The sequence below is a fragment of the Chitinophaga sp. sic0106 genome (assembly GCF_019219075.1).
Lineage (GTDB): Bacteria > Bacteroidota > Bacteroidia > Chitinophagales > Chitinophagaceae > Chitinophaga.
This window is the reverse complement of the sequence record NZ_JAHUWJ010000011.1, coordinates 1-57,671: the sequence shown is the minus strand read 5'-3', so window position 1 is coordinate 57,671 and position 57,671 is coordinate 1. Positions and strand designations below refer to the sequence as shown.

Annotated in this window: 47 protein-coding genes and 8 tRNA genes (1 of these 55 running past the window's edge); 15 read left to right on the top strand and 40 right to left on the bottom strand. The window is 45.3% G+C overall.

Annotated features, from left to right (window positions below; all coding sequences use genetic code 11):
* Together KW844_RS17100 and KW844_RS17095 are read left to right on the top strand one after the other, a co-directional pair.
* A protein-coding gene (locus KW844_RS17100; protein ID WP_218377993.1) for an NAD(P)/FAD-dependent oxidoreductase crosses the window boundary here: on the top strand, positions 1-1,427 show its 3' portion. Its footprint begins 175 nt before the window's first position; only the last 1,427 of its 1,602 coding nucleotides appear in the window; its start codon lies beyond the left edge, outside the window; it ends in the stop codon at positions 1,425-1,427.
* Positions 1,428-1,460: 33 nt separating this feature from the next.
* Positions 1,461-2,978: a hypothetical protein gene (locus KW844_RS17095; protein ID WP_218377992.1), complete on the top strand. Its 1,518-nt coding sequence runs from the start codon at positions 1,461-1,463 to the stop codon at positions 2,976-2,978.
* Positions 2,979-2,981: 3 nt separating this feature from the next.
* On the opposite strand, the gene KW844_RS17090 is transcribed toward KW844_RS17095, so the two are convergent.
* Positions 2,982-3,374: an acyl-CoA thioesterase gene (locus tag KW844_RS17090; protein WP_218377991.1), complete on the bottom strand. Its 393-nt coding sequence runs from the start codon at positions 3,372-3,374 to the stop codon at positions 2,982-2,984.
* Positions 3,375-3,454: 80 nt separating this feature from the next.
* On the bottom strand, positions 3,455-4,333 hold the full coding sequence (locus KW844_RS17085; RefSeq protein WP_218377990.1) for a carbohydrate kinase family protein: 879 nt from the start codon (positions 4,331-4,333) through the stop codon (positions 3,455-3,457).
* Positions 4,334-4,562: 229 nt separating this feature from the next.
* Here KW844_RS17085 and KW844_RS17080 point away from each other — a divergent pair, with 229 nt between their 5' ends.
* The 3 genes from KW844_RS17080 to KW844_RS17070 all read left to right on the top strand — a co-directional run bounded on the left by KW844_RS17080 (position 4,563) and on the right by KW844_RS17070 (position 8,459).
* Positions 4,563-5,252, top strand: coding sequence for a hydrolase (locus KW844_RS17080; protein ID WP_218377989.1), 690 nt, complete (start codon positions 4,563-4,565; stop codon positions 5,250-5,252).
* A 76-nt stretch (positions 5,253-5,328) separates the two neighbouring features.
* Positions 5,329-7,086: an amidohydrolase gene (locus tag KW844_RS17075; RefSeq protein WP_218377988.1), complete on the top strand. Its 1,758-nt coding sequence runs from the start codon at positions 5,329-5,331 to the stop codon at positions 7,084-7,086.
* 2 nt (positions 7,087-7,088) lie between these two features.
* Positions 7,089-8,459 (top strand): alginate export family protein, encoded by a 1,371-nt coding sequence (locus tag KW844_RS17070; RefSeq protein ID WP_218377987.1) that lies wholly within the window; start codon positions 7,089-7,091, stop codon positions 8,457-8,459.
* Positions 8,460-8,469: 10 nt separating this feature from the next.
* Here KW844_RS17070 and KW844_RS17065 read toward each other — a convergent pair whose 3' ends face one another.
* The gene (locus tag KW844_RS17065) at positions 8,470-10,842 is read right to left on the bottom strand and encodes an ABC transporter permease (protein WP_218377986.1); all 2,373 of its coding nucleotides are present in this window, start codon (positions 10,840-10,842) and stop codon (positions 8,470-8,472) included.
* Between the two features lie 369 nt (positions 10,843-11,211).
* Positions 11,212-11,282 (bottom strand) — tRNA-Gln (locus KW844_RS17060).
* 373 nt (positions 11,283-11,655) lie between these two features.
* On the opposite strand from KW844_RS17060, the gene KW844_RS17055 reads away from it, so the two are divergent.
* Positions 11,656-13,101, top strand: coding sequence for an aminoacyl-histidine dipeptidase (locus KW844_RS17055; RefSeq protein ID WP_218377985.1), 1,446 nt, complete (start codon positions 11,656-11,658; stop codon positions 13,099-13,101).
* Positions 13,102-13,240: 139 nt separating this feature from the next.
* On the opposite strand, the gene KW844_RS17050 is transcribed toward KW844_RS17055, so the two are convergent.
* Complete coding sequence (locus KW844_RS17050; protein ID WP_218377984.1) at positions 13,241-15,613, bottom strand: ABC transporter permease; 2,373 nt, start codon at positions 15,611-15,613, stop codon at positions 13,241-13,243.
* Between the two features lie 637 nt (positions 15,614-16,250).
* Here KW844_RS17050 and KW844_RS17045 point away from each other — a divergent pair.
* From KW844_RS17045 to KW844_RS17035, 3 genes are all read left to right on the top strand, one after another.
* On the top strand, positions 16,251-16,790 hold the full coding sequence (locus KW844_RS17045; RefSeq protein WP_218377983.1) for a hypothetical protein: 540 nt from the start codon (positions 16,251-16,253) through the stop codon (positions 16,788-16,790).
* 138 nt (positions 16,791-16,928) lie between these two features.
* Positions 16,929-17,537 (top strand): hypothetical protein, encoded by a 609-nt coding sequence (locus KW844_RS17040; RefSeq protein ID WP_218377982.1) that lies wholly within the window; start codon positions 16,929-16,931, stop codon positions 17,535-17,537.
* A gap of 46 nt (positions 17,538-17,583) precedes the next feature.
* A complete protein-coding gene (locus tag KW844_RS17035) occupies positions 17,584-18,063 on the top strand; it encodes a hypothetical protein (RefSeq protein WP_218377981.1) in 480 nt (159 codons plus the stop codon).
* 225 nt (positions 18,064-18,288) lie between these two features.
* Here KW844_RS17035 and KW844_RS17030 read toward each other — a convergent pair whose 3' ends face one another.
* The 8 genes from KW844_RS17030 to KW844_RS16995 all read right to left on the bottom strand — a co-directional run bounded on the left by KW844_RS17030 (position 18,289) and on the right by KW844_RS16995 (position 25,452).
* The gene (locus tag KW844_RS17030) at positions 18,289-18,921 is read right to left on the bottom strand and encodes a hypothetical protein (protein WP_218377980.1); all 633 of its coding nucleotides are present in this window, start codon (positions 18,919-18,921) and stop codon (positions 18,289-18,291) included.
* Positions 18,908-19,606: a hypothetical protein gene (locus tag KW844_RS17025; protein WP_218377979.1), complete on the bottom strand. Its 699-nt coding sequence runs from the start codon at positions 19,604-19,606 to the stop codon at positions 18,908-18,910. The genes KW844_RS17030 and KW844_RS17025 overlap by 14 nt, the downstream gene beginning before the upstream one ends.
* Positions 19,607-19,943: 337 nt before the next feature.
* Positions 19,944-20,014, bottom strand: a tRNA-Gln gene (locus KW844_RS17020).
* Between the two features lie 59 nt (positions 20,015-20,073).
* The gene (locus tag KW844_RS17015; protein ID WP_218377978.1) at positions 20,074-21,114 is read right to left on the bottom strand and encodes a glycosyltransferase family 9 protein; all 1,041 of its coding nucleotides are present in this window, start codon (positions 21,112-21,114) and stop codon (positions 20,074-20,076) included.
* Between the two features lie 28 nt (positions 21,115-21,142).
* Complete coding sequence (locus KW844_RS17010) at positions 21,143-21,748, bottom strand: DUF4254 domain-containing protein (RefSeq protein WP_218377977.1); 606 nt, start codon at positions 21,746-21,748, stop codon at positions 21,143-21,145.
* Between the two features lie 694 nt (positions 21,749-22,442).
* On the bottom strand, positions 22,443-23,876 hold the full coding sequence (locus KW844_RS17005; RefSeq protein WP_218377976.1) for an APC family permease: 1,434 nt from the start codon (positions 23,874-23,876) through the stop codon (positions 22,443-22,445).
* Between the two features lie 88 nt (positions 23,877-23,964).
* Positions 23,965-24,573: an OmpH family outer membrane protein gene (locus KW844_RS17000; protein WP_218377975.1), complete on the bottom strand. Its 609-nt coding sequence runs from the start codon at positions 24,571-24,573 to the stop codon at positions 23,965-23,967.
* Between the two features lie 165 nt (positions 24,574-24,738).
* Positions 24,739-25,452 (bottom strand): DUF4397 domain-containing protein, encoded by a 714-nt coding sequence (locus tag KW844_RS16995; protein ID WP_218377974.1) that lies wholly within the window; start codon positions 25,450-25,452, stop codon positions 24,739-24,741.
* Between the two features lie 113 nt (positions 25,453-25,565).
* Between KW844_RS16995 and KW844_RS16990 the strand changes: the two genes are divergently transcribed.
* Positions 25,566-25,886: a hypothetical protein gene (locus tag KW844_RS16990; protein WP_218377973.1), complete on the top strand. Its 321-nt coding sequence runs from the start codon at positions 25,566-25,568 to the stop codon at positions 25,884-25,886.
* Between the two features lie 63 nt (positions 25,887-25,949).
* On the opposite strand, the gene KW844_RS16985 is transcribed toward KW844_RS16990, so the two are convergent.
* From KW844_RS16985 to KW844_RS16875, 23 genes are all read right to left on the bottom strand, one after another.
* Entirely contained in the window at positions 25,950-26,591 is a 642-nt protein-coding gene (locus tag KW844_RS16985; protein WP_218377972.1) for a hemolysin III family protein, read from the bottom strand.
* A 215-nt stretch (positions 26,592-26,806) separates the two neighbouring features.
* Positions 26,807-31,102: a DNA-directed RNA polymerase subunit beta' gene (gene rpoC / locus KW844_RS16980; protein WP_218377971.1), complete on the bottom strand. Its 4,296-nt coding sequence runs from the start codon at positions 31,100-31,102 to the stop codon at positions 26,807-26,809.
* A 123-nt stretch (positions 31,103-31,225) separates the two neighbouring features.
* Entirely contained in the window at positions 31,226-35,035 is a 3,810-nt protein-coding gene (gene rpoB, locus KW844_RS16975; RefSeq protein ID WP_218377970.1) for a DNA-directed RNA polymerase subunit beta, read from the bottom strand.
* Positions 35,036-35,254: 219 nt separating this feature from the next.
* Positions 35,255-35,623, bottom strand: a complete 369-nt coding sequence (rplL, locus tag KW844_RS16970) for a 50S ribosomal protein L7/L12 (protein WP_218377969.1) — start codon at positions 35,621-35,623, stop codon at positions 35,255-35,257.
* A gap of 93 nt (positions 35,624-35,716) precedes the next feature.
* On the bottom strand, positions 35,717-36,253 hold the full coding sequence (gene rplJ / locus KW844_RS16965; RefSeq protein WP_218377968.1) for a 50S ribosomal protein L10: 537 nt from the start codon (positions 36,251-36,253) through the stop codon (positions 35,717-35,719).
* A 60-nt stretch (positions 36,254-36,313) separates the two neighbouring features.
* The gene (gene rplA, locus KW844_RS16960) at positions 36,314-37,003 is read right to left on the bottom strand and encodes a 50S ribosomal protein L1 (RefSeq protein ID WP_218377967.1); all 690 of its coding nucleotides are present in this window, start codon (positions 37,001-37,003) and stop codon (positions 36,314-36,316) included.
* Between the two features lie 44 nt (positions 37,004-37,047).
* Complete coding sequence (rplK, locus tag KW844_RS16955) at positions 37,048-37,491, bottom strand: 50S ribosomal protein L11 (protein WP_218377966.1); 444 nt, start codon at positions 37,489-37,491, stop codon at positions 37,048-37,050.
* A gap of 219 nt (positions 37,492-37,710) precedes the next feature.
* Positions 37,711-38,886: a transglutaminase domain-containing protein gene (locus KW844_RS16950; RefSeq protein WP_218377965.1), complete on the bottom strand. Its 1,176-nt coding sequence runs from the start codon at positions 38,884-38,886 to the stop codon at positions 37,711-37,713.
* Between the two features lie 48 nt (positions 38,887-38,934).
* Positions 38,935-40,149 (bottom strand): transglutaminase domain-containing protein, encoded by a 1,215-nt coding sequence (locus KW844_RS16945; RefSeq protein ID WP_218377964.1) that lies wholly within the window; start codon positions 40,147-40,149, stop codon positions 38,935-38,937.
* A gap of 422 nt (positions 40,150-40,571) precedes the next feature.
* A complete protein-coding gene (gene nusG / locus KW844_RS16940) occupies positions 40,572-41,141 on the bottom strand; it encodes a transcription termination/antitermination protein NusG (protein ID WP_218377963.1) in 570 nt (189 codons plus the stop codon).
* Between the two features lie 2 nt (positions 41,142-41,143).
* Complete coding sequence (gene secE / locus KW844_RS16935) at positions 41,144-41,341, bottom strand: preprotein translocase subunit SecE (protein WP_073083431.1); 198 nt, start codon at positions 41,339-41,341, stop codon at positions 41,144-41,146.
* A 105-nt stretch (positions 41,342-41,446) separates the two neighbouring features.
* Positions 41,447-41,517 (bottom strand) — tRNA-Trp (locus tag KW844_RS16930).
* Between the two features lie 114 nt (positions 41,518-41,631).
* Entirely contained in the window at positions 41,632-42,819 is a 1,188-nt protein-coding gene (gene tuf, locus KW844_RS16925) for an elongation factor Tu (protein ID WP_218377962.1), read from the bottom strand.
* A gap of 69 nt (positions 42,820-42,888) precedes the next feature.
* Positions 42,889-42,965, bottom strand: a tRNA-OTHER gene (locus tag KW844_RS16920).
* 110 nt (positions 42,966-43,075) lie between these two features.
* A tRNA-Thr gene (locus tag KW844_RS16915) sits at positions 43,076-43,147 on the bottom strand.
* Positions 43,148-43,170: 23 nt separating this feature from the next.
* Positions 43,171-43,243 (bottom strand) — tRNA-Gly (locus KW844_RS16910).
* 179 nt (positions 43,244-43,422) lie between these two features.
* Positions 43,423-43,504 (bottom strand) — tRNA-Tyr (locus KW844_RS16905).
* Positions 43,505-43,577: 73 nt separating this feature from the next.
* Positions 43,578-43,651 (bottom strand) — tRNA-Thr (locus tag KW844_RS16900).
* 256 nt (positions 43,652-43,907) lie between these two features.
* A complete protein-coding gene (locus KW844_RS16895) occupies positions 43,908-44,207 on the bottom strand; it encodes an HPF/RaiA family ribosome-associated protein (protein WP_218377961.1) in 300 nt (99 codons plus the stop codon).
* A 438-nt stretch (positions 44,208-44,645) separates the two neighbouring features.
* Positions 44,646-45,587 (bottom strand): tyrosine-type recombinase/integrase, encoded by a 942-nt coding sequence (locus KW844_RS16890; protein WP_370626494.1) that lies wholly within the window; start codon positions 45,585-45,587, stop codon positions 44,646-44,648.
* Positions 45,588-45,672: 85 nt separating this feature from the next.
* Positions 45,673-45,870: a 30S ribosomal protein S21 gene (gene rpsU / locus KW844_RS16885; RefSeq protein ID WP_073083426.1), complete on the bottom strand. Its 198-nt coding sequence runs from the start codon at positions 45,868-45,870 to the stop codon at positions 45,673-45,675.
* Positions 45,871-45,948: 78 nt separating this feature from the next.
* Positions 45,949-46,275, bottom strand: a complete 327-nt coding sequence (locus tag KW844_RS16880) for a cupin domain-containing protein (RefSeq protein WP_073083423.1) — start codon at positions 46,273-46,275, stop codon at positions 45,949-45,951.
* A gap of 673 nt (positions 46,276-46,948) precedes the next feature.
* Complete coding sequence (locus tag KW844_RS16875; protein ID WP_218377959.1) at positions 46,949-47,710, bottom strand: LexA family transcriptional regulator; 762 nt, start codon at positions 47,708-47,710, stop codon at positions 46,949-46,951.
* A 113-nt stretch (positions 47,711-47,823) separates the two neighbouring features.
* Between KW844_RS16875 and KW844_RS16870 the strand changes: the two genes are divergently transcribed.
* Positions 47,824-48,264, top strand: a complete 441-nt coding sequence (locus tag KW844_RS16870) for a hypothetical protein (protein ID WP_073083419.1) — start codon at positions 47,824-47,826, stop codon at positions 48,262-48,264.
* A 105-nt stretch (positions 48,265-48,369) separates the two neighbouring features.
* On the opposite strand, the gene KW844_RS16865 is transcribed toward KW844_RS16870, so the two are convergent.
* Positions 48,370-49,035, bottom strand: coding sequence for an SdpI family protein (locus KW844_RS16865; protein ID WP_218377958.1), 666 nt, complete (start codon positions 49,033-49,035; stop codon positions 48,370-48,372).
* A 309-nt stretch (positions 49,036-49,344) separates the two neighbouring features.
* On the opposite strand from KW844_RS16865, the gene dinB reads away from it, so the two are divergent.
* The 4 genes from dinB (at position 49,345) to KW844_RS16845 (ending at position 54,651) form a co-directional block, all read left to right on the top strand.
* On the top strand, positions 49,345-50,556 hold the full coding sequence (gene dinB / locus KW844_RS16860; protein WP_218377957.1) for a DNA polymerase IV: 1,212 nt from the start codon (positions 49,345-49,347) through the stop codon (positions 50,554-50,556).
* Between the two features lie 177 nt (positions 50,557-50,733).
* Complete coding sequence (locus KW844_RS16855; RefSeq protein WP_218377956.1) at positions 50,734-53,694, top strand: DNA polymerase III subunit alpha; 2,961 nt, start codon at positions 50,734-50,736, stop codon at positions 53,692-53,694.
* A gap of 40 nt (positions 53,695-53,734) precedes the next feature.
* Positions 53,735-54,172: an antitoxin Xre/MbcA/ParS toxin-binding domain-containing protein gene (locus tag KW844_RS16850; protein ID WP_083550158.1), complete on the top strand. Its 438-nt coding sequence runs from the start codon at positions 53,735-53,737 to the stop codon at positions 54,170-54,172.
* Between the two features lie 17 nt (positions 54,173-54,189).
* Positions 54,190-54,651 carry an RES family NAD+ phosphorylase gene (locus KW844_RS16845; protein ID WP_073083409.1) on the top strand — a complete coding sequence of 154 codons (462 nt, stop codon included), beginning with the start codon at positions 54,190-54,192 and terminating at the stop codon, positions 54,649-54,651.
* Between the two features lie 67 nt (positions 54,652-54,718).
* On the opposite strand, the gene KW844_RS16840 is transcribed toward KW844_RS16845, so the two are convergent.
* The 3 genes from KW844_RS16840 to KW844_RS16830 are packed head-to-tail and all read right to left on the bottom strand — an operon-like array spanning position 54,719 to position 57,497.
* Positions 54,719-56,041, bottom strand: coding sequence for an aspartate kinase (locus KW844_RS16840; RefSeq protein WP_218377955.1), 1,323 nt, complete (start codon positions 56,039-56,041; stop codon positions 54,719-54,721).
* 35 nt (positions 56,042-56,076) lie between these two features.
* Complete coding sequence (locus KW844_RS16835; RefSeq protein ID WP_218377954.1) at positions 56,077-57,150, bottom strand: Ldh family oxidoreductase; 1,074 nt, start codon at positions 57,148-57,150, stop codon at positions 56,077-56,079.
* A gap of 32 nt (positions 57,151-57,182) precedes the next feature.
* Positions 57,183-57,497: a DUF3467 domain-containing protein gene (locus KW844_RS16830; protein WP_218377953.1), complete on the bottom strand. Its 315-nt coding sequence runs from the start codon at positions 57,495-57,497 to the stop codon at positions 57,183-57,185.
* Between the last annotated feature and the right edge of the window lie 174 nt (positions 57,498-57,671).

The window sequence follows — 57,671 nt, the reverse complement described above, 5'->3', positions numbered from 1 at the left end:
GCTTCTTCTCCAAATCAGACCGCGTAATGGAATGGTGGCTCAATATGATGCCCCCGCAGGACGAAGCCGCCGAAACCTTCAGCATCACCTACCAACGCAAAACAAGAGATGTTAAAAAACCCGGCGCCACCAACACCGATACCCTCGTAGCACGCGACCCTGACCTCATTATGCTCGTCAGACAACGCCTGTCACGTATCTACTTCCTGAAAAAATTCTTTAACTACCCTATACAACTCTCCCTGGATACCCTGAAAAAACTGGGCTTCAGCACCACCATCAGCATCATGTTTTCCTACATGTATGCCCAGCTGTTCCCACGCAAACAGGAAAAATCATTGGAAGACTTTATGGTGAACCGCTTCGGTAAAACGCTGTACCACCTCTTCTTTAAAGACTATACCGAAAAAGTATGGGGCATCGAATGCTCCAAAATATCAGCTGAATGGGGCGCCCAGCGCATCAAAGGTATCTCCATCGGCAAAGCTATCTCCCATGCCCTCAAAACCGCCTGGGACGCCGGCAAACCAAAAGATATCAACCAGAAAAATGTAGAAACCAGCCTGATAGAACAATTCCTCTACCCGAAATTCGGACCCGGACAACTATGGGAAGAAGTAGCCAGACAAGTCACAGAACGCGGTGGCACCATCCTCATGCAACACGATGTGAAAAAAGTTTTCACCAACAATAACCTCATCACCGCCATAGAGGCCGTAGATAAAACCAACGGAGAAGCCGTAATCCTCGATGGCGACTACTTCTTTTCCACCATGCCGGTGCAGGAACTCATCGCAGATATGCAAGGCAACGTACCGCAAAATATCCGGGACATCGCTGCCGGTCTCATGTACCGCGACTTTATCACCATCGGTATCCTCCTCAAAAACCTCAGCTTCCAGGACGGTAAAACAGGCCAGTACAAGCCCATTACCCTTAAAGACACCTGGATCTACATACAGGAAAAAGATGTACGCGTAGGCCGCCTGCAACTCTTCAACAACTGGAGCCCCTTTATGGTGCAGGACCCCAACACCACCTGGGTGGGCATGGAATACTTCTGCAACATGGGCGACGGCTTCTGGGAACTCCCCGATGAAGAAATCCGGCAGATAGCTATCGATGAACTCTGCAAAATAGGACTCGCGCAAAAAGCTGATGTACTCGACGCTACCGTACTGCGCATGGAAAAAACATACCCCGCCTACTTCGGCACCTACGACCGGTTTGATGAGCTCAGAGGCTACGTCGACTCGTTCGAAAATATTTTCCTCGTAGGCCGCAACGGTATGCACAAATACAATAACTCCGACCACTCCATGCTCACCGCCATGGTAGCGGTAGATAACATCTGCAACGGCATTGTTACCAAATCAAATATCTGGAGTATCAACACCGAACAGGAGTATCACGAAGAGAAAAAATAATACGCGCGCCATTCCGACTCAAAATAGCCACGAATGATATTACCAATTTACGGCGACCCCAAACTAACGGATACCAGTTTCAGACATTTCCTCCTTGCCGACAGACGCAACCGCCTGTTGGCAGGGATTGCCATAGCAGTTATTATTGTAAACCTGGTGATATTTAAACTCATATATCCGTATATGGATATCACGCCGGATAGCGAAAGCTATCTGACCGCAGCCGCCTATCACCTGCAGGCAGACCTGTGGCCGGTAGGCTATTCCCGCATACTGGCCCTGCAACATAGCCTGATACCTTCCGAAACAGGACTGATGGTGTTTCAATACCTGTGTTTACAGTGTGGTGCATTCTTTCTGTACTTCACCTTACTTTACCTGCTAAGACCAGGAAAACTATTTACCCACGGTGCATTTATCTTTCTACTTATTAACCCTTTATTTCTTTACCTCAGCAACTATGTAATCACTGAAGCGTTATTCCTTGCCCTCGGGTTTACCTGGTTTGCGCTGTTGCTGTGGGTACGCCATAAACCCGGCACCCTTGTTTTTCTATTCCATGGCGTTATACTGGCAGTGACTTTCACCATGCGGTATAATGCCATGTTTTTCCCTGTGGTGGCACTGGTGGCAATATTGCCGGCCCGTGTCGCCATATGGGAAAAAGTGTATGCGATCGCGTTACCGGTAGTACTCATCGCATCCTTTATCTATTACACCACCAATCAGACCTACAAACTCACCGGCGTAAAAAAATTCTCTGTATTCAGCGGATGGCAGCTGGCAAATAATGCTATGTACATGCTGCCCTATATTGCATACGACACCGCTGGCATACCTGCTCAACTACAAGGTTTGCACCGCTACTCACACCAGTTTGTAAAAAGTAAATATTTTAATCCGGAAGAAGCTACCCTACCCGCGGGAGCATATTACATGTGGACGCAGAACGGTCCCTTAAAAGCAATGCTGAGCAACTATATGAAAAAGCACAAGGTAACCGACAGTTTCACAGGCTGGGCCAGGGTATCGGACCTGTACCGTGAATATGGTTCCATCCTGATTAAGAAGCATCCGTTGGCATTTGCTACGCACTTCTGGCTGCCTAACGTAGTGGAATATATGCGCCCGGGAACAGAAATGATCGGCAGCAGCAACCGCAATAAAATTGGCACTCCCGGCGTCATGCAACTATGGTTCCGCGGAACACCGTTAACAATTAACCAACGGTTTCCGCAATTACAGCCCTTCCTCATGACGAAATATACCTTCCTGTTTATCTTCCTTCAGCTAGCCTTCATAGAAGAAATCATCCGGTTTATACTCCTGAAGCGGTATAAATTTGTGGAGGTGAAATTCAATCATGTGATGGCACTTATCGCCAGTTTCCAGGTGGCGCACTTTATATTTAGCACGCTGGCAGCTCCTGTGGTACTACGTTATCAGTCCATCATGCTGGTATTGCTGCTATTTGCTGTGCTGCTGCTGGTAGAAAAAAACGAAAATACCCCCATCTGGTCAGATACCGCAGAGCCGGTACCAGGCACATAAAATTTATTCTTCCCTCAATCGTTCATCCGTATACGTTATAGCGCTTCTGCCATGCGGCACCGGCACACCGTGTTCATCCACACTTACAAACACAATCCGGTCGATCGTAAGAATACTTTTTTGCGTGATCTTATTTCTTACCTCACATTGCAAGGTCAGCGAGGTACGGCCAAAATTCGTGGCCTTAATTCCCAGTTCTACAATATCTCCCTGGCGGGCGGAGTTAATAAAGTTGATTTCAGACATGTATTTGGTAACACAGCGATTGGTACCCAACTGTATGATAGAATAGATAGCGGCTTCTTCATCGATCCATCGTAGTAAACTACCGCCAAACAAGGTCCCGTGGGCATTCAGGTCTTCAGGCTTCACCCATTTTCTCGTATAAAAATTCATTGCATCCCGATTTTTAACTCCCCGCAAAGGTACAAAAAAAGCAGGAGCCGTTTCCGACCTCTGCTACTATCCATAATCATTTACATCAATACATATACTTCTTCCATTTCATAGGGTGGACATCCACCACTTTTGCTGGCCACCAAAGCTCCCAAGGCATTACCGAAGCGTATGGCGGCAGCCGGCCCGCTGCCCTGATGCCGTGCGTGGAGATAGCCTGCCAGCAGGGCATCACCGCTGCCAATAGTATCTGCCACCACAACTACGTGGCCTTTTTCATAGTGAAAATCACCATCTTCATATAATACCGCTCCCTCCGCACCCAGTGTAACAAGGACTGCGCGGGGCAGATATTTTTCCTGCAACTGTTCAATGCAGGCCTCCATATCTCCCGAAAAACCAAACCAGCTGCTTAGCTCCACCAACTCATGTTCATTTATTTTCACTATATCTGCGTGTTGTAGTAACCAGTCCACCTGCTCCACTGTAAAATGAGGTGGCCGCAGGTTCACATCCAGCACGCGCAGCGCCGGAATCCGCAACATCGCCTTCAGTGCTTCCCTGCTCACTGCATGCCGTGAAGAAAGGGAACCGAAAATAATATATGCCGGATGCGCATCCTGAAAAGCTTCCCAGGTGAGGTCCGCCGCAATAAAATCCCATGCCGCCGGAAACAGAATATCGTACGCCATCTCCTGCGTAGGTGTAATCGTGGCCAGCACCTTGCCTGTAGGTACCTGATCGTCTTTCTGGATATAAGCGGTATTTAATCCATAACCCCGCATCAGCTGCAACAACTGTTCACCGTATGCATCCTCACCAATACGTGTAACCATGGCCGTTGTATGCCCCATTTTTTGCAGGTGATAAGCTACGTTCATAGGTGCCCCGCCAGGCAATTCCTTGTCGGGCAATATATCCCACAGTACCTCCCCGAAACAAACGATTTCTGTTTTCATATTCAAAAGGTAGTAAGTTCTTTCTACATGGGCAAGTGTAATTTATACCACAAATGAGATGAATTCACCATCTCATAAATTCTATAAAAATACCACAAAAACCAATACCACATTACATTACAGCCTTTTACATAAAAAACGAACAGATTCTTTTCACCAATGATTTACCTACATATAGCACATATGCCAATTAGTTAATCAATCTATATTCCTTAAACAAAAACACAAAATGAAAAGAATCTTTGTAGCATTCGCACTGAGCTTATCTTCTGCTGTAGCATTCGCACAAAAACCAGGTCCACAGTTACTGAACCCTACCAACCATGCCCTCGTTCTCATTGATCATGAAGGCCAGATGGCATTTGCCACCAAAAGTATTACCGCAGAGGAATTGAGAAACAATGTAGCCATCGTTGCCGGCGCATCCAAAATCTTTAATGTACCTACTGTTTTAACTACTGTTGCAGAAAAATCATTCAGTGGTCCGGTGTTTCCTGAAATCGAACTGTTTTATCCACAGGCCACCAGTGGTTATATCGACAGAACAACCATGAACACCTGGGAGGACGTAAATGCGCATAAAGCCATCACTTCAAAAGGTAAAAAGAAACTGGTATTCGGTGGTTTATGGACCGGTGTATGTATCGTAGGCCCTGCATTGTCCGCCATTGCAGAGGGTTATGAAGTTTATATTATCACGGATGCCTGCGGCGATGTGTCAAAAGAAGCACACGAACAGGCTATTAACCGCATGGTACAGGCAGGCGCCAAACCAATGACTTCTATCCAGTACCTGCTGGAATTGCAGCGCGACTGGGCACGCCAGGAAACTTATAAAGCAGTAACCGACCTCGTGAAAAAATATGGTGGTGCTTATGGCCTCGGCATCCAGTACTCACACGAAATGCTGAAACACTAATACATCCATTTGTAGCTAAGAGGTTGTGTCAGCGCGCATCACACCTTGACACAACCTCTTTTAAATATATCTCTTCATGAAACTATTTTTCTATGCCAGCCTGCTGCTTATCACAGGTAACCTATACGCACAACAGGCGGAAATCATCATCACCAACGGCAAAATCTCTACACTCAACCGTGCGCAACCGGAAGTACAGGCAGTAGCTATTGCAAATCACAAAGTGCTTAAAACAGGTACCAATGAAGTTATCCTGCGACTCAAAGGAAAAAACACCCAGGTAATAAACGCTAATGGCAGGCGAGTGATTCCCGGCCTGTTCGATAGCCACCTGCACGTAATCAGAGGGGGCCGCTTTTATAATACAGAACTGCGCTGGGATGGTGTAACCACACTCAAACGTGCCCTGCAAATGCTCAGAGAGCAGGCACAGCGCACACCTGCCGGCCAGTGGGTACGCGTAGTAGGTGGCTGGAATGAATACCAGTTTGCAGAAAAAAGATTACCTACTTTGGAAGAAATAAATGAAGCTACCGGTAACGTACCAACGTTTATTTTATACCTCTACGGTAAAGCATGGTTAAATAAAGCAGGTATAGAGAGATTAAATATCACGGGAGACACCCCCAATCCACCGCAGGGCCTCATCCAGAAAGACACACAGGGGAATCCCACCGGCCTCCTGGTGGCAGAACCCAACGCCTTCATCCTATATTCCACCCTTGCCAAACTGCCTACGCTCAGCAAAGCAGAAGAAATCAATTCCACCCTGCAATACATGACTGAACTCAACCGCCTCGGTGTAACTGCGGTCATGGACGCCGGCGGCGGGTTCCAGAACTTCCCGGACGACTACAGCATCACTGATGCGTTAAACAAAGAAGGGAAAATTACGGTGCGACTCCCCTACTTCCTTTTTGCACAAAAGAAAGGTGCTGAACTCAACGACTATACGAAATGGATCGGCATGGTAAACCTGGAAGCATATGATCACAACTCAGTGGACTACCATGTAGAAGGCGGCGGCGAAAACCTCGTAGCCGATGGTGCAGATTTCGAGAACTTCCTGTTCCCCCGTCCGGAGCTGCCTGCTACCATGGAGCCCAATCTGAAAGCAGTGATCAGTTTGCTCGTAAAAAACAAATGGCCATTCCGTCTGCACGCTACCTATAACGAAAGTATTAGCCGCTTCCTGAACGTAATTGAAGCCGTAAACAAAGAAACGCCGCTCAACGGCCTCGTATGGTTCTTTGATCATGCGGAAACAGTATCGGAAGAAAACCTCCAGCGCATTAAAGCCCTCGGTGGCGGCATTGCCCTGCAACACCGCATGGCCTACCAGGGCGAAAGCTTCATACAACGCTATGGCACTAAGCCAGCTCTTGCATCACCTCCGGTAAAACGTATCCTGGAACTGGGTATCCCCACCGGCCTCGGTACGGATGGCACCCGCGTGGCCAGCTACAATCCATGGATAGCCCTCTACTGGATCACCAGCGGTAAAACCATTGGTGGCACCCAGGTGATGGCAAAAGAAAATACACTCGATCGCGCCACTGCCCTCCAGCTCTTTACCTACGGCGGTTACAACCTGATCAAAGCATCGGGCAAAGGAAAAATACAACCGGGTTACGCTGCGGATATGGTAGTACTTGACCAGGACTACTTTGCCGTAGAAGAAGAAAAAATTAAATCCATTACATCAGTGATGACCATCGTTGATGGTAAGGTAGTATATGCCGCTGATGCTTACAAAAACGTAGGCCCGGCACCGATAGATGTTATTCCTTCCTGGTCACCGGTAAAATACTTCGGTGGCTATCAATCTAAATAATTATGAAATCTGCCTTGCTTATTACCATTGCTATTTTCACCGGCTGTGCAGTATCATCAGCGCAGCAAATGCCTGCATTCAAGCCTCTCCGCTACGATGAAGATTACTCATTGCTGAAAACCGATACCACCCCCACCTGGTATGAAAAGATGAAGTACACGCCCTTATCAGGAAATAGTGCTGTCAGCTTCGGTGGCGAAGTCCGGTTCCAATACTTTTTCATCCAGAACGAAGCATGGGGCGAGGAACCGAAGGATGAGGATGGCTATACGCTGAGCAGATTTTTATTTCATACAGACATACGGCTGGGCAAATGGTTTCGCGCCTTTGCCCAGCTGCAAAGCAGTATGGCCAACAGCAAACCAGCTACCAGCCCTGTGGATGAGGACCCGCTGGAACTGCACCAGGCCTTCGCCGAGCTGCATATGCTATCATCTGCACAAAAAAATTTAGTTGTACGCCTGGGCAGGCAGGAACTGATGTATGGGTCCCAACGACTGGTGTCCGTACGTGAATCGCCCAACAACCGGCAGTCATTTGACGCAGCAAGGGTTTTATTTAATAGTGGCAATTATAACCTGGAAACTTTTTATGGCAATTACGTAGCTGCCAAAAAGGGCATCTTCAATGACGGCTTTAATAAGCATACAAGCCTTTGGGGAGCCTATGCCACACGCCATCAGCTGCCACTACTCCAAAATATAGACCTCTATTATCTAGGCCTGCGAAAAGACAATGCCATATACAACGACGGCAGTGGCAAAGAAATCAGGCATTCCGCCGGTGCCCGTATCTGGAACAGCAAACGTAAATGGCTATACGATGTAGAAGGACTCTACCAGTTTGGGAATATGGGAGGTAAATCTATTTCAGCCTGGACGACCTCCGTCAACACCTCTTACCAATTCACACAGCTAACGCTCAAACCCACTGCCAGTCTGAAAGCTGAAATCGTAAGCGGCGACGCACATAAAGGTGACCACCGGTTGCAAACATTCAATCCCCTGTTTCCAAAAGGTGCTTACTTCGGCCTGGCAGCACTGATAGGCCCTTCCAACCTCATGGACATTCACCCTGGGGTCACTTTACAATTAAACAGGCAGCTAACTTTTGATATGGACTATGATATTTTTTGGCGGCACCGCAGTACAGATGGTATATACGCCGTAAATATGGCGCTGATCTATCCGGATGGTGACACTCCTGAAAAGCATATTGGCAAACAGTTGACAGGCGCATTTAATTACAACCCGAATAATTTTATTAGTCTGCGTGCGGAGTTTACCTGGTTTGACGCCGGGAAATATTTAAAGCTAGTGGGACCAGGGAAGGATATTATTTTTACCGGGTTTACGGCACAGTGCAGGTTTTAAGCGCACCACACTATTCTTTCCGCAGGCTTTTCACTGGATTCACCAATGCAGCTCTGATGGCTTGATGGCTTACCGTAGCGATTGCAATGATTACTGACAGGCTGCATGCTAATACAAATACCCACCACTGAATGGTTACCCTGTACTGGTAATCTTGTAGCCATTTGTGCATCATCCAATAGGAAAACGGTGCTGCTATTAAAAATGAAATCAGCACCAACTTAACAAAATCAACAGACAGTAATGTTGCAATACTCGCCACAGATGCACCTAATACTTTCCGCACGCCAATTTCCTTGATCCTGTTTTCTGCCATATAGGCGGCCAGCCCGAATAAACCCAGGCAGGATATGAAAATGGTGAGTCCGGCGAATACAGCCGCCAACGTACCCTGACGCTGCTCATTATCAAATTTCAACGCATAGGCTTCATCTACAAATGTGTATTCAAAAGGATAATCCGGATTGTATTTTTTGAAAATCGATGCTACTTTACTTAAGCTACCGGCGGTACTTCCACTGAGCTTTATCTGTACCACCTGGAATGTCATGAAAGCGCTCTTTGCACCACAGATCAGGATGGGCCTTGTAGGCTCATACGGGCTGGTGAGAATAAAGTCCCTGATAACTCCCACAATATGCCATTTTATCCCCAGGTCGCTCACCTCCATACCTATCGGATCTTTAAACTTCATGAGCTTTAGCGCCGATTCGTTAATAATCAGCCCCGTGGAGTCAGTAGGATATTTCTGCAGATCAAAGTCGCGCCCCGCTATGAATTGCAGGCCAGCCGTGGCCCCCAGCCCTTCGTCTGCCAGATACCGGTCAAAGGAAATATTAACATTGGGGTCTTTACCTGCCCACGATTGCCCCCAGCCATCGCTCCAGCGTTCCGTGAGCGGAGAGTTTGTTCTTGTTAGGGATACGGCAGCACCACTTTCTAACAATTCATTCTTGATGAGTGAATAGTTCTTAGGAATATCCCCCGTCATGAAGTGATAGATCAGCTGGTCCTTGTTGTAGCCCGTTGTGCGGTTACGGCCATAATCTATTTGTTGCTTTACGATAATAGTGCAAATGATAAGGATGATAGCGCAGGTAAATTGAACAATTACCAGTGCTTTCCTGGGTGTTACCAAGGCATTGCCCTGCCTGAAAGTACCTTTCAATACTTTTACCGGCTGGAAGGAAGAAAGAAAGAATGCGGGGTAACTTCCGGCGAGTATCCCCGTACATAATACGAAACCTATAAAAAATAGCCAGGTATATGGGTTACCATAATCGATAAAAAGTTGTTTGTCGGTAAGCTTATTATAAGCAGGAAGACACAGTAACACCAATATCAATGCCACCACACCTGCCAACAGTGCAATAAAAATGGACTCTCCTATAAACTGACCGATGAGGGAACTCTTTCCTGCTCCTACCGCTTTTCGGATGCCGACCTCTTTGGCGCGTTTCTCACTGCGGGCGGTGCTTAGGTTCATAAAATTGATACAGGCAATCAGCAATATTAAGATGGTAATAATGCCAAATATCTTTACATAGGCACTGCGGCCGCCATTATCCTCCACACCGTTCGTAAAGCTGGAGTGTAGCCGCCACCGTGATAGCGGATAAAGAAATAATTCCCACTTCATATGCTTAGCATCCGTACTGTATCGTTGTTTTTCATCTTTCACCTTAGCCGCAACTGCCGAAACATTTACATGGGGTTTTAACAATACATAAGTAGGAGTACTGTTATCATTCCAGCCCAAATCCTGTCCCTGACCATATTTGAGAGAAGACCACGGCAACAGGTAGGCAAAATGAAACCTGGAATTATTGGGTAAATCCTTTAAAACCCCGCTGACGGTATAATTGTCTTTATGCTCAATCTTTACAATTTTCCCGATAGCACTTTCATCTCCAAAAAGGTTCCTGGCCATTTTTTCCGTCAGCACAATGGAGTGCATGTCGCTGAGTGCGGTGGTGGCATCTCCTTCCAGCATTGGAAAAGTGAATACCTGTAAGAATCCTGTATCCACCGTAATCCCGGATGCTATTATTTTTTTCTCACCTGCTGCAAACAGGAAATCATCATTAAAGTTTACTCTCACAGCGCGCTCCACTTCCGGTAAATCTTTTGCCAATGCTGCTGCAGTTGGCGCTGATACCGTATTCCAGCATTCCATTTCCCCTGCCATCGCAACCTTATTCCATACTTCATAAATCCTGTCTTTCTTTTCGTGAAAGGTATCATAACTCTTTTCATCCTGTATCCATAACAAAATAAGGAAGGCTGCGGCCATCCCTACTGCCAGTCCGGCAATGTTGATAGTGGAAAAAAATTTATTATGCAGTAGATTTCTGTATGCTACGCTGAGGAAATTTCGGATCATAACAAGACATAAATTTTTCGATACACAATTTAGTATCAGTAGCAGCGAAGAAAATGCCGGACAAAAAGGAATTGATTATCAATACCATATAACACATTTTTTATAATAACTGTTCATTTTTGAAACAATCATGTCCGGTTATGAACAGGAAAATTTATCCCTTTTAATACTAAACACTTCTTCCCCCTCGCTTAAAAGCCTTGTTATAACCATGGTGAGAAAATGATTTATTATTTGAAATCAAAAGGATATTCGGGAAGTTGTGAATGACGAGTGCGTTTACTACCGTGGAGAAAAAAAGTATGCTATTCCTGCGAAGAAAAAAACCGTTGCAGTATAAAACTACAACGGTTCAAGTAAAGCCTTTTGTTGCCCGACCTGGATTCGAACCAAGACAGTCAGAACCAAAATCTGATGTACTACCCTTATACTATCGGGCATCAATGGGTCGCAAAAGTAGAACAATATTTTAAAAAAACAAGAGCTGCGGAAAAAAATTAAAATACCATACCACAAATAATTGTAGTGAGGTGTGTTACTCACATACAGCATATGCCTGAGTCCACAAGCTTTTGGATACTGCTGTGTGATGATGCCGATGCCAAAAAAATATCCCTGAAAATCCTTTATAGTAGCCAATTACATCAACTTTCCCATGCGCATTAAACGAATGGTGGGTAACGCTGAAAAAATATACGAAGCGATATTTACAGAACAAATATTTTAAGAAAAAAAAATATAGTCGCGACCGTATGATATTCGTTAAATTGAGCCCGTTATTTCCACCGGAATAACCACTAAAACGTTACAACAATGGAATGGAAAGACCTTCAGCCACAGTCACTGTGGTCATATTTCGCAGCACTGAATGCGATCCCAAGGGCTTCTAAAAAAGAGGCTGCCGTAATTGAATTCATCGTAAAATTTGGGGAACAGCTGGGCCTCCCTACCACGAAGGATACCGTCGGCAACGTGGTCATTAAAAAGCCTGCCAGCCCTGGCATGGAAAAGAAAAAAACAGTTGTATTGCAGTCGCACCTGGATATGGTGCACCAGAAAAATAATGATACCAATTTCGATTTCGACACACAAGGCATTGATATGTACATCGACGGCGACTGGGTGAAAGCCAGAGGTACTACACTTGGTGCAGACAACGGAATTGGCGTAGCAGCTATCATGGCAGTGCTGGCAGACAAAACCCTGCAACATGGCCCACTGGAAGCACTTTTCACTATAGATGAAGAAACCGGTATGACCGGAGCCATCCAGCTGGATCCTTCCATGATCAGCGGTAGCATCTTACTAAACCTGGATACAGAAGAAGAGCATGCCTTCACCATTGGCTGCGCTGGCGGCCTGGACACCAATACACGCGGGGAATACAAGCAAATCCCTGCAGGCGATGGATTCCTGTCGTATGTCATAGAACTCAAAGGACTCCTCGGTGGACACTCCGGCATGGATATCCTGAAAGGCCGCGGTAACGCCAATAAGCTCATGAACCGCCTGCTGTATAAAGCGCAGCCACTGTTTGATATACAACTGGTAAGCATCAACGGCGGTAGCTTGCGCAATGCAATTCCTCGCGAAAGCACAGCACAGGTACTGATATCCAAATCAGAGGAAGCAGATTTCCTGGAGTTCATCAGCAACTTTACCACTACCCTGAAAGAAGAATACAGCGCCATCGAAAAGGATCTTACCATAGAACTGAAGAAAGCCAGCAACCCTGGCCTGATGATGGAACCTGATTATTTCGAAAAGCTCACCCGCGCACTTTACGCCCTGCCAAATGGCGTATACCGCATGAGTCCTGAGATAGACGGCCTGGTAGAAACCTCCACTAATCTGGCACGCATAATCGTGAAAGACGGCGTGTTCACCACACAATCCCTGCAACGCAGCAGCGTAGAAAGTACGAAAGAAGATGTAGCCTACGCCGTGCGCGCAGGCCTGGAAAACATGGGTTGTGAAATTAATCAGGAAGGCGGATACCCGGGCTGGAAGCCAAATCCCAATTCAGCAGTGCTGCAACTGATGACCAAACTGTTTGAAGCGCAGTATGGTAAAGCGCCGGAAGTAGGTGCTGTGCATGCAGGGCTGGAATGTGGTATCCTCGGTTCGCACCTGCCAGGTATGGATATGATTTCATTTGGCCCTACTATTCTGGATGCACATTCACCAAAAGAAAGGGTACAGATTTCATCTGTGGAAAGATTTTATCAGTTATTTACGGAGACATTGAAGGCGATATAAGCTCAATAATGGCTTTAGTTTTATGCGGAAAGGCAGCACGTGTGGTGCTGCCTTTCCGCATATTGGTCCTTCCCCAAAGATATGCGGACAATAAAAAGGCCGGAAAAGTCCGGCCCTTGCAATATAACATTCAATCAACTTATTGTGATTTGAGACTGTGTACAGGATTTAATAACGCCGCCCGAATCGCCTGATAGCTCACTGTACAAACCGTGATTACCACCGCCAGCAGCAATGCCAAAGCAAATAAAACCGGACTCGGCTCCGTATGATATGCATATTTGCTCAGCCAGGAGTTAAGTCCCATCCAGGCTACAGGCACGGCAATAGCACCGCCAATCAGCACCAGTATTACAAACTGTGTACTCAGCAGCAGCCAGAGATTGGAAATGGAAGCCCCCATCACTTTACGGATAGCTATTTCTTTGGTGCGTGTAGCCGCTGTTAAGGCAGCCAGGCCCAACAATCCCAGGCAGGACACAAAAATAGCCAGTACCGCAAAAATCCCTGCCAGCTTACCGGTCAGCGTTTCCATATTAAATTTCTGCTGGTAGTCCACATCAGCAAAGGAGTAGTTATAGAGGTAAGCAGGGTTGTACCGTTGAAAAATACCAGCCGTTTTTTCCAGTGCATCTGCTGTGGGCATCGTTTCAGACAAGCGATAGATCACTGAGCCGTTGTTGTCACTATGATAAAAAACGGTGGCCTCGCTTGGGGTAAATGGTGATACCATCAATGCATCTTTTACCACCCCTACTATCTCCACCCGCTTGTTTCCATTCCAGGTAATCAGCTGGCCTATGGGAGATGTCAGCCCCATCTGCTTCACCGCTGTTTCGTTCACGATTACCGCATTGGAATCAGCACCGATAGTTGCATGAAAATCCCGACCTTCTTTTAACTGCATGCCCGTAGTCGAAAAGTAATCCTCCAATACTGCCACACGTGCCACATTGAGGTAACTGGCGGATGCAGTAGTTTTTCCTTTCCAGTCGTTAATAACACTGTGCGACCATACCGCCGTTGTAGGACTGGTAGCTGCGGTGACAGACTTCACTGCGCCCGAAGCCAGCAGATCATTTTTTAGTGCCGTAAAATTACGACTCAGATCGGCAGTCATGTCTGTAGCTACTAAGCCGGAAATATTATACCCCGTAGGCCGCGACTTACCATATTGTATTTGTTGATAAATGGTGGCAGTGCCGATGATTAATGCGATGGAGGCCGCAAACTGAATGATTACCATCGTTTTCATTGCACCACCACTATTTTTTCCTGGTTGTTTCAATCCTTTCAGTACCATTACCGGCCGGAAGGCCGATAGCACAAATGCAGGCCGGCTGCCCGCCAACAAGGTTACCAATACGATGAATCCCAATAGCACTCCCCAGGCTGCGGGATTACCCAGCGGCAGCTTCAGTTCACTGCCGGCCATTGCATTAAAGGCTGGCAACACCAGCACTAAAATAAGGAGACTACATACGGTAGCTATACCGGTAAGTAAAAACGACTGCGTTAAGAATTGAAGCACCAGATCAGTTTTACTGGAACCGATCGCTTTACGCACACCTACCTCTTTTGCACGTTTATCTGATTGAGCTACGGAGAGATTTACGAAATTAATACACGCTATAATCAGGATCAATATACCGATGCTCATAAACATGCGCACATAATTAATGAATCCGCTCGTGGGTTTACCGTTTTCGATTTGATCGTATAGTCGCCACTGTGATGCTGCATGCAACATTGCCGTCAAATGATTATCCCCTAACCCTTTCGCGATGAGCTGGGAGGCCTGCTTCGCTACACTTTCAGGATTCACACCCGGCGCCAGCTTTACAAAACACTGGAAAGAATTATTTCCAAAATCATTACGTACATGCTGCATCCACTCGTTAGCAGGATACAGCGCTTTGAATGGGAAAACAAAATCGAAAGGCACTGTAGCGTTGGCAGGAACATCTTCAATAATTCCTGTGACCCGCAGGTTAAACTGGTTATCAACTTTTACAATTTGATTAATCGGATCAGCATCTCCAAATAATGCTTTAGCAGTAGATTGTGTCAATACAATGCTATTAGGATCCTGCAGTAAATCGCGGCCACCTTTGACCACCGGAATACGGAAGATATCCAGGAAATCCACATCCGCAGCCCCTCCCGTGAATTCAAATTTTTTATCTCCTATTACAAAAGTTCTTTTTGAAAATACATCAGTAACAGCTGATTTCTCCACACCGGTGACGCTGTTACGAACACCTTCCGTCAAAGGAATAGATACCCAGGGCATAGTTTCCATTTGCCCGTTGTTATTGATATAATTTGTTTTGAGTTGGTATACCTGTTTGTAGTCCGGCAAAAATTTATTGTACCCGTATTGCTCGTACGCCCACATACCAATCAGCAGCGTTACTGCCATTCCAATTGCCAATCCTGATACATTCAGCAACGTATATCCTTTGTTGGATTTACAATTGCGCCAGGCTGATTTCAGGTAATTCCGGATCATAAAAAAATTGATTTCAGATAGGTCAACTAATAAAATGCCATGTCGTAATAAGTTGAAATTCAATATAATTAAAATTGTTTATTGTTCAAAAGCGAACACTATGCGGTTGAATCCGGACAGCAAATGAAGCATGACTTCCTTCAGAATGGGGTCAACCATTTAATATTCAGGTAAGCCTATCTACTGTTAGCGACAGGAGATAGGCTTCATAAATTTTATTTACAGTGTAAATGCAGCCTTGTTTTATTGGTAAGGACTTTAAATTTATCATGCCAAAATGAAAAATTTAATATTTGAATTATAATAGCTATATTAGTATAGTCGTGAATGACCAGAGCTTCCCAAAATTGAATCGATGTAAATAATCCCTCAATTGATTCAAGACCATAAACAGATACATAGCAACCAAATTCCGAACAAAAGCAATCTAATATTTCATCATGACATATTATAGTATGCAATAGCATAACCCTGGTGGATTTTAAGCCCCTGTTTTAACTTAATATTTCCGGCCTCCTGGGCATTGTATTTCCCGATGCAATACCTACAGACATGCAAACCTGTTTTGTATTTTCTAACCAAATATCTATATATGGTATTCAAAAGACCCCTTTCCCTATTAATCATTCTTTTAGCTTTGGGATGTTCAAAAAGCCCTCAAATACTACAGGAAGAACCTGATGTAATCCAGGACGCCCGTAAATATTTTGAAAAAAATGTCCTGGTAAAAAATGTCGGCAGCAATGCCAGAATTGAAGGCAGTTTTACACACGGTGACCCGCGTTGGGATGATGCTACCACCAGGCAGTTAAGCCGGGGAACTATTGTCCAGGTCCCATTATCAGTTGACAGTATGCAGGGAGTAACCTTCGAAAACCACGTACTACCACTGCGTTATAAAGATTACCTGCTAATCTACAAAGACAAGGACAGTATTTACAGAAACATTGTTATGCGGAATATCCCTACTGGATCAATAGAACCTGGTTATTCCGGCCTTACTTTGGTTCAGGATTGGTCGGGTAGTAATCCGGGAAGTTTTGCTATGGAGGGCGGCAAACTAATTACCACAAATAGCCCTACCAATGGCAGGGTTAGCAATAATAGTAATAATTACGGTGTAAGAAGCTGTGTAACCATTAACTATTACTATAGCGTTAATGGCGGACCATGGTAATTCAATTTTTCTAACCAATATTGCACAGGAGATGCAGGACCGGAAGGTCCTGGCTCAAATGGTCCCGGAGACTGGCAGGAACTGCCGCCCCCTGAAGATGGCGGTGGTGGTGGCGAAGGTGGTACTACCCCTGGTAACTTGGAACCTCCACCAGTGGTCTTAAGAGACATTAGAGATTCATTAACAAGTGCATGTTTAAGGCAAGCATTGGCTGAATTGGCTATGGGAAATCTTACCAATTACATTGCGGATTTACTAAAGACTTGCTACGAATCTGACAAGATGGTTGAGGTAAATTTCAGTGAAGGACCAAGCACGGATTTTCCAGACCTTTTTCATGATGGAATAACGGATGGTACTGAAGCCGGGGATAGTATTTCAGACCCTGCCAGATTTGTTCGGATAAACACAAAATTAAATACAGCAATCGCAAGTGGATCAAAAGAATATGTTTCAGCTACAATTATTCATGAGATTATCCACGGTTATTATAAAGTAGAATATGGAAGAGAATCTACAAACCCATGGGATCATGGTCAAATGGTCGGCGACTTGTATTTCAACAGAATGAAGTATGCTTTACAAGAATTGTTTCCTGGACTATCAGACATTGACGCGCAGGCTTTGGTTTGGATCGGATTACAAGACACAGACCAATATAAAAATAAGCCACTAAGTGAAAAGAATAGTATTGAAAGCACAGCATTGAATTACCGCGTCGGACTATCAGGTACAAAATGCAACTAATAGTGGCCATCCTACGTGAATTAACAAATTTCAATATACAATTCAAATGAAAAAATATCTTTTTACTCTTATTATACTGTCTGTCCAATTATGCAGCGCACAAGATACCAAACCCATTTATGCAAACTACTTAAATAGAACTAATTGGGTACCGATGGATATATGTAAAGATGGGAAAACTCATGTTTATTCAGTCAAGTTATCTTACGAAAATGGGCATCTATTGCAACCCGCAATTTTCTCAAAAAATAGCAATGACTTATTTAAAAAATTTATTGAAACGCATTATCCCGATCTTGATACCTTCCCTTGGTATAAATTTATTCCCAGTGTAAAAGATCGGAAGCAGTTTACCGTTTGGTGGGTACATCTCTATGCCGCTGCCCATCATGATTATATGACAAATCCATTTTCACCAACTGAGTTGATTAAGGACATGAGTTTGGTATTTGATGTCATCAGCAAAGAAAATGAAGAAGTGTTTATAGCTCCACCATTCTTGATACAGATGTACTCAGCCAAATAAGTCACTTGAAATCTAACGGTGTCAATCTGATCTATATCGTTAGATTTCAAAACAATAGCTATTATGTAATAGCTACGATTTAACCATACAAAAATACTTGTACTGTCAGATTAAGTCGTGACTATTTCAATTTTATAGCCCATTCATCATTCAGACCTATTCAAGTAAATTTAAATAATACCTATCATGTTAGGATAGTGCCGGCAGAGCCAGCACTATCCTCTTTTATACCCTGGCAAAACTATTCATTATTGACTTTATTTCAGCCTCCTTTCGAAAATGATATTTTTTATCGTATACCCTTTGAAGCATTACTGGTGTTGTATGCGCATTATGATTTGCAACCAGCTTTTCTGCGGCTTTTATACCCATAATTTCCGACAAAATATCCATCTGCTCCGTATTGGCCAAGGACTTGATTTTGTAAAAGCCTTTTTTGATACCAAGGCCATTATTATAACCATTGGGCTCAGCTTTAACCCAACGTTTCCAACGTCTACTTATAGTTTCCTCGTCAATTTTTGATACCCCGGGCCGCAGGTCCCGGCTAAAAATGTATGGGTCCGATTCCTCATTACCAGTTGTTGCTTTTAGTGCTTCACATTCCTCCATCAATTCTGTCCAGAAAGGTAAGGCAATATCCTTTATAACCCTTTTTACCCAAGTTGGCCCTTCTGCTCTCTTATAGACTAAAGTGAAGAAATACTGCTCTTTTAAGTTAACATGAGAATACTTTACCCTGAAAAACTCAGTAGACCTTACACTACTGTGAAAAAACATATTAGTATATCTCCATGTAGTATATGAGTATTGCTTCAGATGGCGGTCAATTTGCTGCCTTTCCTCATCTGTCAACAAATCTTCCGCACCGTTCTAAGTCTACCAGTTCCCAAAAGATACCCATCAGGTATGCTTTATACTTTTTTTGACGCTTATCAGAAAACTTTACATTATTTGCTTTCAGCCAATTAAAAATTCTCACAATATGCATGGGCCGAATAACCGAAATTGGCAGCAGGTCATATTGCAGCGCTTTTGCGGCCTTGCCAACACCCCTTATCACCGACTTTACATCGTCCATGGCTTTAGGAACGTACGATAACTGCTTAAATCCATGCCATAAAGCAGCAAGAAATAAAGTATTATCTGTAACAGCACCTTCCAAATCTTCAGCCGGCAGATCACTTTTAAGCTCTAAAGGGTTTATCTTCTCCGTGATTGGATTGTAATGATGAACGTCCAACAACTTTTCCAATTCATCAATAATTAAGTCGGTGCATGCTTGTCGCGCTTTCAAATCCTTGGTATCATTCATACCCCTTTTAACCAGGTATTTACCTTTTGGATACTTCGTTTTAAATCTTGGATCATGGTACCTGGACCAAATTACCCAATCCGCATACGTAGATGCTTTTGAAGTGCTCCAATTCTCAGGAGTCACTTTTATTTGTGTGCGCCAACAACCAATTCGCAATAAGACCTTTTTGGGGTTTTCCTGTTTGGATTTACCATTACTTTTCTTTCTTTCCTTTTGTTTTAACATAATTAAGAGGGTTAACCACAATTGCCGACAATTAAAGGCAGCTGGTCTATACAATTACCGTTGGACCTGCTAAATGCCAGCCACGGTAGTTACATAGCCAAGTGCAACACCTTAGAATTTATGCTATAAAACTAGAAAGTCGCTATGGTAGCGAGTATAAAACATTGCCACAGAGGCAATATTTTAATTTAAGTTGCCATTTTCGGGTTTATTGATCACAAATCACGGTGGTTCAAATGCCACCATAAAAAGTGCAACGCCTAAGTGCAACATCCATAAAAATTTGCTATAAAACTGGAAATAAAAAAAGCCGCTATGAAAGCGGCTTTTGAAGTAGTTGCCCGACCTGGATTCGAACCAAGACAGTCAGAACCAAAATCTGATGTACTACCCTTATACTATCGGGCAAGGCCCCCTTTGTTTGGGATGGCAAAAGTATAACTTTTTTTGAATCTGCAAAAAAAAATTTAAAACCCTGCTTTTTCCGTGATCTGTTCAGGCTTTATCCATTCCATACAGGCATGATCGCCCCTGAAACAAGGCTTGTTTCCGAACACGGAACATGGCCGGCACGAGAGGTCGTTGATTTGCACCGCATTACTTTCCAGCTGCCCGTACCCCATGAATCCTGCAAATGGATGAGTAGCTCCCCACACAGAAATAACCGGCACACCAAATAAGGAGGCCAGGTGCATATTGGCGGAGTCCATGCTCACCATCCGATCCAGCTGGCTAATCACCGACAGCTCATCTTTCAGTGAAAACTTACCGGCAACAGACACCGTATTCGGGTACTTTGCCGCCAGTGCCTGCAATAATTCCACCTCATTTTTCCCACCGCCAAACAGCAGTATCTTTTGATTGGGTTGGGAAGACAGGGAAGCAATCACCTGCTCCATTTTCGCGAGCGGATACATTTTCTCCCGGTAAGTGGCAAAAGGGGCAATTCCTATCCATTTTTCGGCCCCTTTGGCACCCACTACTGCCTTGGCAGGCTCCGTAAGCTCCCTGGGGCTAAAAACGGGCTTTGTTCCCATTTCTACATTGATTCCCAATTGCCTGAATACAATTGCATAACGTTCAATAGTGGAAGTCAGTGGTTGTAAGACCTTATTTTCCTGCCTGGTAAGTGCTTTCTTTTCTGCCCGGCCCTTATCGATTGTGCGTACCCGCACACCAGTGGCCCTGAAAAAGGTGCTCACTATCTTAGACCGCAGCACATTATGTAAATCCGCTACAGCAGCAATATTGAACTGACTCCGCAGCTCCCGGAACAATTTAAAAAGACCGGGAATGCCTTTATGAGCGCCCTTAAAGTCTGCCGGATAAAAAATTAATCGCTCAATACCCTCCGTAAGCGCACCCCAGTTTTTGTTGGATACAAAAACGATCTGGAGATCAGGCTGGCTGTCCAGCACCTGTTTCATGACAGGAATGGTCATGGCCATATCGCCCAGCGCCGAAAAGCGGAAGACGAGCAGTGTACGTCTGGTTGCTGCAGCTGCCAATTTATTCAGATTTGAATGAGTGATTCAGTTATTGTGCGCCCTTGTACAATACCGGATTCAGTGAAGGATCGTTGTACATCTTCATCTGCTTATAGACTTTCATGTACTTCCTGCCTGCTGCAATATCGGTCAGCAGTGCCTCAATGGCAGTGCCGAGGTCACCACGCTGCTCCAGCAATATATCCAGTTTACGCTGACAGGCCTCCCGGTGCTCTGGTGTAGCATCCGCACGGGTAGCCTCTTCCTGCATGTGATAAATTTTCAATGCCAGAATCGACAAGCGATCAATCGCCCATGCCGGACTCTCCGTATTGATGGCGGCATCTGCAGCAGGAGTTACAGTATTGTATTTTTCGAGGAAATAGCTGTCGATATATTCTACCACATCCGTACGTTCCTGGTTGGATTTATCGATCCAACGTTTTATTCCCAGGGCTTCCACCGGGTCAATATTCGGATTACGGATAATATCTTCCAGGTGCCACTGCACCGTGTCTATCCAGTTTTTCAGGTAAAGCAGGTGCTCGATGCTGCTTTTGTCATATGGATTGCTGATGGCTTGATGCACATCGTTATACTGGTGGTAGTCCAGTATGCTCTGGTTAAAAATCTGATTGCACAGTTGAGTAAACATCTGTCAAAATTATAACTAATTTCTATATCTCACAAAGGCCTCCACCGAATTACCTGAAGTGAGCGGGGACCTTGACCCCCACTCACTTCAGGCCTCCATCGCCTTTGACGAGGGAAGAAACCTGAATATCAGACATAAAAAAAGCGCACGGTTGAAACCATACGCTTATTGTAAAAGATTGTCATGTGAATGTTCGAGAATGCAAATCGTGTAGGCATCAATGGTTATCTTGTGGATGTCTAATCCCGCAAGGTCATTACCTCATAACTTGTTACTCCGGCTAACGCACAGCTAAAACAATAGCACAGTCGTCAGCGCTTGTATAATATTTTAGAATTGTAATTTTTTTTAAATGAAGTATCATTACTCTATGGCAAAAATTTTTGAGGGTTTCAAAAAACAATCCAGTCACATTGATCAGTCACATTTCAAATTACTGCCTTCGCAGTGGGAACAATCAATAATCTAAAGTGGTTCTTTGATGCCGGACTATCAAACTCATTTCCTCATATGATGTCCTAAGGGCCGATTTAATTTCAGGGTTTCAAATCATTTACTACTAATCGGGGAAACTGCCGCCTCGTTATCTCTTCGCCTCTTGATGCAAATTAAAGTGGGCCACTGCAATATTATGTGCAGTGGCCCACTTTTTTTATACAACGTTTGTGTGAAAATTGAACTTTATTTTTCCATTTTAGCTGGTAATATTCTTACGCTGACGGCTCATAGCTAGATAATATAAAGGCACACCCATCAGGATAATACCCAGTCCTGGCAAGGTATAGCGCGTTTCAAACATCAGCAGTAATAATGCTAACGCCAACGCTACCACGATGTACACAATGGGTAACACGGGATACCCAAACGCCTTATAAGGACGCTCAATGTCCGGACGCTTACTGCGAAGAATAAATATGCCCAAGATTGTGAGTATGTAAAACAGTAATACACCAAAGATTACCAACGCCAGCAAGTCGTTATATCTTCCGGTCAAACAAAGAAAAGATGCCCAGAAGCATTGTATCCACAATCCTTTTGCAGGCACGCTGTTGGCATTCAGCTCTCCTGCTCCTTTGAAAAACAGCTTGTCCTGCGCCATGGTGTAATAAATGCGTGCACCAGATAAAATCAATCCGTTATTGCAGCCAAAGGTGGAAATCATAATCATCACTGCAATCACCATACTGCCGGTGCTTCCGAAAATATGCTCCGCAGCAGCCACGCCTACCCTGTCGTTAGCAGCAAATGCAATCTCCTTAATAGGCAAAACAGCCAGGTACATAAGGTTGGCACTTACGTAGATAATAGTAACGATCAACGTACCCAAAAACAGGGAACGCCCGATGTTCTTTTTTGGATTTTTGATTTCCGCTGCAATGAAAGTAACGTTGTTCCAGGCATCACTGGAAAACAGGGAACCTTTCATGGAGATAGCTATAGCACCTAATAACCCGATGCCGCTTAATGCTGCAGTCACCATATTACCATCGGTCAGACTCAATGAATTTGCACTCCAGGCATTCTCCCAGTTAGCGTTCCAGATCTCCGCTTTCGCTCCAATCAGAAAACCAAAGATGATCAACCCGAATAACGACAACAGCTTAGCCAGCGTAAATACTGTCTGTATCACCTTCCCATGCTGCACACCACGTGTATTGATATACGTTAGTATCACAATAGACACAATGGCTACAATCTGCGCCGCCGAAATATCCACCAGCGACGACTCAAACAAAATATTTTTCTCACTGAAACCTGGCACCAGGTAAGCGGTAAATTTCGCAAAAGCCACAGCCACAGCGGCAATGGTACCTGTTTGAATAACACTGAACTGTGTCCAGCCAAATAAGAAGGCAATAAAAGGGTTGTAGGCTTCGCGCAGGTACACATACTGTCCACCTGCTTTAGGGTACATACCGGATAGTTCTCCGTAACTCAAAGCGGCTATAAGTGTTACCACGCCTGCCAGCACCCACATGGCGGTGATCCAGCCGGCACCGCCCACGTTGCGGGCAATTTCCGCGGTAACAAGAAAGATCCCGGAACCTATCATGGAACCGGCTACTACCATAGTGGCATCGAGTAAGCCTAAAGTGGGCTTGAATGATTTAGTTTGGTTGATTTCCATAAGTTAAAGTAGAAGTACAAAAAAATCCTGGCTCATTGAACCAGGACTATAAGGTAGTGATTTTCTCCAAGATTGTGAACTAAGGCGCTTATTTAGCCGGAGTAGCTCCCTGCTCATTCATGCCTTTGATCACCTCAGTGGTAATATCATAATTGGAATCTTTCCAGAGGATATTACTTACGCCTTTACGATAAGAAAAGATGTAAGCAAAACGTTTGTCCTTATTGAAAGCTTCCAGGAAATTGTCGAGGCGGGTCTGCAGCTCATCATTAAATTTAGCTTCCTGCTCGGAGTAAGTAGCACGCATTTGCGCAGCTTCCTGTTCCAGTTGTTGCTTCTTAGCCAGGATGCTACGTTGTGCATTTTCACCCTGCTCCTGCGTCAGTGTCTGCGCTCTGCGCTGCAGATCTTCAAACTCATTTTGCAGACTGCGGGCTTTCGCCTGCAGCGTATTATCCATAGACTGTTGTTTCTTCTCCAGCTCTGCTCTCTTTTCTTTAAAATACTCAAAACGCGCTTCCAGAGAATCTAAGTCAACATACGCAATTTTGAAACTGGCAGCAGCTGTAGCAGCATTATTAGTGGTTGATGCAGCCGGTGCATTGTTCGCAGATTTGTTGTTCTGGCACGCCATGAACAAGCCTGCTGTCAGTGTGGCCAATAATCCTTTTGTTACGATTTGATTACGAGTGCGCATGTTTAAGGGTAGATTTTCTACAATTTTGAAATAGAACGGCTAAAATAAAACTTTTGCCGGATTTTAAAATTTAGTTTTAAAGTTTTAGCTATGTTTTAACTTAACAGGCGGCCATTTGCTTAGCTACAGCAGGATACAGCTTCCTGTGGCCCCAATATAGGCATTTTAGTTGTGCTGCACCATAAATACCTTGAAATTTAAAGAATCCAGCGCATTGCCGGTAGCCACAAACGTATATACCTTACCGTTCTTCAGATCCATCGGAAATGTACCTAGCCGCTTACTGGAATCTACCCAGTTTACATTCAACTTATAGGTACTGTCAGCATGAATAGTTTTAAAGTCAGAATAAGATGTGAACTGCATAGCCCTGAATCCCCATACATAGCGGCTGGTATCCACATTAAAATCCATTGCCAGCGAAGACTTATTATTCCGGTTGGTTTTATAGGTATCGCTCATATCCACTACCCGGTAGCGGGCCTGCTGCCCCGGAACGCCCGACAAATCATCCTCTGCCAGTACCATCCTTAATCCGGCTGGTATCGCACCGGTGGTGTCAATACCAAGGTAGGCAGAGATATGCTTGCCATTACGAAGATTGACTTGTCCGAAGCTAATCAGTTGAGTGGGATTAGCAGTATTGTAGATATACAAATTATAAGCCTGGGCCTTGAAGGAACGGTAAGTCGTGGACTGGCCAAAAGCCACACCGGTAGAAATACTCACCGTATCTATCAACACACCAAACGAACTACCAGGCACTCCGTTGAAAAACATAAAATTAGAGGAGGTCTGCGGTATTGCGCTGTCACTGTCTTTCTTACACGCCGCCAGGATGGCCATCACAGCTATCGCCAGTATTAGAAACTTTTTCATCAGATCCGGATCAGTTTTTTAAGAACTCAAAAATAACTTTTAATTGGTTTTAAACAATTATTACCCGCCGCCGTCTAATCTCTACACTTTATAAAAAAATCAAACGCGTAAAAATGAAATTAACCGCTATCCTTATTCCTGCGCTGGTACTGGGTATGTCTGCTTCCGTTGTAGCACAGGATAAACCTAAGAAAGAGAAAAAAGCTGACCATGGCCAGATGCGTCATGATTCAACCGGAGTGAAACACCGCCCAGCCGGCCAGATGCGTCGCGACAGCACCGGTGTTAAACATAATGCGCCTAAAGGAGAATTCCGGCATGATACCACCGGCATGAAGCATCAGGGCCCTAAAGGGGACATGCGCCGTGACAGTGCAGCTGTTAAACGTGGCCGCCCGGGTGGAAAAGGAGATTTCAAACAGGTAGGCAACTAAGCAAAACGGCATTGCCATCTCCCTAAAAATAAAAAAGCAGGTGATCACTTACCTGCTTTTTGTTTATACTGCCAGCAATACCGCCACATAGTGACAGATAGCCGCTGCCAGTACCAGAAAATGCCATACGGCATGTGTAAACTTGTATTTATCCCATATGTAGAAAAACACGCCGGCAGAATATAAGATGCCGCCGGCAAACAACATCACAATCACCGAAACAGGCATGTTTTCAAAAAACCGCTTCCCGCCTATCACCATGATCCAACCCATTGCCAGGTAGATGATGGTTGATAAGATATCAAACCGGCCGGTAAACCGTATCTTAAAGAACACGCCCACCAGCGTCAGCCCCCACAAAATACAGAGCAGCGTGATCCCGAAGCTGTTGAGCATATACACCAGCAAAAAAGGCGTATACGTACCCGCTATCAGAAAGTAAATACTGATATGGTCAAACACCAGAAAGATCTTTTTTACATAAGGCTCCAGGCTCAGGTGATATACTGTGGAGTTGGTAAATAACAGGATAAAACAAAAGCTGTAAATGCCCGCTCCTACTATCCCCGGCGTGTTGCCGTGTGTGGCCGCAATGGCCGTGAGCACCGGCAATGCACTTACTCCAAATATTACTCCTGCCGCATGTATCAGCCCGTTCACAATTTCTTGCTGACGGGTATAGGTTTGCTGTACAATAATTCCCATATCGCATGATTTGAGGATAAAGCTACTGCATATTTTGATCGCCTATTATCGATTAAAATGATATGCTTATACAGCTTATCACCTGCATTTTAGGAAGAGCCTGCGGCCCTTCAGAAAATGCAGGATAGTTCTTCCGCCTTTGGCGGAGGAACTATCCATAAAAAAAGCCTCTCCTTCGCAGGAGAGGCCTTCTTAAATATTACAATACTTACGTACTATTCTTCTTCATCAAACTGGAATACTTCCTTAGAAGATGCTAGGATATCGTATTCTTCCTTAGAACCTACGATCATGTTTTCGAACTCACGTAAACCTGTACCAGCAGGGATCAGGTGACCGGTGATAACGTTCTCTTTCAAGCCCATCATGTCATCAATCTTACCGTTGATAGCTGCCTGAGACAGTACCTTGGTAGTTTCCTGGAAGGATGCTGCTGATATCCAGCTGCGTGTACCCAGGGAAGCCTTGGTGATACCTTGTAACAGCGGACTTGAAGTAGCTGGCTGCGCATCGCGGAACTCAACCAGTTTCTTGTCTGCACGACGCAACAGAGAGTTTTCTTCACGTACCTGACGGAGGGTCACGATCTGACCAGCTTTCAGGGTAGTTGATTCACCTGCTTCTGTTACCACCTTCTTATCGAAGATGATGTCGTTTTCTTCGAAGAAGTCGAACCTGTCTTCAGTATCGCCTTCCAGGAAGCGGGTATCGCCCGGATCTTCAATGTTTACTTTACGCATCATCTGGCGTACGATCACCTCGATGTGTTTATCGTTGATCTTCACACCCTGTAAGCGGTATACCTCTTGAATTTCATTCACCAGGTATTCCTGTACCGCAAACGGACCTTTAATGGCCAGGATGTCGGCAGGGGTAGTAGAACCATCGGACAGAGAAGTACCGGCTTTCACGAAGTCACCGTCCTGTACCAGGATGTGGCGGGTCAATGGAACCAGGTATTTCTTGATCTGACCTTCGCGGCTCTCGATGATGATCTCACGGTTACCACGTTTGATGTTACCGAATGCTACCACACCATCAATTTCAGAAACGATAGCAGGGTTGCTTGGGTTACGTGCCTCGAACAGTTCAGTTACACGTGGGAGACCACCCGTGATATCCCGGAGTTTACCGAGGATACGAGGGATTTTCACGATAACCTGACCTGCTCTTACAGTGTCACCTTCAGAGGTAACAATGTGAGAACCAACCGGCAGGTTGTATGATTTTACTTCCTTGTTGCCTTCTACAACGAGGGAAGGAATCTTGTTTTTGTCTTTCGTTTCGATAACCACTTTCTCGCGGTGACCGGTCTGCTCGTCAGCCTCTTCACGGAAGGTGATACCTTCGATGATGCTGTCGAAACGGATGCTACCGTTGATTTCAGACACGATAACGGCGTTAAATGGATCCCAGGTACAGATCTGATCTCCTTTAGAGATTTTCTGACCATCTTTTACCAGCAGGGTAGAACCGTAAGGAATGTTGTTAGTGATCAACAGGCGATCATTTTTAACATCCATGATACGCAGCTCACCGGTACGACCGATAACCACCTGTACTTTATCACCTTCGTTGTTTTCGTAGGTAGTAGTACGCAGACCATCGAATTGTACAGTACCATCAAACTTAGCAACGAGGCCGGATTCAACGGAAGTAGAACCAGCCACACCACCTACGTGGAAGGTACGGAGAGTCAACTGTGTACCAGGCTCACCGATGGACTGAGCAGCGATGATACCTACAGCATCACCTTTCTGTGCAGTGTAACCGGTTGCCAGGTTTTTACCATAGCATCTTACACACACACCACGACGGCTTTCGCAAGTCAGTACAGAACGGATCTCTACTGTTTCGATAGCACTGTCTTCAATGCGATGTGCAATTTCTTCTGTGATTTGGTCACCACCGGCAACGATCAGCTCGTCGTTCAGTGGATCGTATACGTCGTGCAGGGAAGTACGGCCCAGGATACGATCGTACAGTGGTTCTACCACCTCTTCGTTATCCTTCAGCGCTGAAGTAGCAATACCGCGCAGGGTACCGCAATCTTCCTCGTTGATAACCACATCCTGTGCAACGTCTACCAGACGACGGGTCAGGTAACCCGCATCCGCTGTTTTCAACGCCGTATCCGCAAGACCTTTACGGGCACCGTGCGTAGAAATGAAGTATTCCAATACGTTCAGACCATCCTTAAAGTTGGACAATACCGGGTTTTCGATAATCTCAGAACCGGTAGAGCCAGACTTACGAGGCTTAGCCATCAGACCCCTGATACCAGCCAGCTGTTTAATCTGCTGTTTGGAACCACGCGCACCGGAATCAAGCATCATGTAAACAGAGTTGAAACCTTGTTTATCTGTAGCCAGTTCGCGGATCAGCGTTTCGGTGATTTTGGTATCCACACGGGACCAAATATCGATGATCTGGTTATAACGTTCGTTGTTTGTGATCAGACCCATGTTGTAGTTATCCCACACCTCATCTACCTCACTACCAGCGCCATCAATCATATCCTGTTTAACATCAGGGATGATCAGGTCATTGATGTTGAAGGACAGACCACCACGGAATGCCGTACGGAAACCTAATTGTTTGATATCATCCAGGAACTTCGCAGTAGTTGGGATGTTCGTGTATTTGATGATATCACCGATGATTTCACGCAGGGATTTCTTGGTCAGCAGGGCGTTAACATAACCGGCTGCTTTAGGAACGTGCTGGTTGAACATCACGCGACCTACAGTAGTTTCGATCAGTTTTCTTTCCAGTTCACCGGATGCAGTTCTCACGTCAGCTTTTACACGGATGTGAGCGTGCAGGTCAACCTGGCCCTCGTTATATGCGATAATAACCTCTTCAGCAGAGTAGAAAGCTTTTCCTTCTCCTTTTACGATTTCATCACCCATGGTTTTCTTACCCTTAGTGATGTAGTACAGACCAAGAACCATGTCCTGTGAAGGCAGGGTGATAGGTGTACCGTTCTGCGGGTTAAGAATGTTGTGAGAAGACAGCATCAGGAGTTGCGCTTCCAGGATTGCGGCGTTGCTCAATGGAACGTGTACCGCCATCTGGTCACCATCGAAATCCGCGTTGAACGCAGAACACACGAGTGGGTGAAGCTGGATTGCTTTACCTTCCACCAGTTTAGGCTGGAAGGCCTGAATAGAGAGACGGTGCAGCGTTGGCGCACGGTTCAGCATAACCGGGTGACCTTTCAGTACATTCTCCAGGATATCCCAAACTACCGCTTCTTTACGATCTACCAGCTTTTTAGCTGATTTCACGGTTTTAACGATACCTCTTTCAATCAGTTTACGAATAATAAATGGTTTGAACAGCTCTGCCGCCATATCTTTTGGCAGACCGCACTCGTGCAGTTTCAGTTCAGGACCTACCACGATTACAGAACGTCCGGAGTAATCCACACGTTTACCGAGCAAGTTCTGACGGAAACGACCTTGTTTACCTTTCAGTACGTCGGAGAGGGATTTCAGTGCACGACCACCTTCAGCTTTTACCGCATTTGATTTACGGGAGTTGTCGAAGAGAGAATCCACCGCTTCCTGCAGCATACGTTTTTCGTTACGCAGGATCACCTCAGGCGCCTTAATTTCTATCAGGCGTTTCAGACGATTGTTACGGATAATTACCCTGCGGTACAGGTCATTCAGGTCAGAAGACGCGAAACGACCACCATCCAACGGAACTAACGGACGCAGTTCTGGTGGAACAACAGGGATATATTGCATTACCATCCATTCAGGACGGTTTTCAACACGGCCATTAGCTTCACGGAAAGCTTCCACTACGCTCAGGCGTTTCAGCGCCTCAGCTTTACGTTGCTGGGAAGTTTCAGTGGCTGCCTGGTTACGCAGCTGGTAAGAGAGGCTGTCCAGATCAATACGGGCCAGCATCATTTCTACCGCTTCCGCACCCATTTTAGCAATGAACTTGTTAGGATCTTCATCCGGTAACAGTTGATTGTCTTTTGGCAGCGTATCCAGGATATCCAGGTATTCTTCTTCAGTGAGCAGGTCACCGTAGTTCATACCTTTTTCCTGTTTGGCACCCGCCTGAATTACTACATAACGTTCGTAGTAGATGATAGTCTCCAGTTTTTTGGAAGACATACCCAGCAGGTAACCAATTTTATTAGGGAGAGATTTAAAGTACCAGATGTGTACAACCGGAACAACAAGACGAATATGCCCCATTCTTTCGCGACGCACTTTCTTCTCCGTTACTTCCACACCACAACGGTCGCAAACGATACCCTTGTAACGGATACGTTTATATTTTCCGCAATAGCATTCGTAATCCTTTACAGGACCAAAAATCCTTTCGCAGAACAAACCATCACGTTCCGGCTTGTAAGTACGGTAGTTGATGGTTTCAGGTTTCAGCACTTCACCGTATGAACGCTCCAGAATTACATCAGGAGAAGCCAGACTAATGGTAATGCTGTTAAAATTTGATTTAGGACGATTTTCTTTCTTGATAGCCATCTGTTATTAGCTTTTAGCTGTTAGCCGCTGATGATCAGTTCAGCGACAAAAATTTTATTCCTGCGAAATATCAAAGCTATCAGCCATCCGCACTTGCTGCGAATGGCTGGTAGCTAAAAGCTCTTAGTCAAATTTCAGATCCAGACCCAGACCGCGTAACTCGTGGATCAATACGTTGAAGGACTCAGGCACACCAGCTTTAGGTATGTTGTCGCCTTTCACAATTGATTCATAAGCTTTCGCACGACCTACGATATCATCTGATTTAATGGTAAGCAGTTCCTGCAGGATATTGGCAGCACCATATGCTTCCAGTGCCCATACCTCCATCTCACCAAAACGCTGACCACCAAACTGTGCCTTACCACCCAGCGGCTGCTGAGTAATGAGGGAGTATGGTCCGATAGAACGGGCGTGCATTTTGTCATCCACCATGTGGCTCAGTTTGAGCATGTAGATAACACCCACGGTCGCTTTCTGGTGGAAACGATCTCCGGTTTCACCATCAAACAGATAGGTGTGACCGAAGCTAGGTAAACCAGCCTCATCGATATAACCAGCAATTTCTTCAGTAGTAGCACCATCGAAGATTGGAGTAGCAAAGCGTACACCCAGTTTCAGACCTGCCCAACCTAATACGGTTTCATAGATCTGTCCAAGGTTCATACGGGAAGGTACCCCGAGTGGGTTCAGTACGATATCCAGTGGTGTACCATCGTGCAGGAACGGCATGTCTTCATCACGCACGATCTTAGCAACGATACCCTTGTTACCGTGACGTCCCGCCATCTTATCACCCACTTTCAGCTTACGTTTGCTGGCCAGGTAAACCTTCGCCAGTTTCAGTACACCAGCAGGGAGCTCATCACCGATTGAAATGTTGAATTTCTCACGTTTGTAGCGGCCCAGCTCTTCGTTGTACTTGATGTTGTAGTTGTGCAGCAGGGTATTGATCTGGTCGTTGGTCACCTCGTCGGTAGTCCAGCCCAGTGGATTCACATTCTGGAAATCGATGTTTACCAGGTTCTTAGGAGAGAATTTAGATCCTTTGGAGATCAAAACTTCACCGTAAGTATTGGTAATGCCCTGAGAGGTTTTGTCTTTCAACAGCACCTGCAGTTTGCTCATCAGTACTTCCAGCAGATCTTCTTCGTTCTTCTGGTGTACTTTTTCCAGTTTCTCTAATGCCGCTTTTTCACGGGTTTTAGAGTTTTTATCTTTCTTGGCGCGGCTGAACAGTTTCTTGTCGATTACCACACCCTCAGTGGATGGAGGTGCTTTCAGGGAAGCATCTTTCGCATCAGAAGCCTTATCACCGAAGATCGCACGGAGCAGTTTTTCTTCAGGAGAAGGATCAGATTCACCACGAGGAGTGATTTTACCGATCAGGATATCACCTTCTTTAATGTGAGCACCAACACGGATGATACCGTTCTGGTCGAGGTCTTTGGTAGCCTCTTCACTTACGTTAGGAATATCCGGAGTCAGTTCTTCCTCACCCAGTTTAGTATCACGAACTTCGAGTTCATATTCATCGATGTGGATGGAGGTAAAGAGGTCCTCACGTGCAACACGCTCAGAGATTACGATCGCATCCTCAAAGTTGTAACCTTTCCAAGGCATGAACGCCACTTTCATGTTGCGTCCCAGTGCCAGCTCACCACCGCGGGTTGCGTAACCTTCAGTTAAGAAGTCACCCAGTTCCACGCGCTGTCCTTTTTTCACACAAGGTTTCAGGTTGATACAGGTTGACTGGTTGGTTTTAACGAATTTGGTCAGGTTATAAACTACCAGATCATCTTCGAAGCTCACCAGTTTCTGCATTTCATCACGCTCGTAACGAACATGAATTTCTTTAGCATCCACGAACTCGATCACACCCTTACCTTCTGAAGTAACCTGCAGGCGGGAATCGCGTGCAGCTTTAGCTTCCAGACCAGTACCTACGATAGGCACTTCAGGATTGATCAGCGGAACGGCCTGGCGTTGCATGTTTGATCCCATCAGCGCACGGTTGGCATCATCATGCTCCAGGAACGGAATCAGTGATGCAGACAAACCTACGATCTGGTTAGGTGCAACGTCCATGAATTCCACTTCATCCTTTTCCAGGATAGGGAAGTCACCGGTTTCGCGGGATTTTACTTTATCATTAATGAAGTTTCCTTTTTCGTCGAGCGGGGCGTTAGCCTGCGCGATTTTCACAGAATCTTCTTCTTCAGCACTGAGGAATTCCACTTTCACCATGTCCACTTTACCGTTGTTTACTTTACGGTAAGGAGTTTCGATGAAGCCCATTTCATTCACTTTCGCGTGAACGCAGAGGGTGGAGATCAGACCGATGTTTGGACCTTCCGGTGTTTCGATCGTACACAGACGGCCGTAGTGGCTATAGTGTACGTCACGCACCTCGAAGCCTGCTCTTTCACGACTCAAACCACCTGGTCCGAGCGCGGAGATACGACGTTTGTGCGTGATCTCAGAAAGCGGGTTCGTTTGATCCAGGAACTGTGACAGCTGAGAGGTACCGAAGAAGGAGTTGATTACGGAAGACAGCGTCCTCGCGTTGATCAGATCCACCGGCGTGAACACCTCGTTGTCACGTACGTTCATTCTTTCACGGATGGTACGGGCCATACGTGCCAGACCAACACCAAACTGAGCATATAACTGCTCACCTACGGTACGTACACGACGGTTAGACAGGTGATCGATATCGTCGATCTCTGCTTTACTGTTGGTGAGTTGTACCAGGTATTTGATGATGGCGATGATGTCTTCTTTCGTCAGGACTTTCATGTCCAGTGGCGTAGGAAGACCCAGTTTTCTGTTGATTTTGTAACGACCAACATCTCCGAGATCATAACGTTTATCGGAGAAGAATAATTTATCGATGATACCCCTTGCAGTTTCATCATCCGGCGCATCGGCACCGCGCAGCTGGCGGTAGATGTGCTGAACGGCTTCCAGCTCGGAGTTAGATGTATCCTTATTTAATGTATTGTAGATGATGGAGAAGTCGCCACTTACCTCTTCTTTCTGCACGAATACAGATTTCAGGCCCATGTCCACGATAGTTTCGATGTTTTCTTCATCGAGGATGCTATCGCGTTCCAGCATGATTTCATTACGTTCGATGCTCACTACTTCACCGGTATCTTCATCCACAAAGTCTTCCACCCAGCTTCTCAGGACGCGTGCAGCCAGTTTCTTCCCTGCGTATTTCTCGAGGGATTTCTTGTCTGCCTTCACTTCATCCGCCATGCCAAACAGCTGGAGGATGTCCTTATCTGTTTCATAGCCAATAGCACGTAACAGGGTGGTAACCGGGAATTTCTTCTTACGGTCAATGTAAGCGTACATCACATTGTTGATGTCCGTTGCAAACTCCATCCACGCGCCCTTAAACGGAATTACCCTTGCAGAGTAAATCTTGGTTCCGTTCGGATGTATGGATTGACCAAAGAAAACACCTGGAGAGCGGTGCAGTTGGGATACAACTACGCGCTCAGCACCATTGATAACGAAAGTACCTCTCGGGGTCATGTAAGGAATGTTTCCTAAGAACACATCCTGCACGATTGTCTGGAAATCCACATGCTCCTCATCGTTACAGCTCAGGCGAAGTTTCGCTTTCAGTGGAACGGAATAAGTAAGCCCTCGCTCGATACATTCCTCGATAGTATAACGCGGAGGATCAACGAAGTAGTCCAGGAACTCCAGATTGAAGATATTACGCGTATCCGTAATCGGGAAATTCTCCTTGAATACCTTAAAAAGACCTTCGTTATTTCGCTTGTCTGGTGTGGTTTCTAATTGGAAGAAATCCTTGAAAGATTGGATTTGGATAGCCAACAGATCCGGTGTCTCAGTAACTTGTTTGATCTTTCCAAAATTTACTCTTTCGTTTGTTTGGGCTTTTTTTAGAGACATATTCGAAGTTAGCAGTTATATGACTTGTAAGAATTAGGGAAATTAAGGTTTCTTTGCCAATATCCCATCATGTTAAGTATTGCCTCTTGCACATTGTCAAATTCACTCATGTGATTCCCTATTTTGACTCTCTGAAAAAGACACTTTCCCAAAGGGAATAAGGCCAAAAGTGCTGTGCGCACTTTTGACCTTTAAAAGATGTATATCTTAAGCAAAGAATTACTGAATTTCAACTTCAGCACCAGCTTCAGTCAGCTTAGCTTTCAGATCTTCTGCTTCAGCTTTGCTAACGCCTTCTTTTACTGATTTAGGAGCGCCGTCAACCAGTTCTTTTGCTTCTTTCAAACCGAGGCCAGTCAGGTCTTTAACAACCTTAACTACGTTCAGTTTGCTAGCACCTGCAGCTTTCAGGATAACGTTGAAAGCAGTTTTCTCTTCAACCGCAGCAGCACCATCGTTAGATGCTACAACAACTGCAGCAGCAGCTGGTTCGATACCATACTCGCTTTTCAGTACATCTGCGAGTTCCTGAACTTCCTTAACAGTTAAACCAACTAATTGTTCGGCTAATGCTTTTACGTCTGCCATTTTATAAAAATTTAGATATTTTTTGTAATTGTTGTTAATTATATATTATGACTTGGAAGCCAATGTTTTGTGGGGAGAATGTTCTCCCAAAAATTACTCTGCTGCTGGAGCTTCTGCTGCAACAACTTCGCCACCTTCGTTTTTGCCTTTCTCCAGGAGAGCAGCAATAACGCGTTTTGCAGGAGACTGGAGGAGACCGATAACTTCGCCGATGAGCTCGTTTTTGGTTTTGATCTCAGTCAGTGCTTTCAGTTGGTTATCGCCCAGGTAAACCTCGTCAGCAACAAAAGCTGCTTTCAGAACAGGTTTTTCCAGTTTAGCATTCGCCTTACGGAAAGAAGAGATGATCAACGCCGGTTCTTTTGGAGAATCAGAGAACATCAGTGCAGTTACGCCATTCAGCGCTTCGTAAACACCTGCATATTTTTCAGCATCCAGAGATTCCAGTGCTTTCTTAATCAGGGTGTTTTTTGCAACTTTCATTTCTACATTCTTGTCGAAACATGCTTTCCTCAGGTTATTAACCTGCGCAACTGACAGTGATTCGGTGTTAGTGATGTAGAAGTTGTTGTATTGAGAGAACTTGCCTTTCAGCAGTTCGATCACTTCATTTTTTTGATCTTTATTCATATTATTACGTTTGCAGCTAGCCCATACCCTCTCGAACACAGGCTACACACTCGTGATCAATTAGTTTTGAACAGATTTAGTGTCGATAGCGATGCCTGGGCTCATAGTAGCAGCCATAGACAAACCTTTCAGGTAAGTACCTTTTGCAGTAGCTGGTTTCAGCTTGATGATAGCGTTGATCAGCTCCATAGAGTTCTGCTCAATTTTCTCAACACCGAAAGATACACGACCGATAGAAGCGTGGATGATACCAGCTTTATCAACCTTGAAAGTGATTTTACCGCCTTTAACATCGTTTACAGCTGCTGCCACGTCGTTAGTAACAGTACCGGTTTTAGGGTTAGGCATCAGGTTACGAGGACCTAAGATTTTACCCAGTTTACCGATTTTAGGCATTACAGCAGGTGTAGCTACGATCACATCAACATCAGTCCAACCGCCTTCAATCTTAGTGATGAATTCGTCCAGACCTACGAAATCTGCGCCAGCTTCTTTAGCAGCCGCTTCTTTATCAGGGGTGCAAAGTACTAACACTTTCTTTGTTTTACCAGTACCGTGTGGAAGCGTTACGGAACCACGGATAGCCTGGTCAGCTTTCTTAGGATCAACGCCTAAGCGGATATGGATATCGACAGAAGAGTCGAATTTAGTGCAATTGATTTCTTTTACTAAGCTGGAAGCTTCTTTCAGGGTGTACACTTTGTTTTTGTCCACCTTTGCTTCAGCTACTTTTCTCTTTTTAGTTGCCATTTGTCAAAATGATTTTTAAGTCCTGCCTTAACAGGGTGAAACAATTAGTTTTCCCAAGGAGCTTTACCTTCTACAGTAATACCCATGCTACGCGCAGTACCTGCAACCATGCTCATCGCACTGTTCAGAGTGAAGCAGTTCAGATCAGGCATCTTATCCTGAGCAATCGCTTCAACCTGAGCCCAGGTTACTTTGCCCACCTTGTTACGGTTTGGTTCTTTAGAACCACTTTGAATTTTAGCAGCTTCCTTCAGCTGAACTGGAGCCGGAGGCGTCTTAATTACGAAGTCAAATGATTTGTCTGTGTAAACAGTCAGCAACACAGGCAATACTTTCCCAATTTTATCCTGGGTACGAGCATTGAACTGCTTGCAAAACTCCATGATGTTCACACCTTTAGAACCCAGAGCAGGTCCGATTGGAGGTGCAGGATTGGCTTGGCCGCCTTTAACCTGCAATTTCACGTACGTTGCGATCTCTTTTGCCATACTTTATTATTTAATTTGGTTAAGCGTCCTCTGCAAAACAGAGAACTCCCAAAACTAAAAGGAACGAAAATAACCTTTTAAACGGGATGCAAAGGTATATAATAATATCAACTTGCCAAAAAGTATTTGAATTTGGGCATCCTTTTTGCTAACGGATGGGATTATTTTACAAATCTATTGCATTCCCAAATTTTTTCCTTATATACGAAGCGTGCAAAGTTACGACTTCTCCACCACTTCTACATAAAATAATGACCGGCGTTTCGACTTCTCCGTCTTTAAATACCGGTTAACGAACTCATCCTCCGCCATTATCTTACCACGCATCTCCTGCACAGCTGCACCCAGCTCCCGTAAATGATCAGTCATGCCGGCATCTGCCCCGTGCATAGCCCCCACACGTTTACTCAGGTCCTCTGCCCTGCTCACCATCGCAGCTATCATCTTCCTGACAGCCAAATCCGGTTTCTCCGGCAAAAACTGACTATTTTTGAAAGAAACGTACTCATTGTACCACTTCACCATCTCTGTATAATCCTCATTAGCCACATTAAACTGATCCACCAGCTTATTCCGCTCTTCTATCTCCCTGTTACCGGCCAGCACCTTCACTGTTTGGCGTAACCAGTCCAGCTCCGCCATCACAAAAGGATTGGCCGCACCACCATAACGCTCCATTCTTGCAAGCGCCCCTGACAAGCGCTCAAACCGCGGCTGACGCAAATATTTACTAATGGTATCATTATAATTAAATACCGGCCCGCTCTGCCTGGAAACACCCACCGCATCATGCCGCACCGGATTTGTCAGCAACTGCCACATCGGATCAAACGGAATGTGACGCTTTACCGCCACCTGCGGCGCTACCTGGAACCATTCCCAGTTTAACCTGGGCGTAAACCGCGCCCCATCCACCGTACCGGCTCCCCAGGTAGGATCTGTGACCGTCCACTGCGCCCCGTTCTTCACCACCACCCAGTCATGCGCACCGGTAGGCGCCAATGTTCCGTTTTCCAGGCAATAGCCGTTTACCGTAAAAGCCGCAATGCCTGCCTCCTGGCATACGCGGGCATATAAACTGGCGTAATCGGCACATATGCCAACCCTGGATCTTAGCACCTGCTGCAATACAGCCGCAGTATCCTTATAATTCTTTTGCTGATACATGCCCGGAATATCGTAGGCAATGTGGGTGGCAATCCATTGAAACAGCGCCTGCTGAAAGGCCTGATTGCTGTTGGTATGGGCCTTCAGCCACTTAGCCATATCGGCCGGGCTGCTGGTAGCTGCATCCGGAATAGCCACAACGGCCGGAGCAGGTTTTGCTGGCTTAGGTGCCTGCGCGCTTGCCACCGATACGGTTAGCATACACGCAAATGCGATTACTATTCTCATGGTAGGGATAAAACTTTAACTCTCTCCTAAATTTAAAAAAATAATACCTTAATTCACAGGTATCCCCATCCAGGTCATCTTGTAAAAAAGTGATTTCCTGAATAGCTTGCCGGTTTTGAGGTATTTGGTCACAAATGCCTGTTCCTCAGCAATTCTGTCTTTCATGTCCTTCGCAGAGCGCCTGGCTTCAGTGACTGATCTGGCATTACTGCTACCTCCCTCAAAAACAATTTCATTTAGTGCAGTACTGATGTTATCCACATCCGCAGCCATCTTATCTATCCACTCCCTGATTTCCTTATCGGTTTTTACAGGTGTAAACTGTTTATTCTTGAAAACCACATAGGCATTGAAGTCATTGACCAGCTCATTATACCTGCCGGTGGTAGCGTTGAATTTATCTGCCATGGCGTTTTGCGCCGCAACCTTGGCATTTTGTCGCCCTACATCCAGCACCTGCAGCATATAACTCAACTCAGTAGATACGTACATATTGCTCACGCCGAATCTCCGGATTCGGTCTACTGTATTTTCCAGCCTGGCGGTACTGTCCAGTTTATTCCAGGTGGCAATAGTGTCTGCAAAAGCAAAAGCCGGGCTACCAGCCGCAGCTGACCAGTTATTTTCCTTAATTGCTGTATGGGTATGCGGTTGTTCCAGGAACTGGTACATCGGATCAAATGGTACATGTGTTTTTATGTAGACATCAGGGGCCACCATGAAATATTTCCAGGTAAAGGAAGGATAAAACTTATTTCCACTCACTCCGCCAGCAGCCCACGTGGGATCAATGAGCGTCCATTTATCCGCTACCTGCACGGCTACCCAGGCATGACTACCATCAGCGCTCAACTGCGAGCCACTAACCGTATAACCGGACACCAAAATGGCAGAAATACCGGATTTTCTTGCAATTTCCACAAAAAGTGAGGAATATCCATAGCAGATTGCCAGCCTTGTCCTCAGTGTTTTGGCAGCGGCATCAGTAGTATCCTTATAGTATTGCGGATCGTAGGTATTGCGGGTATCGTAGGCCACATTCTTGCCGATCCACGCATAAATAGCTTTCAGTGCCTCCGTTTGATTGCTGGTATTATTACGTACCCAGTCAGCCATCATAGTGGAAGTCATCACTTCCGTATCCGGGATCTTAGCATAGGTGATTGTCGGGCTGGCAACGGGCTTTGGCTTTGTCGTCTGTGCATTGCCGGTGAATGCTGTGCCCAGCATCACTGCAATTCCCATAGCGGCAATTAGTCTCATCAGTTGGGTGATAGTTAGGTTACTGTCTTTCGTTTGTATTAATCGCTGCAAATATATTGACTTACGGGGCAGATTTGCTAATTAATGCGTTGATTTTCCGTTGTATATATCATTGCTGAGCGGCTACTTGCCGTTGTGGCAATTGTACCATCCGGATATTACCGGCTAATGCATAATACCAGGAGCAATAACCATTTCATAGTCAGAGGGATATTGGACAGCATAAAGATATGCCAGCAACCGGCTGGCCGGGCTGACTTTTATCAGTTAAGCGGGTTATTTTTTTACTAGGTAAGTTTTTGTGGGGGATTACCTAAGGATCGATGTAGCAAGAGAATCAGCAGTAATGGCAGGGGATAAAACGACAACGTTCCGGTGAGATACCGGAACGTTGTGTAATATGATAATGCGGGAGAAGTTGCTTAGGAAAGTTTTTCTACCTGCATGAAATTGAGTTCTACCGGAGTAGCGCGACCAAAGATTTTCACGGTCACTTTGAGTTTCTTTTTGTCTTCGATTACTTCTTCGATGACGCCGTTGAAGTCGTTGAAAGGTCCATCGATAATTTTGATGGTTTCGCCGACGATGAAAGGTTCGCTCATGGTGAGTCCCTGATCGGAGAGTTCATCCACTTTACCTAACATTTTGTTTACTTCTGCTTTACGGAGTGCGATAGGTTTTTCTTTACCGAGGAAGTGGATTACACCAGATACATTGCGTATGGATTGGATTACTTCATCGGTCATTTTACCGTCGATGGCTTCTATCATCACGTAACCAGGGTAGAAGTTTTTTTCGCGCATAACTTTTTTACCGGCTTGCACTTTATATACTTTTTCCACTGGCAGGAAGACCTGAGTGATAACGTTACCCCAATCGGAGCGGCGCACTTCAATATCCAGGTATTCCTTCACTTTTTTTTCCTTGCCACTAACAACGCGGAGCACGTACCACTTTGTTTCCTGCGCAGGAGTATTGGTTGCGTCCATCATGCTTAGTGTTTGAATAATTGATAATAGTGAGTTAACACGAAGTTAGAGGCTGCATCCATGCCCCATACCAGAGCTGTAACAAAGAGGGTTGCAATCAGTACTACCATGGTAGAGGACTGCAGTTCCTGCCAGGTAGGCCAGGATACTTTGTAAACCAGTTCATGATAAGACTCGCGGAAATAGTTTCTGATCTTATTCATTTAAAATACATTTTTGGTCAAATTGGATAAAGCCTAAAAAGGTTGAATTGCTTTATTTTTTTAAAATAACAACAATTCAACCAGTTTATAATATTTATAACCTTGCACGGGCACTAGGATTCGAACCCAGATCAAAGGTTTTGGAGACCCGTATGCTACCGTTGCACCATGCCCGTGTATGAACTGTTAGCTTTGATTTTTCAGAGCTTAAGACTAAGATAGTCAAAGCTAACAGTTTTATTGAGATATTATGAATTTCTTCACAATATAGATACCTTAATATAGATACCTTATTTCAGGATTTCAGTTACCTGACCAGCACCTACTGTACGTCCACCTTCGCGGATAGCGAATTTCAGACCTTTATCCATTGCAATTGGTTGGATCAGTTTAACGGTCAGAGACACGTTATCACCAGGCATAACCATTTCAACGCCAGCTGGCAGTTCAACTTCACCAGTCACGTCAGTAGTACGGAAGTAGAACTGAGGACGGTATTTGTTGAAGAATGGAGTGTGACGACCACCTTCTTCTTTGCTCAGTACGTATACTTCGCATTTGAATTCGGAGTGAGGTTTGATAGAACCTGGAGCCACGATAACCATACCACGACGGATCTGAGTTTTCTCAATACCGCGGAGGAGCAGACCAGCGTTGTCACCAGCTTCACCTTCGTCCAGTAATTTTTTGAACATCTCAACACCAGTACAAGTAGATTTCAGAGACTCTTCCTGCAGACCTACGATCTCAACGTTCTCACCAACTTTGATGCGACCGCGTTCGATACGACCAGTTGCTACAGTACCACGACCTGTGATAGAGAATACGTCCTCTACAGACATCAGGAATGGTTGATCAACTGGACGTGGAGGCAGAGGAATGTAAGAGTCAACAGCTTCCATCAGTTCGTCGATAGCAGCAACCCATTTTTCTTCGCCAGCCAGAGCGCCGGTTGCAGAACCTTTGATTACTGGAGCGTTATCACCGTCGAAACCGTTAGAAGACAGCAGATCGCGTACTTCGATTTCAACCAGTTCAAGCAGTTCAGCATCGTCAACCAGGTCAACTTTGTTCATGAAAACAACTACCTGAGGAACACCTACCTGACGAGCCAGGAGGATGTGCTCACGAGTTTGTGGCATAGGACCGTCAGTAGCGGCTACCACGAGGATAGCACCGTCCATCTGAGCAGCACCAGTGATCATATTTTTCACATAGTCAGCGTGACCAGGGCAGTCAACGTGAGCATAGTGACGGTTTGCAGTCTGATACTCTACGTGAGCTGTATTGATAGTGATACCTCTTTCTTTTTCTTCAGGAGCAGCATCGATCTCATCATAACCTCTCTTCTCTGCCAGACCCTTGTTTGCCAAAATTGTGGTAATGGCAGCAGTCAAGGTAGTTTTACCGTGGTCCACGTGGCCGATGGTACCAATGTTTACGTGGGGTTTATCCCGCTTAAAGGTTTCTTTTGCCATTGTATTTTCTTTTTAGATGGTTTGTAAAGATTGTATTGATAGTTGTTTAAAACACGATTTACAAACTTGTACCGCTGATGAGAATTGAACTCATGTCCTTCCGCAGAAATGTTTCAGTGGACGCTCTTCCATTGAGCTACAACGCTAAGTTTAATTTCGGAGAGGGAATTGGAAATTCGAATCCCGAAATTCGAATTTTATGGAGTTGTTGATGCGACTTAACTACTCACTACAACTATTCTTCAAAAAAATTCTGAGCTGTTGAAGAGAATTGAACTCTCGACCTCTTCCTTACCAAGGAAGTGCTCTACCCCTGAGCTACAACAGCTTGAAAAATTGCAAATTAATGCGAGCGGGAGACGAGGTTCGAACCCGCGACCTACAGCTTGGAAGGCTGTCGCTCTACCAACTGAGCTACTCCCGCATTAATAACTCATTTCACCGAAATAACAGTTACATTATTCCTGTTAATGAATCATAAAGTAAATTAAAGAACATAAAGGCTGTTGTCTCACAGGCGTTGTACTTCTTCTGAATTACTCACCTTCCATTTCACAACTATGTTCCGCCTCTGCAAAGGCAAAGGCGGAACACGCCGATCTGTGGGCAGGATAGGATTCGAACCTATGAAGTCGTAGACAGCGGATTTACAGTCCGCCCCATTTGGCCGCTCTGGAACCTGCCCTAACTTAATTTTTGTTCGTGATTTTCGTTATCCGGTTACCGTTAGTAAACCGGATAACTTAATCAAAACGATGAGCCAGCAGAGGGATTCGAACCCCCGACCCACTGATTACAAATCAGTAGCTCTGGCCAACTGAGCTATGCTGGCATCTTTCAAAAAACATTCTTTCAATTTGGTAACCCGTTCTTCTGAGTAAGTAACTCGTTGAAAGAGAGCGCAAAATTAAGTGAATTTTTCATTTCTCCAAATCTTTTTTTTAGTTTCTTACAAATAATGAAAAATTTATTTGTTTCCGCTAAAACGCCCTACTATAAAGAACTTTGCTACCTTTTACCGACCCCTTTTCGAATCGGGATGGCAAAGGTAGCAAAGGAATTGATATTTCCAAAATTATTCGAAAAAATTATTGAATTTTTTTCTCCTTCTTACGTTTTACCTGCTCAATCAGGCTATCGAAGGCCATGTCAAATGAGAGTTCAAAGGATTTAGATTCGTGCTTTACAAATAAGTCCTGTCGCGGTATTCGTACCCTAATCTCCGCTATCTTGTCCTTAATCTGATGCGCTAAATTGTCCAATTTAAGAAAAACATCCACGCTTACTATCCGATCATGAAACGTATTCAATTTCTGAATTTTTCTGGTCACATGATCAATCAGTTTTGAATCAGCATCGAAATGCACTGTTTGAATTTGAACGTTCATAGCACTAATTTTTTAAATATTTAACAATCTATATACTAAGGGGTAATGCTTGGCCATAGGCATTCTCTTTCAGTATGAAGTTCTACTTACTCTAATATACTTACTTTATCTATTCACTGCGTATGTACCGCGTAATATTTTGTTAAAATGAAATTTATAGTGATGCGCGCTGCATAAAGCAACTTCCTATGCCGGTTTGTTTGCAGTTTGTGTAATGAGTTTTCCTGATTTTCATTGCCGGCTTCGCCAGCAATGAAAATCAGGATGAAGGCAAGTCAACACCCTGCTCCCTGTTCGGATAGTATATACCATAGTGTGTATTGGATGATGTTTTGGGATAAAGCCTGCCCCATTCGGATTATATCCACCATGATGCATGGTGGAGGTTTTGCTCCTTACAGGAGGCAGCACCTGTTCATTTGGGTCAGAGAGGTGCCTTTACGCTTTGGGATGCGCCTGCTGGTACACCTTTTTCAGCTTCTCAATGGTATTATGGGTATACACCTGTGTAGCGGCAAGCGAGGCATGGCCTAAGAGCTCTTTCACTGCATTCAGATCTGCACCGTTATTGGTAAGATGCGTGGCGAACGTATGGCGGAGTATATGCGGACTTTTCTTCTTGAGTGTGGTGATCTGGTGTTCGGTGAGGTATTTACGCACCATCAGGTAAACGTATTTGGGATACAGCTTCCGGCCGGTGTGAGGATGTACGAATAAAACTCTCTCCTCGAATCCTTCCAGATGGGCACGCTTTTCAGCCTGATACTGCTGAATCTGCGCAGCCAGCGAAGCGGAGATAGGTATGATTCTCTCCTTTCCCCCTTTTCCCATTACTTTAATTGTCAGGTTTCCTTTATCTATTTTAAATTCTTCCAGAGATATTAGTTCAGAGAGACGTAGCCCGGCCTGGTAAAACACCTCAAATATCAACCGGTGCGTTTGCCCTTCGAAGTCGGCGGAAAAGATTTGTACGGCGGTGGTGGACACCGGGCTTACATTTTCTTCCAGGGCGCGCATACCTTTTTCATCAATAAAGCCTGGCAGGCGTTTCTTGATTTTAGGGGCTATTACCTTCACCATAGGCGATTGGGTAAGCAATGCCTGTTGCAGACAATATTTAAAAAAAGATTTGAGTGTGGATATTTTCCTATTGACGCTTTTGGCTGTCATGGCATTCTCCATCAGGGATGCCAGCCAGTCACGTATCATGACATGAGAGATGTCGCCAAGCAGGGTGCGGCCGTAACTGGTAGTAATATGGTCCAGGAACTGGGTCAGGTCATTACGATAGGCAGTGCTGGTATGACCTGAGTATCGTTTTTCGAGCTCCAGATAGGAGATAAAACGCTCGGATAATGAGTATAGCTCTTGATTCAACACAAAAAGATTGATGATTGTAAAGTTATCAAATAACCTTACAATCATCAAATATTTTGAGTTGCTATAAGCTAATTAGCAAAGGATATTATCCTTCGATTTTACCAGAAGCCAACTGTTGTTTGTAAACGGCTTTCAGTACTTCAGTACGACGTTTAACAGAAGGTTTGGTAAAAGACTGGCGTGATCTGAGTTGCAGCAGGATGCGGGCTTTCTCAAATTTCTTCTTATACTTTTTCAGCGCCTTGTCTATGTTTTCGCAATCTTTAGAATCAATTATCAACATAATTTTGCCTCTTATTTTTAGGAACGCAAAGATAAAATAAAATTCAGAAAAAACAAAAAGGATAGTTTTTTTTCTCCTTTAGTCTTCCTCCCCCCCTTCTTCACCGTAGAAAATGACCCAGAGGAGCAAATCGGGCGTAAAGTTAGTGAATTTATGCTCAGCACCGGCGGGCACGAAGAGGAAATCGCCCGGCCCTGCCTTTATTGTTTTTTCTTCGAGGGTAAAATCGCTGCTGCCTTTCAGGACTATATATATTTCATCCTGGGTATGGGGTTCCTGGTCATCGAGGTCTTCCGGTCTGAAAATAATCCCTCTCATGCTGCCGTGTTCGAATAGAACGGCGAAGTCGTCTTCACTTTTCTGCAGTTGTTGCAATGCTTCGGCCAGCGATACATGGAACCTCATGGGCAGACAATTTGGGTGATCAGTTCGAAAATTGTCTTTCAAATTAAGGTTTTTCATGCGAATGACCAAAGAATGGGGTGAAAGAACCGCGGTACACAAAAGCTCAGGGCTGCGTTGCATGGCCATGTGCCTTTGTGTATCACCAGGCAGGTGCACACCGCGGGAATCTTTACTGTTTTTGTTGAGCGGGTGGCTTACGTATTAATGTTGCTACCCATGGGGTAGTAACGTAGGCCTGCCGGCACAGACTTTTCAGGACTAATATTATTGGATCAGTATGATGGGGATGGTGGTGTTCCTTCTTTGAGGCCTGTTTCATGGTGTAAAACCGTAAATACGATACAGTAATTTGGCCTGTTTATCCCCTTCAGCTGCGGTTACCGCATGGTCACGGTACTAACTGCTAACTACCCTGATCATCTGGCAACCGGCATACTGTGGGGTGTTGTTCTCGGAAACGTAGGAAAAATCCGGAAACAAGGAAGCGGGAATGAGCTGGCAATAGGGGAACCAGACCATTCCTGCAGATAAAGACTGCGGGGATAGTTCCCGCAGTACTATTGTAAGAATGCGATTGTTCTGTTGGGTGAATGGTGGAAACGAGCCGCCTTAGCAGCGATTGATCACCGTGCTCTCCCTTCAGCAACAGCACAGCCTTTTGGGGCTGCCGCTACTAGTCTTTAATTTTCTTTTTGAGCAGGCTTACCTGATCCTGGAGGCTTTGCAGCTGTGTGGCTACATCGGCCAGGTGGTTAACGCTCAACCGGCTTTGCTGGCTGGATTTACTGATAACGGCATCTGACTGCCAGAGTTCCAGTACATCTTCCATTTCAACGGCATACGGTTCGAACTGCAGATTGTCGGACACCAGGGTAATCTTCGATTTTGCGCGGTTGCTTTTTTGAATTCTTTTGAACACAATACCACCGCGGGTAGTGACTACCACATAGGTTTCGTTGTTTTTGATATCCTCCCAGCCGTCGATCTTGTGACAAACGATCACAGAACCGGATGATACTGGCAGCATGGAATCCCCGGCGATTTCGAATGCGCGGTAATCTCCTGCACCCAGCATAGGCAGGGTAAAGGTGTTCAGTTCTTCGATAAATTCCTCATCGTTGTATCCTGCCAGATAACCTGCGGCTGCTTTTACAGGCACAAAAGTGATAGACTGCCTGCTACTGCCGAGTTTTTGTTGCCGGCGTTTTTCCAGGTAGCTGTCTTTTTGTGAGCTGAGATCTCTTCGCAGCAGATCATCAATGGATACCCTGAACATATCACTTACCTGTTCCAGCACTTCAGTCCTTGGTTCCGCACGCTCTTCTTCATATGCGCCGAGCAGGGAACGCTTGATACCGAGCTTGTCGGCAAATTCTTGCTGCGTCCAGCCTTTTTGCTTACGCAGATATTTCAAATTCTGGCATACTACGGACATAACCTAAATAATTTAGTACCTTGCTAACAAAATTAGCAAATATTTTTATCATTTACCAAATATATCTGGCGGGCAAGACTTATTTTTGCCCGGATTAATCAATTTAACTAATTATGTTACTTGTACATTCCATTTTGAGATGGGCGGTACTGCTCACCGGTATTTGGGCCGTAATCCGTGCTTACAAAGGTGTTTCGGGCAAAACTCCGTTCACCGCTGCAGATAATAAGGCAGGTCTTTTCTTTATGATTGCCTGTGATATTCAATTGCTGGTAGGTATCATTCTTTTCTTTACCAGTCCGCTGGTAGGTGCAGCCCGTGCAGATATGGGAGCAGCTATGAAGGATTCGGTACTGCGTTTATTCACTGTGGAACATGAGTCGCTGGCCATCGCAGCCATTGCACTGGTTCACATTGGTAAATCCAAGGTAAAGAAAGCTACCGATGCCGTTAAAAAGCATAAGCTGGCGCTGAATTTCTACAGCATTGCTATGATCCTCATCATTATTATGGTGGCGATGATTATGACAAAAGGCCAGCGTGGCTGGATCTAATTGTTGAAGATTTACTCCAAAATAATAATGGCGGCCTTGTCAAGAAGCCGCCATTTCTTTTTTATGTATTGACCACTTTGTAATCAGTGTTGTGTGCAATGACCGTTAGCCCTGATCCTGGTTATACTGCCTGAAAGAGTAGATATATGGCAGTACCGGTAGTATCATTGATGCAGCAAATATAACGAATATCCCCGTAATGAGTGACATGAAGAAAGCGCCAGCAATAAACACGATACCGGCAGCGGTCCATAATATACTGGCAAACCGGTGCGTTTCCTTCCATATTTCCGCACTACGCAGCGTCCATGGGGTACGAATACCCACATAATTATTGGGTTGCAAATTCCGCAGATACAGGCCTATACCGGTAATTACCAACCCTATTCCGATAAATGCCCAGCGCTCCATGGCATAATAATGCCCCGTTTGGACCATCAGAATAATCAGGCAACTCATGGCAGTGAGTGCCAGCTGCATCACAAACCTCACCCGGTAATACTCCTGGTGCATAACTCCCGGATCGCTCACCTGATCCCCGTCTGTACGTGGCAGGTAGCGAAACAATGCATACAACAAACCATTGGTGAGAAATACAAATATCATCAGCAGCAGGAAATCACTTTTTGTCTGAATCTGTTGCTGTACCGTATCGTTTAGTGCTGCAGGAAAAACATCCGGTAGTGACTGCCAGATAAGGCCCAGATAAACGAGCGGGGCCACGAGGAGGGCCAGGAGAAGGAGCTCTTTGCGATAATCCGTTTTTGTCATTGGAACTTGCTTTAAAGGATGAATATTCACAATTTCCTTTTATCTCATTCTCATATACCTGACATATGACAGATTGTATATAACGGCTGGGATAGCAATGCTTTCCGTAAACTGTATATGCCTGACATATTACAGATTGTATACCCGATATGTTGCAAAATTACGAAATCTATTTAGCCTCTGATTATTTTACTAATTATTTTAGTAAAACTAAAAATATTAGTACCTTTGAATTCCGCATCTATAGCGGGCGTTAACCACTACCTTCTGCTTGCAAAAACGAAAACTATCAATTCAAAACTTTGAGTTATGCTATCGTTGCAACAACGCGCTATTGCGCATCTCGACCTTGACTGCTTCTTTGTTTCAGTAGAATGTCAGCAAGACAGCAGCCTGCTCGGAAAGCCACTACTGGTAGGCGGCAGCAGCGACCGTGCTGTGGTGTCCGCCTGCAGCTACGAAGCCAGACGCTATGGCATCCACTCCGCCATGCCCATGAAAACAGCCCTGCGCCTATGTCCGCACGCCATCGTACGCAGCGGGGATATGGAAGCATACAGCAATAAATCCCGGGAAGTCACTGAAATTATTGCCGATAAAGCCCCGCTCTATGAAAAGTCATCCATTGATGAATTTTATATAGATATCAGTGGAATGGATAAATTTTTTGGTTCCCTGAAATGGACAAGTGAACTGAGAAAGACAATTATGAAAGAATCGGGGCTCCCCATCTCCTTTGGACTGGCCTCCAATAAACTGGTTTCCAAAGTAGCCACCGATGAGGCTAAACCTAATGGGCAACTGGAGATTCTGTTCGGAGAGGAAAAATCATTTCTGGCTCCGCTAAAGATTGAAAAAATTCCCATGGTAGGAAAAGAAACCGCGGCACAACTGCGCCGGCGCGGAGTAGAAACAGTGAAAACGCTCAGTGAAGTACCGGTATCTCTGCTGGAAGCGTGGATGGGAAAGCATGGCATCTCCCTATGGAAAAAAGCCAATGGAATAGATGAAACGCCCGTGATTCCCTACTATGAACAAAAATCTATTTCAACGGAAAATACTTTTCCCGCAGATACCATCGATATGGAATTCATGCATGCTGAACTGGTACGCATGACAGAAAAAATTGCCTTTGAACTGCGGCAGCAAAATAAACTGACCGGCTGTATCACGGTAAAAATCAGGTACTCGGACTTCGAAACTGTTACCAAACAAATGAGTATCCCCTACTGCTGCAGCGATCATGTACTGCTGGAAAAAGTAAAAGAGCTTTTTAAAAAACTCTACGATCGCCGGCTGCTGGTACGCCTCATCGGCGTAAGGTTCAGCCACCTGGTACAGGGAAATTATCAGATCAGCCTGTTCGACGACAGTCAGGAAATGATTGCGCTCTACCAGGCAATAGATCAAATTAAAAACAGGTTCGGATGGGAATTCCTGATGAAAGGAACCAATGTAGTACCTCCAGAGAAAAAACATTTGCGCAGTAAGAAAGAAATCACGCCGTATTTCAAAGTGTAGCACGGCTTTTCATCCATTGCTCAGGCGACTAAGAAAATAGAAAGGCGCCTCGGGGGCTGGTATTTTTTATACAAAGAATCCGGACCCCAGAATTTTAAGGGCCAGGGTGGAGGTGCGGGTGGAGAGCCGTGCATTGTGCGCTGAAGACGGAGGACGGAGCACCACAAAAAGTCAAACATGTACCTGAACTGTAAAACATTTTTTAGCTTACGATACGGCACCATGCACGTGGAAACATTGGTGGAGCAGGCAAAACAGCTGGGCATCACCACACTGGCGCTTACTAATATCAACATCACTTCCGATGCGTGGACCTTCGTAACCGAATGCCAGAAACATGATATCAAACCAGTATTGGGAATAGAATGCAGAAACGATCATACCCGCTGCTACCTGCTGCTGGCAAAGAATCAGCAGGGATGGTACCATATCAATAAATTTCTTTCACATAAACTACATACCGATGAACCCTTTCCGAAAAGAGCACCGCAACTGCCGGATACCTATGTGATCTACCCCTGGGGAACACAGGACCCGCTTGCATTACAGGAAAATGAACTACTCGGTGTAAGTGTGCGCGATATCAATAAATTGTTCAGAACAGACACCTTCGCCATCCGGAAAAAACTGGTAATCATGCAGCCCGTGACCTATCAGGATGAACTGCATTATGAACTGCACCAGGTGCTCCGGGCAATTGACCAGAACATCCTCATATCGCAACTATCATCCGATACTATTGCCGGACCGGATGAAATGTTCATTCACCCGGCCGATCTTGTGTCGTACTTTGAACAGTACCCGCATATTGTGGAGAACACCCTTGCCCTGCTCGATGCCTGCGAAGTGGAGATGAAAATGAACATCCCCCGAAATAAAAAAATATTTACCGGCAGCATGGAAGAAGATCGGCAACTATTGCGGGAGCTGGCCTTCAAAGGAATGGCACATCGTTATAGTGCAGCGGAAGAGATGGAGCAGGCTCGTGAAAGAATTGAGAAAGAACTGGATATTATTGCCAAGCTGAATTTTGAATCCTACTTCCTGATTACCTGGGACATCATACGCTTTGCACAGGAAAGAGGATTTTTTTATGTAGGAAGAGGTAGTGGCGCCAACTCTATAGTCGCGTACTGCCTGCGCATTACAGACGTTGATCCTATAGAGCTGGATCTCTATTTTGAACGGTTCCTGAACCTGTACCGCAGCTCCCCTCCTGACTTTGACATCGACTTCTCCTGGAAAGACAGAGATACGATCACCGATTATATTTTTAAAAAATACGGGACGGAACATACTGCATTACTCGGTACCGTAACCACGTTTCAGACACATGCGATTGTACGTGAACTGGGCAAAGCATACGGGCTGCCTAAAAAAGAGATAGACCGGATTCTCACCGGGGGCCTGAGTATACAACTGAATGAAGACAGCATACAGCGGAAAATCCTGCACTTTTGCCAGCTGATGGACAACCAGGAAAAATCCTTTCCCAACCACCTCAGCATTCATGCCGGTGGCATACTGATCAGCGATGCGCCCATACACCACTACTGTACCACCTATTTTCCGCCGAAAGGCTTCAGCACGGCGCAAATGGATATGTTCCAGGCCGAAGCCATAGGACTGTATAAGTTCGATATTCTTAGTCAGCGTGGGCTGGGACATATCCGCGACGCCATAGATCTGATAAAACAAAACCACGGTATTGACATAGACATCCACCAGGTACAGGCTTTCATGAAAGATGAACAGGTGAAACACAACCTGCGGAATGTGAATACTATTGGCTGCTTTTATATAGAATCGCCCGCCATGCGGCAACTGCTCACCAAACTGCGCTGTGATAATTACCTGTCGCTGGTAGCGGCCAGCTCTATCATACGACCCGGGGTGGCGCAATCCGGCATGATGAAGCAATATATTGAACGGTACAATAACCCCGGGAGCGTACAATACCTCCATCCAATAATTGAAGAATTGCTGAAAGAAACTTTCGGCATCATGGTATACCAGGAAGATGTAATTAAGGTAGCCCATAAGTTTGCAGATATGGAACTGGCAGATGCAGACCGGTTGCGCAGAGCTATGGCAGGGAAATACAGAGGATTGAAAGACCTGGAACAGATACAGCTGCGGTTTTTCCGTAACTGTGATGCCAAAGGGCATCCCCGCCACGTAAGCGAGGAAGTATGGCGGCAGATTGCCAGCTTTGCCAACTTCTCCTTTTCAAAAGCCCACTCCGCCAGCTTTGCCGTGGAAAGTTATCAGAGCCTGTATCTGAAAACGTACTATCCGGCAGAATTCATGGTGGCTGTGATCAATAACTTCGGCGGCTTTTACAGCAGGGAACTGTATTTCAACCAGCTGAAGCAAACGGGCGTGCAACTACACGCTCCCTGTGTAAATCATAGTGATTATGTGACTAATATCAAAGGCAGGGAGGTATATGTTGGCTTTATTCACATCGAGGGACTGGAACAGGCGCTGGCAACGCGCATCTTCACAGAAAGGGAGCAGTACGGCCCCTACCTTCACCTGGAAGATTTTGTGCAACGGATCGCGCCGGGGCCGGAACAACTGGAGATCCTGATCCGAATTGGCTGTTTTAACTTCACCGGCTATACGAAAAAAGAACTGCTGTGGAAAGGCAGCTTACTGGTACGCGGGCGCGAAGTGAAACAGATCCACCATCTCCCGTTATTTAAACCTGCACCGGTAGACTGTACCTTACCGCAACTCAGTTACCATTCCCATGAGGATGCCTTCGATGAGATAGACCTGCTGGGGTTTCCGCTGCAATCGCCCTTCAGTATTCTGCAACATAATCAGTCCGCCTACATACTTTCCCGCGATTTCCGGCAATATATCGGGAAAGAAATTATAGCACTGGGTTATTATGTGACTATGAAGATGCTAAGGACGTCTAAGGGTGAGCCCATGTGTTTCGGTACTTTTCTGGATGCAGAAGATCAGTTTTTGGATACCGTCCATTTTCCGGACAGCTTGCGCCAATATCCGTTTCAAAAAGGTGGATTTTACCAACTGCAGGGTCGCGTGATTTCAGAATATGGCGTTATTACATTGGAAATCAGCCAGATGCGGAAAATCGGCTATTTTGAGGATAAAACTCAATGATTACGACAAAAATCCCTATTTTTGTGACAAATGTCGGAATATGCAAAATTTTAAAGGCTACCAGGCACAGGAAAATGCGCTGTTGATTCAGGCGGAGCATGTGGGAACCGGATATTTTGATTTCATCGCGTTGTCCAGAAGTGGCATTATTAAAAGGGCACTGCTTAACTTAAGCAGGCAGATATCTTTTTCATTAACGGAACTTGCGCAGGTGGTACATATATCAGAACGCACGTTGCAGCGCTATGCGGACGACGCCAAACTATCGCTGGACACAAGCGAGCGGGCGATTATGCTCTCTGCGCTTTACCAGAGAGGGGCCGAAGTATTCGGCGACCTCGAAAACTTCAAGGAATGGATGCGCACGCCGCTGCCATCCTTCAACTATCAACTCCCTATTTCGCTATTAGACACCACTTTCGGATTTCAGCTCATACAGGATGAACTGGGCCGTATTGAACATGGCTTGTTTGCATAGCTTTTAACTTTTCTCTCATGGACGTTTACAGGATCAGTAAGTGTGCTTACATCAATGACCTGAGCGGAACCGGTGCGCGCCTGTATGGCGGCCGCTGGAACAGCAAAGGCCATTCCATCGTGTATACGGCAGGCTCCCGGGCACTGGCTGCCCTGGAGGTATTGGTACACATACCACTGAAAAATATTATACAGGACTTTTGCATTGCCGCTATCCACATCCCGGATAACATCGGCATCAAAGTACTTACTCCGGAAGACTTACCGGCCAACTGGCAGTCGCTGGCACCATTGCCAGAGCTGCAATGTATCGGAGATGAATGGATAGAAACAGCAAAATATCCGGTGCTGAAAATTCCTTCCGTTATTATTGCTGACGAATATAATTACCTGATCAACCCGGAACACCCGGAAGCCGCGGAAATCCTCGTCAGAAAAACACAACCCTTTCAATTTGACCAACGCCTGGGCAGGTCCTAAAATAAATCAGCCGACACCAATGGTGTCGGCTGAAAAAGATTCGCGCCTTGCGCGATATTATCTTTGGCTATTCCAGTCCGAATAATCCTTTATTCAGCAGCTGCAGCGTCTTTTCTTTCAGCTGTGCATTTACCAGAATTGAAATATTATGACGGCTACCACCGTAGGAAATCATGCGCAGCGGCACTTCTTCCAGGGAAGCAAACAGCTTGGTAATGATAGAAGGCGTAGCCGCTACTTCGTTACCTACGATGGAAACGATGGCCTGCTGATAGTCCAGTTCTACAGAACCAAACGGCTGCAGTTCTTTCAGGATCAGATCCAGGTGTTGCGGATTATCGATAGTGAGTGACACCGCAACTTCGGAAGTAGTGATCATATCGATTGGTGTGCGGTATTTTTCGAATACTTCGAAGATTTTACGCAGGAAACCATAAGCCAGCAGCATACGGCTGGATTTGATTTTAATCGCGATGATGCCATCTTTTGCAGCGATAGCTTTTACGCCATTGCCATTAGGCAGCTCGGTGATGATAGTGCCTCTTGCATCAGGCTGCATGGTATTGAGCAATTTCACCGGAATGTTGAAATGCTGTGCAGGCCAGATAGATGCCGGGTGCAGGATCTTAGCGCCGAAGTAAGCCAGCTCGGCAGCCTCATCAAAGGAGAGCTGTTCGATCGGGAAAGTTTTCTTCACAACACGGGGATCATTGTTATGCATACCGTCGATATCTGTCCAGATCTGCACTTCCTGCGCCTGGATAGCAGCACCAATCAGGGATGCAGAGTAGTCGGAACCACCGCGTTTCAGGTTATCCACTTCACCTTTGGCGTTGCGGCAGATATAACCCTGGGTGATAAAGAGCTCCACATTTTTATGCTGATCGATCAGGGTAGTGAGCTTGGTTTTGATTTTAGGAATTTCGGGCTCTTCGAACTCGTCGATGCTCATGAAATCCAGTGCTGGCAACAGTGCTGCGGAAATACCTGCTTCTGCAAGGTAAGCGTAGAACAGTTTAGTGGAGAGTAATTCTCCTTGTGCCAGGATATCTTTGTTCAATGCTTCATTGAAAGATATCTTAAGGATGATATTCAGAAATTCGAAGTGTTCATCCACGATAGCCTTTGCGGCAGCACGGCCGTCGTCGGTCTTGACCAGCTCATCACAGAAAGAGCGGTAGTGTGCTTCCAGCTTATCGATGAGCTGTTTAGCCTGTTCCTTCTTTCCTTCTGACAGTGACTGACCAATTTCCACGAGGGCGTTAGTTGTACCTGACAGTGCAGACAGCACCACAATTTTCTGGCCGCCTTCGGCGGTTACCAGTTGGGCTATCGAATGCATGCGCTCTGGTTTTCCCACGGAGGTTCCACCAAATTTTAACACTTTCATCTGAATAATAATTGTATATGATTGATGAGATTATTTTAAAAATTCAAATTAAACTTTGCAGCCACTTCTCTTAAATCCTTTACAACAGGCGCCAGCACGGGAATTCCGTTATGGAGGCGGTGTTCCTGCATTTCCCTTTCAGGATCGCCGGGGATCAGGACTTCTTTACCTTCCACAGGAGTGGCGGAGCGGAATCTGCCAATCCATGTGTCCATATGGGCTTTGAACTCATCAGCCGGGCGGAAGGCGTCTACACGCATTGCGCCGAAGAAATGACCGAGTCCCTCCCCTACCGGATCTGGCGCCAGCGGCAGGAAGCTCACGAAAGGTGGTGCCCAGGGACCATAATTGGCGCCTGAAAGCACGGCCGAAAATATGTCAACAATTGCTCCCAAACAATACCCTTTATGACTTCCGTGATCACGGTCGCCACCAAGCGGCAGCAGCGCACCACCACTTTTAAGTTCGTGCGGGTTCGTGCTTGGGTGCCCATCTTTATCCTGAATCCAGCCGTATGGCGCGTCTTCATTCTTCCTTTGAAGAATTTCGAGCTTACCGTTGGCGGCAGTGGTAGTGGCAAAATCGGCTACAAAAGGAGGTTGTTCTTTTGCGGGAATGGCTACTGCAATCGGATTGGTACCCAACATACGCTCTTTTGAAAACGTAGGTGCTACCAGGGGACTGGCATTGGTCATAGCCATACCAATCATATCGCGGTCCAGTGCTTTCATAGCGTGGTAACCTGCGATACCGAAGTGATTGGAATTTTTAACACTTACCCATCCGGTGCCTGCAACTGCGGCTTTTTCGATGGCCACCTGCATGGCAAAAGGTGCTACTACGAGGCCCAGACCAGCATCACCGTCTACCACAGCGGTACTGGGAGTTTCGTGAACGATGCGGACATTAGGCTTAGCATTGATGCGACCTGCTTCCCAAAGGCGAACATAGCCGGATAACCGGGCTACACCGTGTGAATCTATCCCTCTGAGATCAGCCGATACCAGCACTTCGCTGGCCAGCGCTGCATGTTCAACGGAGCATCCCATGTGGATAAACACTTCATGGGTGAATTCCCGCAGGTGATGGTATGAAAAAACTTCTTCCATGAGAAAAATCTGAAATACTACTAAAAAACGAATTAAGCCTGTGCAGTTGGGCCGCCAAAATTCATGGGGAGGGAAACGGGTTCCTGATCCTGAATGGTACCGTGAACAGATTCGTATTTCTTGATATTATCCACCATCGCCTTCATGAAACGCTTGGCATGCTGGGGAGTCAGTATAATGCGGGATTTTACTTTTGCTTTTGGCAGTCCTGGCATCACATTAACAAAATCTACCACGAATTCGGCGTTGGAATGCGTAATGATAGCGAGATTAGCGTATTGACCTTCAGCCATTTCTTCAGTCAGTTCTATGTTGAGCTGCTGTTGTTCATCCTCCTGATGTTCCATGTATTTTCTATTTAGCGGTACAAAAATAAAAAAAGAGGGCTCAAATGTAGTCATGGTCGGAAGAAATTTCTTCCGACCATTTTCTTTTATATATTTTCTTTTGATTTTTTAACAAGATACTGACAACCATTTATTTATGATTACATATCACTATTTTAGTGATTGATGTATCAT

What these genes read in the sequence shown, in the direction of transcription:
- rpoB (WP_218377970.1), bottom strand. Translation starts at nt 35,035, where the DNA reads ATGTCTCTAAAAAAAGCCCAAACAAACGAAAGAGTAAATTTTGGAAAG.
- KW844_RS16895 (WP_218377961.1), bottom strand. Translation starts at nt 44,207, where the DNA reads ATGAACGTTCAAATTCAAACAGTGCATTTCGATGCTGATTCAAAACTG.
- KW844_RS16945 (WP_218377964.1), bottom strand. Translation starts at nt 40,149, where the DNA reads ATGAGACTAATTGCCGCTATGGGAATTGCAGTGATGCTGGGCACAGCA.
- KW844_RS16990 (WP_218377973.1), top strand. Translation starts at nt 25,566, where the DNA reads ATGAAATTAACCGCTATCCTTATTCCTGCGCTGGTACTGGGTATGTCT.
- KW844_RS17090 (WP_218377991.1), bottom strand. Translation starts at nt 3,374, where the DNA reads ATGAATTTTTATACGAGAAAATGGGTGAAGCCTGAAGACCTGAATGCC.
- KW844_RS17050 (WP_218377984.1), bottom strand. Translation starts at nt 15,613, where the DNA reads ATGATCCGGAATTACCTGAAATCAGCCTGGCGCAATTGTAAATCCAAC.
- KW844_RS16875 (WP_218377959.1), bottom strand. Translation starts at nt 47,710, where the DNA reads ATGTCCGTAGTATGCCAGAATTTGAAATATCTGCGTAAGCAAAAAGGC.
- rplK (WP_218377966.1), bottom strand. Translation starts at nt 37,491, where the DNA reads ATGGCAAAAGAGATCGCAACGTACGTGAAATTGCAGGTTAAAGGCGGC.
- rplA (WP_218377967.1), bottom strand. Translation starts at nt 37,003, where the DNA reads ATGGCAACTAAAAAGAGAAAAGTAGCTGAAGCAAAGGTGGACAAAAAC.
- KW844_RS17080 (WP_218377989.1), top strand. Translation starts at nt 4,563, where the DNA reads ATGAAAAGAATCTTTGTAGCATTCGCACTGAGCTTATCTTCTGCTGTA.
- KW844_RS17095 (WP_218377992.1), top strand. Translation starts at nt 1,461, where the DNA reads ATGATATTACCAATTTACGGCGACCCCAAACTAACGGATACCAGTTTC.
- KW844_RS17085 (WP_218377990.1), bottom strand. Translation starts at nt 4,333, where the DNA reads ATGAAAACAGAAATCGTTTGTTTCGGGGAGGTACTGTGGGATATATTG.
- tuf (WP_218377962.1), bottom strand. Translation starts at nt 42,819, where the DNA reads ATGGCAAAAGAAACCTTTAAGCGGGATAAACCCCACGTAAACATTGGT.
- KW844_RS17055 (WP_218377985.1), top strand. Translation starts at nt 11,656, where the DNA reads ATGGAATGGAAAGACCTTCAGCCACAGTCACTGTGGTCATATTTCGCA.
- KW844_RS17000 (WP_218377975.1), bottom strand. Translation starts at nt 24,573, where the DNA reads ATGCGCACTCGTAATCAAATCGTAACAAAAGGATTATTGGCCACACTG.
- KW844_RS16870 (WP_073083419.1), top strand. Translation starts at nt 47,824, where the DNA reads ATGTTACTTGTACATTCCATTTTGAGATGGGCGGTACTGCTCACCGGT.
- KW844_RS16985 (WP_218377972.1), bottom strand. Translation starts at nt 26,591, where the DNA reads ATGGGAATTATTGTACAGCAAACCTATACCCGTCAGCAAGAAATTGTG.
- rplJ (WP_218377968.1), bottom strand. Translation starts at nt 36,253, where the DNA reads ATGAATAAAGATCAAAAAAATGAAGTGATCGAACTGCTGAAAGGCAAG.
- dinB (WP_218377957.1), top strand. Translation starts at nt 49,345, where the DNA reads ATGCTATCGTTGCAACAACGCGCTATTGCGCATCTCGACCTTGACTGC.
- KW844_RS17070 (WP_218377987.1), top strand. Translation starts at nt 7,089, where the DNA reads ATGAAATCTGCCTTGCTTATTACCATTGCTATTTTCACCGGCTGTGCA.
- KW844_RS16835 (WP_218377954.1), bottom strand. Translation starts at nt 57,150, where the DNA reads ATGGAAGAAGTTTTTTCATACCATCACCTGCGGGAATTCACCCATGAA.
- KW844_RS16995 (WP_218377974.1), bottom strand. Translation starts at nt 25,452, where the DNA reads ATGAAAAAGTTTCTAATACTGGCGATAGCTGTGATGGCCATCCTGGCG.
- KW844_RS16855 (WP_218377956.1), top strand. Translation starts at nt 50,734, where the DNA reads ATGTACCTGAACTGTAAAACATTTTTTAGCTTACGATACGGCACCATG.
- secE (WP_073083431.1), bottom strand. Translation starts at nt 41,341, where the DNA reads ATGAATAAGATCAGAAACTATTTCCGCGAGTCTTATCATGAACTGGTT.
- KW844_RS16850 (WP_083550158.1), top strand. Translation starts at nt 53,735, where the DNA reads ATGCAAAATTTTAAAGGCTACCAGGCACAGGAAAATGCGCTGTTGATT.
- KW844_RS16950 (WP_218377965.1), bottom strand. Translation starts at nt 38,886, where the DNA reads ATGAGAATAGTAATCGCATTTGCGTGTATGCTAACCGTATCGGTGGCA.
- KW844_RS17075 (WP_218377988.1), top strand. Translation starts at nt 5,329, where the DNA reads ATGAAACTATTTTTCTATGCCAGCCTGCTGCTTATCACAGGTAACCTA.
- KW844_RS16830 (WP_218377953.1), bottom strand. Translation starts at nt 57,497, where the DNA reads ATGGAACATCAGGAGGATGAACAACAGCAGCTCAACATAGAACTGACT.
- KW844_RS17005 (WP_218377976.1), bottom strand. Translation starts at nt 23,876, where the DNA reads ATGGAAATCAACCAAACTAAATCATTCAAGCCCACTTTAGGCTTACTC.
- KW844_RS17065 (WP_218377986.1), bottom strand. Translation starts at nt 10,842, where the DNA reads ATGATCCGAAATTTCCTCAGCGTAGCATACAGAAATCTACTGCATAAT.
- nusG (WP_218377963.1), bottom strand. Translation starts at nt 41,141, where the DNA reads ATGATGGACGCAACCAATACTCCTGCGCAGGAAACAAAGTGGTACGTG.
- KW844_RS16880 (WP_073083423.1), bottom strand. Translation starts at nt 46,275, where the DNA reads ATGAGGTTCCATGTATCGCTGGCCGAAGCATTGCAACAACTGCAGAAA.
- KW844_RS17035 (WP_218377981.1), top strand. Translation starts at nt 17,584, where the DNA reads ATGAAAAAATATCTTTTTACTCTTATTATACTGTCTGTCCAATTATGC.
- rplL (WP_218377969.1), bottom strand. Translation starts at nt 35,623, where the DNA reads ATGGCAGACGTAAAAGCATTAGCCGAACAATTAGTTGGTTTAACTGTT.
- KW844_RS17010 (WP_218377977.1), bottom strand. Translation starts at nt 21,748, where the DNA reads ATGTTTACTCAACTGTGCAATCAGATTTTTAACCAGAGCATACTGGAC.
- KW844_RS17025 (WP_218377979.1), bottom strand. Translation starts at nt 19,606, where the DNA reads ATGTTAAAACAAAAGGAAAGAAAGAAAAGTAATGGTAAATCCAAACAG.
- KW844_RS16845 (WP_073083409.1), top strand. Translation starts at nt 54,190, where the DNA reads ATGGACGTTTACAGGATCAGTAAGTGTGCTTACATCAATGACCTGAGC.
- rpsU (WP_073083426.1), bottom strand. Translation starts at nt 45,870, where the DNA reads ATGTTGATAATTGATTCTAAAGATTGCGAAAACATAGACAAGGCGCTG.
- KW844_RS16840 (WP_218377955.1), bottom strand. Translation starts at nt 56,041, where the DNA reads ATGAAAGTGTTAAAATTTGGTGGAACCTCCGTGGGAAAACCAGAGCGC.
- rpoC (WP_218377971.1), bottom strand. Translation starts at nt 31,102, where the DNA reads ATGGCTATCAAGAAAGAAAATCGTCCTAAATCAAATTTTAACAGCATT.
- KW844_RS16865 (WP_218377958.1), bottom strand. Translation starts at nt 49,035, where the DNA reads ATGACAAAAACGGATTATCGCAAAGAGCTCCTTCTCCTGGCCCTCCTC.